Genomic DNA, 57671 nt, shown 5'->3' on the forward strand with positions numbered 1-57671 from the left:
CTGCTTTTTCTGCAGGATTTCCTTTCCAAATACTCCAAGGATCTGTTTTCTGACGGGTTAAGTTGGCCCCCATCGCAATCAAGGTTCCTTCACCCAAAACACTTTGGTCACGAATCGTTGCATTAACACCAATGAAACAATAATTGCCTACTTGGCATCCTCCGGAAAGCACCACATGCGATGTAAAAAAGACATGATCACCGATGGTTCCATGATGACCAATGTGATTCCCCGACCACAACACGACGTCATTTCCGATGGTTACATAGGGCTGTATCGTGTTATCCTCTAAGATGAAGCAATTATCGCCAATTTTATCCGTCAAAACAGTTGCATGCGAACTAATGTAGGAGATATACGAATAGCCTTTCTCTAGCCCTTGCTCGTACACACGCGCACGAACACGATTCATGTTCTTCTCCGTTAGCGGTGCGAAGAATTTAAATTCTGAAGGGGAATAAATTTGTTCCAGTGTTTCAAAAGGTACCAAAGGTAACCCGTGAAACGTAGGCTCTTGAATGTAATCTTGCTCAACTGTAAAGGCAACGACTTCATGTTCAGAGTCATTCTGCAAATAATAAAGGGCAAGTTCAGCGGTACGCGTATTACCAAAAATAATGACTTTAGCCATAGATTGATTTAAAGAAATAAAGGTAAATAGAGATTCCCTAATTCCCCTACGTTTGATGATGCTTATTTATCCAATGGTCAATAATAAGCCATGGAGGCCTGAACCTCCATGGTTTATCAATTAAAATAAAGGCGTCCCCGTCATTTCTTTGGGTTGAGCCACGCCCATCAACTTCAAGATTGTAGGCGATACATCGCCCAACTTTCCATTTTGAAGTGTAGGATGAAAGTCATTATCAACCAAAATACAAGGAACTAAATTTGTTGAATGTGCTGTATTGGGAGAACCATCTTCGTTCATCATTACATCGGCATTTCCGTGGTCGGCAATGATAATAAATGAATAACCGTGGGCTAATCCCGCTTTCACAACCGCTTCAGCACATGCATCCACTGTTTCTACCGCCTTTACGACTGCCTCAAAAACGCCGGTATGGCCGACCATATCTGGGTTCGCAAAGTTCAAGCAAACAAAATCTACTTCCTCTTTTTCCAATTCCGGAATCAATGCATCGCGCAAATCGGCTGCCGACATTTCCGGCTGCAAATCATAAGTAGCAACTTTCGGAGAATTGCGCAAGATGTTTTCTTGGCCTTCAAACAATTGCTCACGCCCTCCTGAGAAGAAGAAAGTTACGTGTGGATATTTCTCTGTTTCCGCGATACGAATTTGCTTTTTACCCGCTCCTTCTAATACCTCACCCATCGTCATAGGTAAATTCGAATCATTAAAAATTACCTTAACGTTCTGGAATTCTTTATCGTATTCCGTCATGGTTAAGTAATATAAATCCAATTTGTGCATATTTTCCTCTGGGAAATCGCGTTGCGTAAGGGCTTGCGTAATTTCCCTGCCACGATCTGTGCGGAAGTTGAAACAAATCACAACATCGCCAGCAGCAATCTTTGCCAAAGGCTTTCCTGCTGCATCTGTCGCAATGATTGGTTTAATAAACTCATCCGTCACACCCGCGTCATAACTCGCTTGAATAGAAGCTAGCACATCTTGCGAAGGCGTGCCTTCCGCATCTACCATCGCATGGTAAGCTAAGGCTACGCGTTCCCAGCGGTTATCGCGGTCCATCGCAAAATAACGACCTGTTACGGAAGCTACCGCTGTTCCTGTTTTCTTCGTATGATTAACCAAGTCCGTCATGAACTTCATCCCCGACTTCGGGTCTGTATCGCGACCATCTGTGAAAGCGTGCACAAACACGTTCGACAATCCCGCTTCAGAGGCCGAGGTCAATAAAGATTTTAAGTGCTCGACATGTGCATGAACACCTCCATCAGAAACCAAGCCCATGAAATGAACCGATTTATTTTCTTTTTTCGCATAATCAAATGCCTTCGCTAATTCAACTTCTTGACCTAACGTATTTTCGCGAACAGCTTTGTTGATACGCACCAAATTTTGATATACCACGCGGCCAGCACCTAAATTCATGTGCCCTACTTCCGAATTACCCATTTGGCCTTCAGGAAGACCAACAGCTTCGCCGGACGCCTCCAGTTTTGAATGCGCATATTTCGTATATAACGAATCAACAAAGGGAGTTTTGGCAGCATCAATCGCTGAAACTTTTGGGTTGGTGGCAATTCCCCAACCGTCTAAAATCATAAGTACGACTTTCTTATTCACGGGAGTATATTTAATTATCTTACAAAAATAGCCAAAAAGCTATAAACGCGCACGCATTTGTTTGGCTAATGCCAAAATATCATTCCCTTCTACGGTCTTGGTTGGTGAACCAAAAATGGACGATTCTAACATCGCGTGGCCCAACTCCTGTAAGGTACAAGCTGTATGCGGAGCAACAAACTTGAGAATCGGGAAGATCCAACTGATGTATTTATAGAATGACAACGCATTTTTCAAGCCGGGAGTCGGCCGAATCATGGCCGGTCGGAAAGAATAATAGTCCCCAAAACCCATTTTCCTTAGATCATTTTCCGTTTTCCCTTTCACGCGCGCCCAGGCTAAACGCCCCTGCTCTGTAGAATCCGTTCCGGCGCCTGAAATATAGCTAAACGACATATGAGGGTTTTCTTCGTGCAATACTTTGGCAAAACCTAGGGTCAAATCGTAGGTCTTTTGTTTGTATTCATCCGGCTTCATTCCCACGGAGGAAACCCCGAGGCAAAACAGACAGGCGTCATAGCCTTTGATCGCATCGCGCATTGCCTCGGGTTTCAAAAAATCAGTTAACAGATATTCTTTGACTTTTGGATGCTGTACCCCGCAAGGTTTGCGGTTGACCACCAAAATTTGGCTAACGAAAGGAGAATGAATCGCCTCATGTAAGACACCTTCGCCCACCATGCCCGTGGCACCCGTGATGATTAATTGCTTTTGTAGATTTTCCATCGTAGAATTGAATAATATTTAAATACCTATTTGATGACTTCGAGAAGAAATTTCCTCCAACAAGCCGGTTTGGCGGCTGCAGCTAGCAGTGTATTACCAAATGCAAAAACATCTATGACCTTTATTCACCATGTGTTGTTTTGGGCCAAAAATCCGAACAATGATGCCGAAAAAGCACAATTGTTGGCCGCTCTTAAACAATTAGGCACCTTGCCTATGATCCAAAATGCGCACGTTGGCCGCCCAATCGTAACCGAATTCGACAAAGGCGCAACAGATGGAAGTTATACTTTTTCTGTGGTATTAGTATTTGATAATGCTACAAAAGAATCGGAATACCTATATCACCCCTTGCACAAAAAGTTCATTGATGACAACAAGCACTTGTGGGGAAAAGTTCAAGTGATTGATTCTGAATTAATCTAAAATAGTCGAAAAGCGAATTGACTCCTTCGTGGAGAGGCCCTACATTTAGGGCATGAAACCACACACCCGAAAATTATATCAAATAGTTCGAGCCAAATTGCATTTGGGCGAGCAAGATGGCATGAGATTTATTCATGGCCTCCAAGAAGAAATACAAGATTCCACGAATGAATTTGTGAGCAAGGATTTTGTCCATCAGACCGTTGCCGAAGCAAAAAGTGAACTCATTAAATGGATGTTTATTTTTTGGGTGGGGCAAGGGGCTGTGACGTATATGATTGTTTCCCTGATGAAAAACTGATAATTATTGAGCTATTCTTGTATCGAATTGACTCATCTAGCCTGTTTTTGTAGGTTTGAAACATGGAAGCAAAATCAATTCAATTATATCAATTAGCGCATAAAAAACTCCACTTGGTGGAAAAAGATGCCATGGAATTTGTAGAAGTCATTCAAGACACCATTGAGGACCGAACTAAAAACTTCGTCACGAAGGAATACTTAGATGTTCGACTTGTGGAACTGGAGCTGAAACTAATAACGAAGCTCGCCGAGACCGAAAAAAATATTCTACGATGGATGTTTACCTTTTGGATAGGTCAGCTCGTCGCGATGTTCGGTTTTATTTACTTGTTTTTAAAACATTAGGCTTTTCGTTTTGCGAGCACAAACATCCCGATGACGGAAATGAATAACATTGCAAGGCTCGCGACATCTTGCCAACGAAGCATCTCGGGGTGATTAAGTAAGTTTGCCCAGGAGGCCGCCTGGGTTCCCGTCCACAAGGCGATTAATGTACGAGGAAGCATCCCGAGCGTTCCACCTACAAAAAACTGACGCAAGGGAACTCCCAAAAATGCCATTAATGCATTTGTAATAGCAAAAGGAAATATGGGAGATAAGCGCGCTAAAAATACCCAAGCAAAAGATTGAGCTTGTACATTATCCAGAAAATCAGCCGCTTTAAACTTTACGCGTATGAGTTCGATGAGCGCATCCCCTTTCATTTTTCGTGCCATCGCATAACCCAATAAGGAGGCAATCGCATAAGCAACAATGAGCGGCAACAGACCCGACCAGCCCCAAACATAGCCCGTAAACATAGCAAAAAAGGTCGTAGGGCATAGCGCCAAACCCATAATGAATACGGCTATGACCCAAAAAATCACGGATTCCAGCGCATTAAAGCTGGTAAAAAAGTCGGGGTTCGCCAAAGCAAAATAGCCTAGCAACAAACTTGATAAGACGGGTAATGCCCCCATCCAAAGTAGGTACAGGGTTTCGAAAAGAATACGGCGGTTTTGAGACATAGGGCCAACAAATATACGCTTCTTTTCATAATCCAAGCCCTTTTGCCTACCTTTGCAGGGCATTTTGCCCCATTAAAATTCGTCCATGGAAATCGCAATCATCAAATACAATGCCGGAAATGTGCAATCGGTCATGTACGCCTTGGACAGAATCGGGATGAAATACCAATGGACAGACGACGAAGCGGTGATTCGATCAGCGGATAAAGTCATTTTTCCTGGGGTGGGAGAAGCGAGTACGGCGATGGCCTATTTGCGCGAAAAAGGCTTAGACCAAATAATTCCTACCTTAAAGCAACCCGTATTAGCGACTTGTATCGGTATGCAATTATTGTGTCGCGATTCTGAAGAAAATAATACGAATTGTATGGGCGTTTTCGATGTGCCGGTGAAACGATTTGTAAGTGCCGACTTGAAAATACCCCATGTAGGCTGGAATTCCATTCAAGCTTCAGGTGAAAATATCCTGATGGAAGGGCTCAAAAAAGAGGAGTACATGTACTTTGTTCACTCTTTTTATGCGCCCGTGAATCCCTATACGACAGCCATTTGTGACTATGTCCAACCCTTTTCGGCCATGTTACAAAAAGATAATTTCTACGCGGCACAATTCCACGCAGAAATATCCGGCATGGCGGGTCAAAAAATCATTCAAAACTTCTTAGCGCTTTAATCTATGTTCCAACTCATTCCAGCCATCGATATTATTGGAGGACAATGCGTTCGATTAACGCAAGGAGACTACCAACAAAAGAAAGTTTACAGTTCTGACCCGCTAGAAATTGCCAAGGCATTTGAAGGAGCGGGAATCCAACGCTTACATTTAGTTGATTTGGATGGAGCAAAAGCGAAAGAAATTGTCAATGCTGCCGTATTAGAGCGCATCGCTTCGAACACCTCCTTACATATTGATTTTGGCGGTGGCGTGCAATCCGACGCGATGATTGATCGCGCATTTTCTGCTGGAGCTGCCCAAATTACTGCCGGAAGTATCGCCGTCCGCAACCCCGAACTCGTGCATGGCTGGTTTAAAAAATACGGAACTGATAAAATTATCCTGGGCGCTGATGCCCACAACGAACAAATCGCAGTAGCTGGTTGGCAAGAAAATTCGAATATTTCCATCTTTGATTTTCTGACCGATTATCAAGCAGCAGGCGCTCAATACGTCATATCGACGGATGTGGCGAAGGACGGATTGTTGCAGGGGCCAAGTTTTGATTTATACGAAAAAATCCAAGCGAATAATCCCGGATTAAACATCATTGCCAGTGGTGGCGTAGCCAATATGCAAGATTTAGAACAATTACGTGCCATGAATTTATTCGGTGTGATTGTTGGAAAAGCCTTTTACGAAGGCCGCATTACACTCGAAGATTTAGCCACATTTGCCAAAGAATCCCTATGCTAACGAAACGAATTATTCCTTGTTTGGATATAAAAGAGGGTCGGACTGTGAAGGGGACCAACTTTGTCGATTTGCGTGATGCGGGAGATCCCGTGGAGTTGGGGGCTTTGTATGCTGAACAAGGCGCAGATGAATTGGTGTTTTTAGACATTACGGCGACGGTTGACAATAGAAAAACCTTAGTCAATCTGGTACGTGAAGTGGCACGTCATGTCAATATCCCGTTTACCGTGGGTGGTGGAATTAGTAGCATCGAGGATGTATCAGCTTTATTAAATGCGGGTGCCGATAAGGTTTCCATTAATTCCTCGGCGGTTCGTCGGCCGGAATTAATTGACGAATTAGCTTTGCAATTTGGCTCACAATGCATCATCGTGGCGATTGATACGCGATTTGTAGAAGGCAATGATTGGGTGCATACCCATGGCGGCAGAAAAATCACAGATATTAAAACGATGGCATGGGCCAAAGAAGTCGAATCTCGTGGGGCTGGAGAAATCCTATTAACATCCATGGATGCCGATGGGACTAAAGCGGGATTTGCCAATGACCTTACGAGTCGGGTTTCTGCGCAATCTTCCATTCCCATCATCGCATCAGGCGGCGCAGGGACGATGGAACATTTTTATGAGGTTTTTACCGATGGAAAAGCAGATGCCGGTTTGGCAGCAAGCATTTTCCACTTCAAGGAAATTGAGATTATTGAATTGAAAAAATACTTAGCGAGCAAAGGAATTCCGATGCGGATATACTAATTTAACCTTTATGAGTTTACAACCCGATTTTTCCAAAGGCTTAGTCCCTGCCATTATTCAAGATGCAAGCACCTTGAAAGTATTGATGTTGGGCTACATGAATGAAGAGGCCTACACCAAAACGCTTGCCGAAAACCGGGTGACTTTTTTTTCCCGCTCAAAGAATCGACTTTGGACCAAAGGAGAAACTTCAGAAAATTATCTGGATGTTATCAATGTGGCTATTGATTGTGATCAAGACACCATTTTGATCCAAGCAAAACCAGCGGGGCCAACATGCCATACGGGGTCAGATACCTGTTTCAATGAATCGAATGCGGATAATGCTGCTTGGTTAGACCACTTAAAACACATCATTCGTTCGCGTAAAAATGCATCGGCAGACACTTCGTATACGGCTTCTTTGTTCCAAAAAGGAACGCATAAGGTGGCTCAAAAAGTAGGCGAAGAGGCAGTTGAATTAGTCATCGAGGCCATGATGGACAATGATGAATTGTTTAAAGGCGAGGCTGCGGATTTGATTTTCCACTTATTGGTTTTGTTGGAAGATCGCGGCATTGGATTAGAAGAAATCGTTAAGACATTACAAGCTAGACATCAGAAATAACATGATTGGATTTATCATTCGTTACATCATTATTGCGGTCGTGGTTTTAATCATTCCACGTTACTTAAAAGGAATTACGGTCGATGGATTTACAACCGCTTTAGTCGTTGCTTTGGCAATGGGATTTTTAAATTCTTTCGTAAAACCTATTCTGAAAATAATCAGTTTCCCGATTACCTTTATGACCTTGGGATTATTTTCCTTGGTCATTACCGTAGCGATGGTTTACATCGTGGAAGCCTATGTGACTGGATTTAAGGTGAATGGATTTATCGCTCCCTTAATCTTCAGTTTTGTGGTAGGTATTACGAACTCTTTTGTAGGGCTTTTTACGAAATAACCCCCTTACCTTTGGCAAACCTTAGAGGATTGCCAAAGGTAGTGTTTGCAACCGACATGTAAGTCAAGAAAAAATCGATTATCAATTAGCTGATATCTTTCGATGAAATTCGAAATGTCATTAATCCTGCTAATGCAGACGGGATGGCAAATACCCAGAAACTTTGGGTCATATCCAAACCCCAGGCGACCAACAAGCCTCCTAAAATAGGACCGATAATTCCTCCTAAGCGACCGGCGCCTATTGCCCAACCAACGCCAGTGGTTCGAATGTACGTTGGGTACATACTAGCCGCCACGGCATACAAGCCAACAAAGCCTCCCTGAACACCAAAACCCATTAAAAAGAAGATCACCAAAACGTAGTCGGTCTCCACAAAAAAGCCAAAGGAGAGCATGACCAAAGCGGTAAAGATCAAGATCGTTCCAATCGTTTTTTTCAATCCGAAACGCGATGAGCAATAGCCTTGCATGGGAATACCGACGATCGCTCCCAGGTTGAAAACTGTCCCTGCATAGATTGCGGCAGAAAGCGAAAGGCCCGCATTCGTAGCTAATTTGGGAATCCAATTCAACATAAAATAGAGCGTAGCAAAGGCTAGAAACAATGCCGTCCAAAGTTGAAATGTAGAAATACGATAAGGTTCTTTGACTAAAATTTGAACACTCGGTTTTGTATCGTCTTGTTTGGAAAGAGCAAATGACTCTTTGATAAATAGGCCTACCAGCGGTAAAGACAGAAAAGTCGCATAGCCTGCTAATTCAAATAGATGCTCCCAACCCGAGGTTTTTATGACCGTTGCGGCAACTAATCCAGATAAAACGGCTCCCACTGGATAGCCCGCAACGACGGTACTCACCCAAAAATTTCGAGTAGAAGTTGGCGAATTTTCTGCAGTTAATGCAGCCGTTGTCGCCATCATGGCTCCAATTCCCAAGCCACTGATGAAACGAAAAATCATCAACAAATTGATATCCGTCGCAAAAGACGTTAGATAAATACATGTGGCCATTAATAATCCGGCGATTAACATGGTGGATTTTCGGCCAATGCGATCAGCAAAAGGCGCTAAAAAAATGGCTCCAACAGTCATGCCCACTAGGCCTGAGCTAAATACAATTCCCAAATTCGCGGGCGAAATGTTCCACGCTTTGGCAATGGCAGGAGCGGCATAAGAAATAATGAGCACATCCATCCCGTCCAGCATGTTCATTAAAAAGCAGATAAATACTGCGATGTATTGCTTAGTTGACATATCCAAAAGAAGGCTTCACCCCCGTTTTAACCCAGTTACGCAAAGCATCAAATGCCTCACCTGTTTGTTTATCCGTAAATTGGCAATGTGCCTGTCCATTCGTGTATTTTACCGCAAAATATTTCCCACGACCTTGGGCATGAATCATATTTTCTAGATTCGTAACCGCATAGGAAACGGGAATGAGTTGGTCGTAAATCGTATGCATCAAAACGATTGGCTTGTCAATTTTCCCCGTACGATCATAGCGGGCAAATAGTTTTTGTGGATCTTGCGTGGCAGCCAAACGCTCCGCTTTATTGTTCACTTCTAGGTTATCAGGAAAACCCGAATATACCGTTTGGGTATTATCGAAAGGATTACCATTGAATTTTAAGGCCAAATCGCGCAACACATTTTGGTTAAAAAATAATGCTGCAGGAAGGTCGGCTAATTTGAGGTCAAAGCGCTTGGCAAACGCTGCCGCCAAGACTGAATCTTTTGAAATGACAGCTTGTTTAATCGCTCCCATGCGTGGACCCGCTTGAGCAAATGACACAAAAGAAATCGAACTCGACGGATCAAAAATCTCTTTCAAACTAGGAACAATGCCCGGAAATAGACCGTTAAACGTCGCATACATATCATATTCCTTGCGGCATTGTAAGTAAGGTCGCGAAGACAAGGGACACAAGGGTAGTCCACCTTGGTAATGCTGCCCGAAATTTTCCAGCGTAGCGATTGTTATGCCGCCCCCCATGGAATGCCCTACCATGAAAGTAGAGTCAGGCTGACCCATTTTTTTAATGAATGCTTGTCGAAGCTCTTCAGTCGCATCCACTCCTTCTGGCAAGGCGAACCCTTGAATGGGATAATCTGACGCCGCGATTGCGAATCCGCGATCTAAAAAGGGTTTTAGTCGTTGGGCCAACTGCGCATTCGCACTCGAGGGAGGCGTACCCATAAACTGATAACCATGCGCGTACATGATTAATTTTTTATTCCAATTTGCGGGAATGTGTACTTGGTAGTCGCCACCTTTTAAGGTACCTAGGTCTACCGCCTTTTGTCCGTGCAGCGAAAGGGCTAGTAGGCATAAAATTGCTATTTGCTTCATTATAGTAGTTTATAAATTCGGATTTTAACTGCGTCCGGCATGCGTTCGCCAGTACAAACAAAAATGGTATCATTGATCCAAGCATACTTGCTGGTCAAAGGAGCCTCTAATTTCGGAATGGCGCGGAAGTAATATTGACTTGCATCTACTTTTTCCCCTTTCGCGATACGGGCAGCGACTTCGGGCGAAGCCACGCGAACACCGATGTTCTTCACATAAATGATTGATCCATCGTCTGCCTTAAATTGATAGTGTGCTTCTAATTCGGCAACACCATCTTTGCGGACAACTTGCCAATCAGCACCCCCATTAAATATTTCTCCTTTAATCCCGGGTCCATCCACCGTTCCGCCGATAATCGGAATGATCCGTCGGGTGCCGTGAGCCGTTTCGCCAACAGTCAATGCGGGACTAAGTTTCACTTGTAATTCGCAGAAAAATTCGAGTTTGGGGGCGTCTTGAGCAAAGACGGAAGTCATGCTGAATATCAGCAAGATGATAATTTTTTTCATCGGTTTAGATTTATCTCCCTCACTTAGCTTTGGCAAACCTGGGAGGATTGCCAAAGCTACGGGGAAATAAGGAATTTTCGATGGCTAAAAAGCATTTTATCAAGTAATTAAACAGCAAATTATCCTTAATTCCACTAACTTCGCGATACGCTGACGGGGTCGTGGACCACCGGCAGCATATAAACCGACTATGAAAAAATTAATCTTTGGAGCATTGCTCCTGTGCGTTTCGTTCATTGGATTTTCGAAAGGCTCAATGCCGCGTACAATCGTTACCACCGATGGTGAAATCGACGATGTCGACACATTCATTCGCATGTTGATGTATTCCAATGAATATCATTTAGAAGGGCTTGTCTATTCCAGTTCCATGTGGCATTACAAAGGCGATGGAAAGGGCACCCAATTTACCTCCGAAATGGAGATGACCCGCAAAATGTATGGCGCTAAAACGGATTTGCGCTGGCCAGGCGTTCAATGGATTCAAGACCTCCTAAAAGCTTATGCAGAGGTACATCCCAATCTGATCTTACACGATAAAAATTACCCTTCTCCCGCCTACCTAAATAGCCTTGTGAAGGTTGGGAATATTGATTTTGAAGGCGAAATGGAACAGATCACAGAAGGTTCCGAATGGATAAAAGCAAAGTTATTAGACAAGAATCCCGAACCGATTTATTTGCAAGCATGGGGAGGTACGAACACGATTGCCCGCGCATTGAAATCGATTGAAGAGCAATTCGGTGCCGACAAAAATTGGCCCACGATCAAATCGAAAATTTCGAAAAAAGCCATCATATATACCGTGATGGACCAGGACGCCACCTATAAAAACTACATCGGAGGACACTGGCCAGAAATTCGCGTTTTCTACAATGCGCATCAATTTGCGAGTTTCGCCTACCCATGGAAACGCATCATGCCCAAGGCAACACAACCTTATTTCGAGGGAGCCTACATGGCAAACAGAATTATTTTAGATCACGGACCGCTTTTGAAAATGTATTATTCCTACGGGGATGGGCAAAAACAGGCGGGGGATGACGAACACATTCATGGAGATATTACCAAAATAAAAAATGCGCAATGGGGTGATTTCACCCAATACGATTTTATCTCAGAAGGCGATTCCCCAGCTTTCTTACACCTCGTCGACGTAGGCTTAAACAACTTGAACAACCCTTCATTTGGCGGATGGGGCGGCCGCTTTGTACAAACAAAAGACAATCCGTACCGTTTTGAAGATAATGATCAGGCTGCCGACTTCAATCCCGAGACAGGGAAAATGGATATCAATTATTCCCAAACACGCTGGTTAATTGCAGCACAAGAGGATTTCGCGGCACGCGCCGACTGGTGTGTAAAATCCTACGCGGACGCAAATCACGCGCCCCAAATCACGGTAAAAGAAGGTATGCATTTGACAGCTAATCCAGGTCAAGAGCTGTTATTAACGATAGAAACGCGTGACCCAGACCGGAATGGTATCCGATTAAAGGCTTGGGCCTATCCAGAAGCTGGATCCGGGAAAGCAGGAATTAATATAGGAGGAAAACAAGCGATCGTATCCATCCCTGATTCAGCGAAAAAAGGGGACACTTTTCACGTCGTAATTGAAGGAACAGACAATGGAATTCCGGCCTTAACTCGCTATCGTCGGGTAGTGATTAGTATCCGCTAAATAGCCTCAAATTCGCCGCGTTCTAGGTTTTTGCGAACCTTGCCGGCCTCGAAAACCTTACCATTCATCGATATGTAAACGCCGGGAGGGAGCACTTGAATAAACGCTAGAGCACTCCCTAGATTAAACATTCCATCGGAAGACCCGAACTTATAAGGAATCATGGCACCCGTTAAAACAATGGTTTTATTTGAAATTTGACCCGCCAAATATTCTGCCGTTAGGGTCATGGTATCGGTTCCGTGCGTAATCAAAATTCGATCGGCGTTTACAGAAAGGCAGGCATCGCAAATTTGAATTCGATCCGTATCCGAAAACTCGAGACTATCTTTCATAAAGAGCGTATCCGTTTTGACATCCAATCGGTTACGGCCTTTAGTCAACATTTCCTGCAAATGCGTCTCTTTGAAATACAAGGACCCATTTAATTCGTTGTACTCTTTATCAAATGTTCCTCCGGTAACATAAATCTGAATCATATTTTATAATTTGTCGATGAAATAATTCGCACATGCTCACACTACAATTGGTAACAAACAAGGCGGAATTGGAAGGCGTTTTAGCCTTACAGCAGGCCAATTTACGCAAAAATATTACGGAAGAGGAAGCCGAGTCACAAGGATTTTTAATGGCCGAATATGATTTGCCCTTTTTGACGTTATTGCAATCCAGTAGTCCCGGAATTATTGCCAAAGATGGCGACAGGGTGGTAGCTTATAGTTTGGTCGCATTGCCCGATACCGCTCGAAGACACGCTTTATTGGCCGATTTAGTAGAAAACATTGAACGATGCCAATTCGAAGGAAAGTCCGTTGAAAACTATGCCATCGTCGCACAATTATGTGTATCAAAGGAGTACCGAGGCCAAGATTTGGTCCAACGACTTTATGGCGCCTTTCGAGATCATTATGCGGGACGCTATGATTTTTGTGTCACCGACGTCGCGCAGGCAAATGCTAGATCGTTAAAAGCTCATCAAAAACGCGGATTCCAGGTGATCGATACCCTAAACTATGGGGGAATTACTTGGGATATTGTGCTGTGGGACTGGAATAAAAAATCAGCTTCTTGATAGGCCAATACGCATCGGAATAGGCGCTAGACTGAATTTATCAAAAAACTGATTAAAAAAATGCGTAAATCGGTAGACGCTGCCGGGGTTAAAAACCCCGGCAGCGTCACCTCCCACACGTTTTATATTACATCTACGAAAAACAGCCTTCAAGCGCTTGGTCGTCATAATTTGAGCCATAAACTGATAAACCGCCTGCCCCGTTATTTAATCCGGTGATACGCCATCAAACTCAAGATGCTTCGATCATAAAAATCCAAATTTGACCGCTGTTGAAACGCATGAAGGTAACCAACATCTACTGTCAGATTACTCAAAATCGGTATACTTAATCCCGCAAACATACGGTGTTGGTCCAATACATTATCCGGATTATCCTGCGCTGCATTAAGCAAAATTTCGGTGTTAATTTTACCTTGTATACTTTTTACCAGCGGAAATAAAGCCTGAAGTCTGTAGCGAAAACGATAATTACTAAACTTTATCTCATCGGTTAAATTTGTTTTGGTAACATCTGTTCCTTGATTGAAACGCATCTCAAAACGAAAACGGTGTTCGATTCGAAGCATAGACCAACGATGTTTATAGGATATGTCCGCATGTGGTCGATATTCAGGAATGACTAGGCGAACAGGCGCCAACGGATTATTGGGTGTATTTAAAAATACGGCCACCCCAGTAGAGAAATCCCATGTTTCACCCATAGTCCGATGCACATGAGCTCTAAAAGCATATTGATGATGCTCAAGTGGATTCACAAAGTGGCGTTTGTGCACCTCCCCCTGAACATACCATTTTTGATTAAATGGATATGTCAAATAATATCCATACCAAACCTGAGATTGATGCTCAATTTTAGACTGCCCCCAAAGCCCAAACAAAGGAACAAGAAAGAAAAATAAATACTTCATTCTGCAAAGATATAATATATTCTATAAAAACGATAGATTAAATATTCTTTTGTTTTTTAATCAAAAAATTGCAGTATGGGCCTGCAAAGGGTTATATTTCCCGCAACGCTATTCTACGACAAATACAATAACATCTAGGATTACACAAAAATGAACTACAGCAATTAACGTATGTTTTTAAATTCAATATTGGTTTTTAGGCGTAAACACAGTTGTACTCTACAGTCGAATAGACTGAGGAAGATGGCAAAAAATTGGCCTGAATGGAATTAAGTTTAATAATCAATTAAACAATAGATAAGCCACCGCCAGCGTCACAAAAACGTTAAATAATTGCGCGATTAAAAAAGCATATAAAGGCTTCTTGCCTTCCTTCGAGAAAAGGTCTGAGAATTTGGTTTCCAAGCCAATACTAGTAAATGCCAAGGCAAACCAAAGTCCTTGCAATGCTTTGAATCCTCCCTTAACCGAATCAATCGTTTCAGACGAAATCACAAAAGAGAAGAGCAATGATGCAGCAATAAACCCTAGCACGAATTTGGGAAAGCGTTCCCAGATAATTCCCAATGTAGGCTTACTTTCTTTTACGGTATCCGACTGATTGTTTGTCATCGTCCAATAAATGGAGATGGCAAAAGCGGCGAAACCTAATAACACGTTTTGGGAGAATTTAACAATCGTCGAAATCTTCAAGGCCTCCTCGCCTACCATCGTTCCAGATGCGATGACCGCACCGGTTGTATCAATGGTTCCACCTAGCCAAGCACCGGTAACTGCTTGCGAAAGACCCAAAGCCTGTGCAATAAATGGCAAAAAGATGATCATCGGAATCGCCGTAATCAAGACGATGGAGATGACATAGGATAGTTTTTTGGAATCCCCTTTAATGGCTCCAGACGTTGCAATCGCAGCCGAAACGCCGCAAATAGACACCGCACTCGAAATCATGATGGCGAATTCCTCATCGATGCCCATTTTTTTGGAAACCCAAAATGCAAAGTACCAAACCGAAATCACCACCACCAAGGCCTGAATCAACCCAAGTGACCCTGCCTTTAAAATGTCTCCGAAAATCACGCTTGTTCCCAATAGGATCAAACCTATTTTCACGAACAATTCCGTTGAAAGTGTTTCGGTCAACCACCCTGGCAGCGTAAAAAAATTACTCAACAAAAGCCCAATCGCTAAACTAAAAATCACCGCTTCCAGATTCCAATTTTTCAAGAATGCATTACCCGCCAAAATAAGCGCAAGGCTCGTCAACCCAAATACAATGGGAAATCCTTTCGCTGTACCTTTAATTGACTTACCCAATAGACGCGCTGATAAAAGGGCAATGACATAAGTAATGCCAAATACCTGAACTAATTTTATAAGATTTTTACCAGAAAGGACCTTTTCTGTCAGCTCTGAAGTTGTCTCCCAACCAAAACTCGGGGTGGGGACCAGAATACCAAGAAGTGCGATAATAATGAGGAAAAATCCAAGAAAAACGACCGTCCAGTCTTCTGAGAGTAGTTGATTATTTTTTATCATGTTGTTGGTATAAAGGTGTGGGGGAGGTGACGCTGCCGGGGTCTGCGACCCCGGCAGCGTCTACCCCAAAGCAATTTCCTATTTTATTCTAAAAGTTTCCTGATAATCTCACAATACAGGTGTTATTACTATATTTCGATACTCCACCGGACCATGGTCACCTTGAATCATAATCGGGCCAGGTGCTGCTTCGTCACTATCCATGGCACCACCCGTGATGCCCGGAATATTCGATTCGACAATTACTTTTTGGCCATTTAAGGTCACTGAAACTTTACGTCCTACTAAGGTGATGTCGTAGGTTTGCCATTCGCCCGACGGCTTTGCTGCCTGGAACAAGGGATCAATAAAGCCATAAATTCCGCCTAAATAAATGCTATAGGGCTCTTTTCCATAACTATCTTCCACTTGTACCTCATAACGGCCGCGTAAATATACCCCACTATTACTTCCTGGAGGTAAACGGAATTCAATGTGTAATTTGAAGTCGGTGAATTTTTGCTCCGTACAAATATTCGCCCCGGATGCTGGACTCTTCATCACGCCATTCTCCACAACCCATTGGTTTTTCGGACCCAAAGCCTTCCAACCCGTTAGGTCTTTCCCATTCAATAGCTTAATCGGCTTGCCCCAAACAGGTGCCTGAGTTCGCAATAACGATGGTGCGCGAACGCCCGTAAATGCCATGGATTTCCCGTTTGGCTTAACAAGGGTTCCCGATAATTTCCCATCTTTCAAATCTCCCTCAAAACTCAAATACGCTTCTTCTTTCTCCCACTGTGGCGGAATCTTGAACGACACATGGCCATCCTTAAAAAACACCTCAGCAATAGGTCGCGAAGAACCGCCATCTCCCACAAAATGACCAAACAACGTCTTGTGCCCCGAGTGGCGAACCTCCAACCATGATGGCGCAGCTGATACTCCACCATTCCGATTTTCCATCGCAACCGTCAAATCCCAAGCACCCTCCAAAGGATGGTATTCTTGCGCAAATGCGCTGGAAGAAAAGGCCAACAAAGCAATCAATAATTTTTTCATCGTTCTATGATTTAACCGCCTCCATTTTAGGCGAAATAAAATGAATGAGTAACCACGCAAACAAATACGCGCAGCCACAAGCTACAAATATAACATTATATCCGGCCGACAAAGCCTGATCTGCCTTGTATGCATCCAATACAACACCAATAATATAAGGAAAAATGACCCCACCTAAAGATCCTGCCAAACCCCCAATCCCCACGACGGAGGAAACCGCATGCTTCGGAAACATATCGGAAACGGTCGTAAAAATATTCGCCGACCAAGCCTGATGCGCAGACGCCGCAATGCTAATTAAGAAGACAGCTTGCCAAATATCCGTCGCCCAACGCGCCCCGATAATTGGCACCGCACAGAGCGCAAAAAAGAACATCGAATACTTCCGTGCCTTGTAAACGGGCCAGCCTTTCTTAATGAAATATCCTGAAATATAGCCTCCGCCAATACTCCCTATCGAAGTACACGTAAACAATATCGCCAAATGTAAACTCGGTTTTTTCAAGTCTAACGCAAAAGTCGTCGAGAAATATGACGGCAACCAAAACAAGAAAAACCACCAGATAGGATCTGTGAAAAACTTGCCAACGATGAATACCCAGGTTTGTCGGTAACCGAAAAGTTTGCCCCAGGCGATGGGTGCGACTTCGGTCGTTTCCTCCTCCACGTTTTGAATATGGGCTAATTCCTCAGTCGTCACAGATTTATGTTTCGAAGGCACCTCATAAAACACCCACCACAAGATCAACCACACAAATCCGATTGCCCCGGTGATAAGGAAAGCTTCCTCCCAACCATACGCGCCTAAAATCCAAGGCACCATGATGGGTGCTACCATGGCTCCTATGTTTGCGCCGGAATTAAAAATACCTGTTGCTAAAGCTCTTTCTCTTTTCGGAAACCACTCCGCCACCGTCTTTATCGCTGCCGGAAAATTTCCCGCTTCACCCGCTCCCAATGCAGCACGCGCCGCGCCGAAGCCAAACGACGTTTTTGCCAAGGCATGCGCCATCGCCGCAAACGACCAGATGACGATGGAGATGGCGTAACCCATTTTGGAACCTATCTTATCGATTACCTTTCCAAAGGCCAACAAGCCAATCGCATAGGACGCCGTGAAACACATCACGATGAAACTGTAATCCGTCTCCGACCAGTTCAATTCTTTCTCCAATGTGGGCTTCAATAATCCGATTACTTGGCGATCCAAATAGTTGATCGTCGTCGCAAAAAACAAGAGAGCGACTACCACCCAGCGGTAATTTCCTTTCATTAGAATCCGATTGAATTCCCGCCGTCAACCGGGATTGAGACGCCTGTTACGTAATTTGCAGCATCCGATGCCAAATACACCGCAGCCCAACCGATATCCTCCGGTTTCCCGAAATAGCCCATCGGCGTGCGATCCATCGCCTTGTGTTTGCGATCCGGATCCGAATTCATGGCAGTCCGACTCATCGCCGTTTCGATAAATCCCGGAGCGATCGCATTCACGCGAACACCTTTGCCCGACCATTCGGAAGCGAGCACACGTACTAAACCATAGATTCCCGTTTTTGAAGATGCATAAGCCGCCACACGGTCAATTCCGTAATAAGCCGCCATGGAGGAAATCATGATGATAGATCCTTTGCCTCGCTCCAACATATGTTTCCCTACTTCTCGAGTTAAGGAAAAAACAGCATTCAAATTCACGTTAATAATGTTCGCAAAATCGTCATCTGAAACTTCCACAGCTGGGCGTTTCATGTTGATGCCCGCATTGTTCACGAGTATGTCTATTCCGCCATGTTTAGCTACCAGCTCAGCAACTAAAGATGAAGTCAGACTCAAATCAGAAACGTCATTCACCGCATAATGTGCCCCTGAACCTAAGTTGGCAACTGCCTCTTTCAGTACCTCTTCCCGTCGACCCGTAATCACGACCGTCGCGCCGGAAGCCAAGAAGCATTTGGCAATATCAAATCCGATTCCGGTTCCGCCGCCCGTGATGAGCGCCACGCGCCCTTGCAATGAGAATGGTTGTTGCATCTTATTTCAGTTGGTAAATACGTACAATTTCTTTTATTTCTGCCAAAGTCCGCGCAGGCGTCCCATAGCTAATCGGTAATTTCGAATAGGTTTGAAAATACAGCAAATGCGCATCGCGCCATAAAACAGACTCCCGTTGTTGCGCGGCTAAGCGTCCGCGAACGTCTGCAAAAATCTCCGGATCCACCTTGCCTTGCAGCGAATCCCAGTCCTTTTGCAAATCCTTCACTTCCTGCAAACCGGAATTCATGCGGTAACAGAATTCATCCCAAAGCGTGCGCCCAGAAGTCAATTTCTCTTTCCAACCCACGTGGTGAAACCACAATAGATAATTCAAATCCGTCTTCGCAGGATCAAGCCACTGTTGTGCGACCGCCGGATGGTATAAACTCAGTGCATTACTGCCGGATGCTTTGCGGTCAAAACCTAGACCTACAGAATCTGCTCGGTGGTAATAAATCGAGGTCCAGTCGGGGCGTTGGCTACGCTCGAGCCAAGGCTCCGGGCCCCAGTGAATCCCTTGGCCCATCACGTGGTGCAGGCCTAAAGGTGTCGTAAATTTCACATAGGTATCACGGGATTTCATCAAGATATCCGATGCCGTTTTGGCTGCTTTGTCGTCGCGCGTCAAAGTCTGCTTCACCCACTCATCTGCAATTTTCTCTGAGCTCAAGGTGTGATCCCAAGCCAATCGACCGAAGGCATACCAATTCGCTTGCGACAATAAATGCCCGGTCCAGTTTCGGTCAGAACCCGTGTTCGCCACGCCGGCCATCATCGTAATTTGGTCGTTGCCAAGGCTGCCGTCGATAACTTTCGCGACAGTGGAGCCTTTGCCATTTTGGTAGGTATCGGAATCTAAGCATTCCTTAAAGAGGATGGATTGGTAGAAAACGTTCGTGCTGAAACCCGTGTATTCTTGGGTGATTTGGAATTCTAAGGCCAAAGGGGTTTTCGGCATCGCGCCAAAAAGTGGGTGGAATGGTTCACGCGGCTGGAAGTCGATCGGGCCATTTTTCACTTGAACGATCACGTTTTTCGCGAAAGTTCCGTCCAGTGGTTTGAAATCGTTATACGCTTCTTTGAAACGATCCCCATTGGGGTTAGGTGCATATACAAAGGCCCGCCAAATGACAATTCCATTAAAGGGTTTCACCGCCTCCGCCAACATATTTGCGCCGTCGGCATGTGTCCGACCGAATTCCTGTGGCCCCGGTTCGCCCTCCGAATTGGCTTTCACTAAGAATCCCCCGAAATCCGGAATCTGGGCATAAATCTCTTTTGTTTTGGAAGCCCAAAACGCACGAACCTGTGGATCCAAGGGATCTGAGGTTTTCAATTTCCCCACCAACTTAGGCGAGGCAAAGTTGACGGATAAAAACAGTTTGATGCCATAAGGGCGGAACACGTCGGCGAGTACTTTCACTTTCGCCAAATACTCCGGCGTCATAAACCTCGCCGAGGCATTGACGTTGTTCACGGAGACCGCGTTGATCCCGATGGACGCGTTTGCCCGGGCGTAATCCGTGTAGCGCGGGTCGACCGTTTCTGGCAACTCATACCATTTCCAAAGAGAAGCCCCAGCGTAGCCGCGTTCGATGGTGCCCATGACGTTGTCCCAGTGGTTCAACATGCGTAATTTGACTTTGGGGGAAGAACTGATATCTGCCAAAGGCTTCTCCTGCTGAATCATGCGCAATAATTCGAAAACCCCGTACAAAATGCCGCGGTCAGAGCTGGCTTTAATTCGAATATATTTCCGGCCCAGTACACTTAGGCCATCCACTTTTACCTGTACTTTTTTATCCACCTGAATCTCAAACCCTTCCTCCGGAATCGTAGCATCCTTCACAAATTGGATGCTTCCATCCGCGGATTTCGCAACAGGTGCAATCCCTGTTAATCCTTTCAGACCTTGGCCTAATTCCTTACGCGCCGTTTCTAATATCGGGGAAGTTGGAAACTCCGACGAAACCGATTGCGCATAAGATGTGTAGCGAGAAGCAGACGCTACTTTATCAAATTTCAGCCACAAGCGATAGCCATCATCCGCCTTTACAGCGAAACTGCAAACCACAAAAAACACCGCTAAAAAAGAGCGAATGGCTAATTCAAGTCCGCGGATTTCCGCTAAACCACGCAATCTTCCGATTGCCGAATAGCCTGGATAGGTTTTCTTTTTCAAATCGTCTAACATTTGGTGACCATGATCTGGGCGCATCGGAATCTCCGCGCCACCACGTCTTTTTTCTTCCTCCACAACGGCTTTGACAACTTCAAACATATCTACGTCCCCCGTTAAGTGAGGTGCCTCGTGGAAAATCAAGGGGTCATTTTGTTCTCTAAAAGTAGTTCGCAAATGCAAGAAATGAATGCGATCTGCGAAGCGACGAATCATCTTAGGCAGATTATTATCAGCCCGAACGCCCAATGAACCCGTGCAAAACGTAATGCCGTTCGCACGTTCCGGAGACGCATTCATCAATAAAGCAAGGTCCTCTTCCGTACTCACCACACGAGGAAGGCCTAATAATGGAAACGGAGGATCATCGGGATGGATACATAAATTAATGCCTAATTCCTGTGCCAAAGGAGCAATAGAATGCACAAAAAAGTGCAGGTTCTCGCGCAATTGGTCGGCGGAAATATCGCGGTATTCGTCTAATAAACTTTGGAAATTTTCTAAATGAAAGGTCTCCTCTGAACCGGGAAGACCCAATAATGCCGTGTTTTTCAACTCCACTTTCTCCTCGTTTGACATTGTTGCGAAACGCTGAGCAGCCGCAGTCTGAACTGCCGGCGTGTAGTCTGAAGCAGCCCCCGGACGCTGCAAAATATGCAAATCAAATACCGCAAAATCCGTCCATACAAAACGCAAAGCGCGTGCGCCGTCTGGCATTTCAAAATTCAATTTGGTCCGTGACCAATCGAGCACGGGCATGAAATTATAGCAAACCGTTTTGATTCCACAGGCCGCTAGATTTCGTAAAGAGGTTTTGTAGTTTTCAATGAATCCTTCACGCGAAGGCAAGGCTTTCTTAATTCCTTCGTGCACGGGGAGCGATTCCACGACCGACCAATGCAAAGGTGTCCAATCCTGATTCCCTGCTTCAATGATCGAAATGCGTTCTTGAATCGCTTCGATGGGCCACACCTCGCCCACGGGAATTTGGTGAAGAGCGGTGACAACTCCGGTACATCCGGCTTGCCGAATATCCATCAGCGAAACAGGATCGTTTGGACCGAACCAGCGCATCGTGTGTATCATGTAATTTTGTTTAGAGGCTTACGCAATATTAAAGCGCAAAATGCACAAAAAATACTGATTAAAAAACCAACTCGTAACGCGCTGACCTGCCCGCACCGACTGGCGTAAACACCTGCATAGAAACGAGCTCTTGAAGATCACGCGATGCTGTTGCTCTAGACGCTCCCGTAATACCCACATATTTCCGAACGTTCATTCCACCATGAAATGAATCTGGCCCTTCAAGTAACATTCGATTGATGACTTTACTTTGGCGATTATTTAGTTTGTGTTCGAAGATGGCAAAAAAATGCCATTTGGAAATAGTAAACTGAATCATTTTGTCGGCATACGTTTGCGCCTCCAACAACATCGTTACAAACCAAGTTACCCAATCCGTAATATTAAGACTCTTTTCTGCTTGTTGGAGCCTATGGTAATACGCCTTTTTATTTGCCTCAATGGCCTTTGAAATGCTAAATGGCAAGGGGCATTGCAAACCCTGCGAAAGCGCTTTCTCCACAATGGCACGACCGATTCGACCATTCCCATCTTCGAACGGGTGAATTGCCTCAAAATATAAATGAGCCACAGCCGCCTTAACGGGCGCTGCAGTTATATTGCTTTCATTGAACCAAGAAATAAATTGTTCCATTTCTTTTGGGACACGCATGGAAGGGGGGGCTTCGTAGTGAACCTTAGGCTGAGCAACAGATCCAGAAACAATTTGCATAGGCGCTTCATCAGTTCGCCATGCTCCCGCTTGAATCCCGGGAACACTTCCCATTAATAAACGATGCCAATATTTTAAATGAACTTCCGTCAATGGTTCATTGTAGGTATTTCGCACATCCATCAACATGTCACTAAGCCCGATGCTTTGTTTATTATGTATCTTATGTTGAGTAGCTAAACCTAAATTTCGGCGAACCGAAGACATGATATCCAACTGGCTGTAAAATTCCCCCTCAATCTCAGAAGTCTTTAGGGCCTCCGAAACCATCAGCTGTATCATCATTTCCGTTCGCTCCACCAGAGGCAAAGCGGCCAATTTACCGCTCAATTCGCCCGATTTCTGCATAAACGCAAAAATTCGCGACTCGATAGCAGTCGTATCAAATTCAAAATGAGGCCAGGAATCTCGTTGCCAGTTATACATAATGAGGCGATTAATAAGTCTAATCGCCTCAAATATAGTTAAATTTTGAGTCGATTAATGAAATTGATCGACTCGTTTTTACACGGCTTGACTGAATGTCTTTTTCTGAACTTCTGCGGAAAGTAATTTTAGGTCGAAGGCCTTGCAGATATTACGAATGAAATGTTTTCCCAAATCGGTCACAATCAATCCATGTTCTCCCCACGTGACCAAATCATCCAAGGCTAATTCGTCTAATGCATGAAAGGTATATTGGCGCAATAATTCCAGGTCCTCTTTGGCGAAATGAGCTTTTCCCCGACAAGCCACATCGAGAATGTATTGGCGCATTTTTTGGTCCACTTCATCCAATAAATAGCCTTTAAAAACCGCTAATTCACCGCGATTAATTTGTTCGTAATATTCCTGAATCGTCTTTTTATTTTGGGCAAATCCATAATAAATATCGCTGATGCTCGAAACACCTAATCCCACGAGCATGCCGGTTTGTTGGACCGTATAGCCCATAAAATTGCGATGCAAATTCCCTGCCTCATGCGCCTGAACCATCAAATCGCCAGGTAAGGCAAAATGGTCCATGCCAATATCCGTGTAACCCGCCTCCATGAATCGCTTTTTCCCTAGTTGATAGAGTTGCATCTTTTCATCCGCAGAAGGCAAATCCTGTTCATCGAATAAGCGTTGCGCCTTACTTGTCCAAGGCACGTGCGCGTAGGAATAAAATGCGATACGATCCGGCTTAATCTCCAAGGCATCTTGAATCGTTTTCTCCAATCGAGGCAAGGTCTGCAACGGCAAACCATAGACCAAATCCAAATTCACCGATTCATAGCCAATCTCCCTCGCCCATTGTACCACCTGTACAACATTGGCATGCGGCTGAATTCGATTAATCACCTTTTGGACTTCCGGATTACTGTCTTGCATACCAAAACTTACGCGGTTAAATCCGAGATCAAAAAGCGTTTGCAAATGCTCCCAGGTCGTGTTATTCGGATGTCCCTCGAAACCAAACTCATGTTCGGCAGGTACATCTGAATCTGCCAAAATATGTTCAATCAGGTACTTTAAATTTCCCGGCGAGAAAAAGGTTGGCGTCCCACCACCCAGATGCAATTCCCGAATAATAGGTTTATGCGGCATCATGGCGCGGTATATTTCCCATTCTTTCAAGAGGGCCAACATGTACGTTTCCTCAACAGTATGATTCGTCGTAATTCGTTTATTACACCCACAAAAGGTGCATAGACTTTCACAAAAAGGCAAATGCAGGTATAAACTTATCTCGCGACTCTCGTCAAAACGTTGGGTAAATAAGGATTTCCAAGTTGAGACATCTATCGTCTCATCCCAATACGGAACCGTCGGGTAGGACGTGTACCGGGGAATGGGAACATTGTATTTTTGAAGTAAATCGAGCGATACCTGTTGCATAGATTGCAAAGGTAAAAGGTGCCGAGGAGCGTAAAAATGATAAGTATCAGGTATGATAGGATACCTCGCGTCAAGCAAACCTAAAAGGATTGCCAAAGGGGCTTCGCGTCGCTACAGCTACATCGAACTCCGCACAAAATGCGGACTTCCCATTTTAATTACTAAATTCAAAAATCTAAACCTATGGAAATCGAATGCAACAATGGACTTGTACCCAACCGGGAACCTTTGAATTACAAGAAGCAGAAATTCCCCACCGCCCGCATGGGTTTTCCCTTTTACGTATAAAGGCGATCGGGATTTGTGGTACCGATATACACGCGTTTGCCGGCAACCAACCCTTCTTTCAATATCCGCGAATCTTAGGACATGAATTAGCCTTGGAAGTTGTCGAATCGAATAGGTTTACAGCAGGTGAACGGGTAACAATTATTCCCTATTTCAATTGCCAAACCTGTTCTGCCTGTGTACAAGGCAAAACAAATTGCTGTGAAAACATGCAGGTTTTTGGCGTACACACCGATGGCGGAATGCGCGAATACATCGTCGTAGAGGATCGATACATTCTACCAGGAAATGGGCTTACATCTGACGAGCTTGCCCTGGTGGAGCCATTATCGATTGCGGCACATGGCGTGAGAAGGGGAAAGATCCAAGCGGGCGAAAAGGTCCTTGTCATGGGGGCTGGGCCAATTGGTTTATTCACAATTTTGATGGCCAAAATTAAAGGTGCCAACGTAGAAGTTGCCGAACCGAATCCGGCTCGTTTGGCATTCTGCGAGAAAAATCTTGGGGTATCTTCTGCTTCGCAAACGACTTATCAAACTGTCATCGATGCTACCGGAAATAAAGCTGCCATTGAATCCGGCTTTGCCAAAATCGCCCATGGCGGGCAATATATTTTGATCGGACTACAGAAAGAAGCCATCTCATTTATACACCCTGAATTTCACAAACGGGAAGCCACGCTCATGAGCAGTCGGAATGCGACGATCGCCGACTTTACTTATGTGATGGATCTGCTGAAAACGCAAAAAATTGATGTGAACCCGTTCATCAGTCATCTATTTGACTGGTCAACTGTGGGGGCTGAATTTCAAAGCATTCATGAGCCCGAAAGAAAAATCATCAAAGCCATCATTCAAGGAAAAAAATAAGGCGAACCTTTCGATTCGCCTTAAATTCTTATTTCGAATATGTCTTATCTAAAAATAGATAGCGACCATCATTCAGCGCTTTTTCCGCTCGGGAATTTGTATCGATAATCATAACCGGAGGTGTTGCATCTCCCGCTTTCGCAGCAGGCCACTCAGGTAATTTATCTCCATTCGGATTATACGATTTAACAAAATTGGTAAAGTAATTTAACATCGTATCAGACACTTTGAAATCGTCTGAAGTCCAAGCATATTCCTTCACCAAATGCAAATTACCCATCGCATATTCAATTTCACATGCATGAGGCGCACCTACCGCTGGAGGAGGTGTTTGCGCTGGCCCTTCCCGACGAACAGTACCTCCCGCTAATGCTGAAACGGTGTTTTGATCAACCAATGGCGGACGTAATTTGCTATATAAATAACGATAAACCGGTTGGCTGCTGTTATTGCGATGTAAGTCAAACCATTTCCAAGTAGAATAGGAAATGAAACGATCTGCAGCAAGCGCTGTTGCCGACAATTCAACTTCTTTTTCCGAATGGGCTGGATATAAACTCAATACCTTATCCACATCATTCGGATATTCTTTCTTCACACGTTCGATGTAGTTTTCAACTGTATAAGGTTTGCCTTGCATGAATGCACCTCCCGGAATTTCAGCTGAGTTCCAACCTACTAATAAGGGGATTTGGTGTTGTTCCTTTGCCGCGAATACTTCTGATAAATTTTTCGACAAGAAGTGGCCATCCAATACAACCGGAAAACCAAAACGTTTCGAATCTTGGTACATATCAAAGATGTCTTTCGTTGACATGCTACGTAATTCCTTGATCGATTTTACACCTGCTTTTTGTAAAAATTCAGATCCATTCTTTTCTGCATCCGCCAACGAAACAGGTGACATTGTAGGAGCAATTCCTCCACCGCTTTCACCGATCGCCGCATGAACTAAACCCTTCGAAAGTGGCGATGTCATTTGATAACTTACCGCAACGGATCCCGCAGATTCCCCAGCAATCGTTACGTGGTTTGGATCCCCACCAAATGCAGCAATGTTCTTTTGAACCCATTGCAAAGCAGCTAATTGATCGTAATATCCGTAATTACCAGAACCTTTATAAGCTGTCTCAGCGCTCAATTCCGAATGCGCCATGTTTCCGAAAATATTCAAACGGTAGTTACAGGTCACAACGACCACTCCTTTTTTCGACATGCTTTCGCCATCATAACGTGGCTCAGAACCATCTCCAGCAACATTGCCACCACCATAGAAATAAACTAATACGGGTAGATTTTTTGTATTTCGTTTTGAAGGTGTCCATACATTCAGGTATAAACAATCCTCACTTAAGCCTTCTGAACGTGACATCATATCGCCAAATACGATTCCCTGCATCGGACGCGGACCGAATTTCTTCGTTTCCTTCACCCCTTTCCAAGGAGCTAAAGGTTGAGGTGCTTTCCAACGCAATTCCCCCACCGGTGGTTTCGCAAATGGAACACCAAAATACTTTTGAACACCTGTTTTGGTATCATAATTTCCTTCAATCACGCCATGCTGGATCGTCGTTTGAACAGGAAATAAATTAACGGATTGAGCAGAAGCCCATGAACACAATAGGCCAAAGCCCATGGTCAATAACATTTTTTTCATGTGTAATAGGTTTATATTGTCACGATTTGATACAATAATACAAGTTTAGAACAGTGTTTCCAACTTTCTGTATGCCTTTGGCCCGATACCATGACTATTATAGATGGTTTCCTTGTTCAATCTTTTTAAATCCGATACGCTGCTAAGCTCCAAATTTACCAATGCACGAAGTGCTGGTTGGCTTAATCCAAGTTCTAAAATCAGGGGGTCCAACAGCGAAATCTGTTCTTTATACCATGCCTGCGATTGCGCATCCGATTTCAATTTACATTCCGCCATGATTTTTGGATTTTGCACGAATTTAGCCAAAAAGCCCGTAGCTTTGCAAACGACTCATGCGCATATTAATCTTACATAACTTATTGTGGTCTCAATACAAGTCGGTGGTTTTCGAAAAAATCGCTCAGACATGTGCGCCCGAAGATGAAGTATTGGTTGTCCAAACGGCGATAACTGAAAAAGGTCGTGAAGATTTGGTCGATTTTGATGTAGCTAATTATGCTTACCGATTTCCCGTTCGACTATTAAATCGCATTCCCTTGCAGCAAGTATCTCCCTGGAAAACGACGTGGGATTGGATCCGAATTATCCTAGCATTTAGACCCGATGTGATCAACTTGACAGGTTACAGCGAGGTGGGAACTTTACCGGTTTTGCTTTTGAGTAAATGCATCGGCATCAAAACCATCATGACTGTCGAATCGATTGAAAACTTATCTGCCCGCGGAAATGCGCTGGCAAATACGCTTAAGACGACATACAAAAGATTTTTAATTCGGCTATGTTACGGCTTTTTCTCTTATGGCCTCAATACGAATAAATTTCTATTCCAGTCGGGCGTAGGGAAACGTCAAATTCTAAGTTACTTGAATGCATTTGACAAGATTGCTTTTCATGCAACGCTACCCACTCAACCGGAAAATCCGCACAATAAACCCTATTTATTATTTGTGGGCCGCTTGTCTCCCGAGAAAAATTTACCCGCGTTATTTGACCTGTTGAAACACCTGCCCATGGACCTGTTGGTCGTAGGCAATGGGCCACAACACGACGAGTTGACGCTAAAAAAACAGCGAGAATCGATTGATAATGTGCATTTATTAGGGACTGTTGCTTGGGGAAATTTGGCCAACCTCTATCAACACGCTACGGCCTTAATGTTGGTTTCCACTGCTGAAACATGGGGAATGGTGGCCAATGAGGCACAGGAATTACACAAACCCGTCATTTGTACGGAGGCTTGTGGATGCGCAAACGACCTGGTCATTGATGGTCAAAATGGCCTCGTCCTTTCGGATATTACAAGCCCTGCAAACATCCATAAAATCCAACAATTCTTAGCGGATTTCCCAAGACAACAAGCAGCCATTGAAGGATTTTCCCAGCGGAATTCTCAAATTTTCAGTGTTGAGCGGTTAGCAGCAGAAATGCTTTCAGGATTTCAGCATTTGGGCAAGCGCTAAACCTTATTTTACAAAAGGGTCAGACCATTTTTTATCCACATACACATTCTTTCCCGATAGCGTCCGTAAAAATTGGACTACAGCCGTAATTTCATTGGGGGTCATCTGTAGCTTTTGACCTATATTATTGGGTCTCAAACGTGGATCTAAATTTGTATTTCGCGCAGGGGCATTGATGTCATTGTAGTGCCCCAACATATTATTCAATCCACGGACGGCTCCCGTATGCATCAGTGGCCCATTCACGTTCCCCTGTTCATTAACGACATCGCGTAATGAAGGAGCCCGAGTTACCCCCACGTCCAGATCCGTGCTCCCAATCACCCCAATGATCCCATTGTTGCGACTGTTTGGGTCAATATCAAATTCCGGCGCTTGATGACAGCCTTGACATCCGAAACCCCCACCTACACGCTCACTGTTGGCGTTAAATACCGGCGGCGTTAAAAACAGCGTTTTCCCTTGATTCTCCAGGGCTGTAAAATTAGGAAAAGAGGCCTGGTCATTTTGAACTTGTGAACGACCCGCGTCATATTTCGAATCAAAGGATTGAATGCTTCGAATAAATTGCGCGAGTGCGCTTTGCATACGCGTTTCGGTGACACGGTTGTCACCATAGGCCCACGTAAACAATTCAGGATAATAAGGAATCGCTTGTAGTTTCGCCAATAAGGTATTCAGATTCCCACGACCTGATTCGCCGCTGAAACCCATTTCAAGGTGGTCTTGAATGGGCATTGTTGTCTGCGTTTCCAAGTTATTCGCGCGCTCGTTCCAGAAAAACTTGCTTTCATTCGCAAAACGCGCATTGATTAAGCGCATCGAATGCCGAATGGTTTTTCCATTCGATACTCCCAAACTTTGAATAGCGGTATCACTGAAGGCAATGGCCTGTTTGTGACAAGACCCGCAGGAAATGCTGTTATCAATACTTAGGTTCTTATCATAGAAAAGGATTCGGCCTAATGTAGCTTGTTTATCGATGATGCCATTACCGCCTACATTGTCTTTTGTTATGTAAGCCGGCTTCGACTGATTCGCATAATTTGCAGGATTGTCAAAATCGATTGTCGCGCTAAACTGCGACTTAGCAGACGCCAAACTTAAAGAGCTTGAATCAACTTGTTCTGTTGTTGTACACTGAATGAGTACAAATGCCAATAGTAAGATAAGATAACGCATCGGGTGTTTTTTAGACAGGAAAGATAACGGGAAAAGGCTCAATGCTCATTCCAAGTAGACCTATCCAACGAACAGGCAGTCAAACCGTCTTAATTTGACGCTATTTTTTCTTTTGCGCAGCTGCAGGTGCAGGTCCTGCTACCGTACTATCCAAACGTGCATTTTTCGCCATGTCTTTTTGTAAACTATCGATCGACGCGATAATGAATTTCACTTGCGCATGCGGCAAGTTACTTTGGTCAGCGATGACTTTGATGTTATTCAAATTGTTCCAATGGTAATTCACCGTTGGCTCAGGTATACGCATCGTGATAAATTTATCTGCTGCAAAAGAAAATAAGGCGATGGAAGCAGCGACGAATAAAAACTTTTTCATAGGTTGATTATGACTAGGATGAAGTTTCAAAAGTACTAAAATACTTGAGTTAAGTAAATCGTGTATAGCCGATAAAAGTCGTTATTTTTTTGTTGATAATTGTAATTCAGAAACACCGCCCGATTTTCGTGTGGTGTTTTTTATTTCAATAACTCAAAATACGTCGCCACGTAGAATCCGTTTTCTACTTTTCCTTGTACGCGGGCCTTGCGCACCGCCATGCAAAAACCATCTGTAGCATGGGCATCGCCATGATCATCCAAGCCCGTTCCCTTTACCTCATAGGCGATGTCTTTGATTTGAACGGCCAAATAACAGCCTTTCTTCACCATCTTAAAATTGCAGGAGCCACAGGAAGCCGCCAGTGTATCCACTGGCTGCATGGGATTCATTTTCCCAAAGGGTTTTTGCGCAAAGCTCGAAAACGATAACAGTAAAAATCCCAATAAATAGTTTTTCATGATGTGTATTTTTGTGCAAAATAAGGGTTTATCTTTGGGCTTTAAATGATTTCGCACATGAATTGGATAAAAGAATTTAAGGCCTTCGCCATCAAAGGAAATGTTATTGAATTGTCCGTTGCCGTGGTCATCGGGGCGGCATTTTCGAGCATCATTAATTCCCTCGTGTCCGACATTATCACGCCGTTAATCCTGACCCCGGCCATTGAAGCGGCAGGAGTTGCCGACATCGATAAACTTTCCTGGGGTGCCGTAAAATATGGAAAATCACTTGCTGCCATTATTCAGTTTGTCTTAATTTCCCTCGTACTTTTTGCCATCATCAAGGCAATCAACAAAGTTAATTTGGTCGAAGTCCCCACAGAGGAAACCAAAAAAGACCCTCAAGTCGAATTACTCACCGAGATCCGTGATCTACTAAAAAAGTAACGCTACTGCGCGAGCAAGTCAAGCGCTTGGACATTTTGCAAGGATGAAGCCTTTGTTTCAACATCCAACAGCATGACTTGATTTCCCTCCTGGAAACGCGGCCAAAGCGGCAGGCCCGCCCCATTCGGATTCCCCGTCTTTGCAAAATTGACCCAATAATTCGACAAGTACTTGGCGAGTTGGTGATCGACATTCTGGTAAGGCCTTTTCACTTTTGCTAAGTTATCGTATGCATACGGAACCTCTCCCGTATGAAATGCGCCATTTTGGGTTTCGGGCGTATCGCCGGGAATCTGCCGATTGAAATTATAGAGGTAAACGGGGGATTTACCATGTTTCCATTGCGTTTTGGCCCAGAAAAACACACCGGCTCCGAAGGTTTCGTCCCGACTTAAATTGCGTTGTGAAATCGCAGCCTCCGCATCATTTGTTGCTGGATAGTAAGTCAAAAAATTCGCAGCCTTTTCGCCATATTTTTTGGTCAAATTTTGTTGGTATTCCTGCGCTGGCAACCAGCGATTTGAAACGACATCTTCCGAGTTCCAACCCAATAATAAATCCACATCGTTCGTTTGTTTTTCAGCATAAGCATTCGCCATGTTCAAGGGCTCCACGTAACCATCTAAATACGGAGAAGATAATCCTCCAGGGGCCGCCAAAATTTCCTTCGCCGATTTAGCTCTCAAGCCTTGTAAATTTTCGGCACCTAATTTCGCGGCAAATGAAACACCGGTCGCCTCCGCAGCCGCTTGAGATAATGCAGGTCGTAAGGGAGTCGAAAGCATGGCACTTCCGCTCTCGGCAATGGCTCGTTTAAAAAGCCCTTTTGCTAGCGGAGAGGCACATAAATAATTCACAGCAAATGCTCCCGCGGATTGTCCAGCAATGGTCACTTGATTCGGATCTCCACCAAAAGCAGCGATATTTGCTTTTATCCATTTCAATGCCGCAATCATATCCAACAACCCATAATTACCAGAGACACCCGCTGCGGATTCTTTGCTAAGTTCAGGATGTGCCAAAAAACCAAAGGTTCCGACCCGGTAATTGATACTAACAAAAACAACCCCTTTGGAGGCAGTAGCGGCCCCATCATAAATGGGACATGCCGCGCCTCCGCTTCGGAAACCTCCCCCATAAATATAAACCAAAACGGGTTTGGACGCTTTGCCTTTCGAATCATTCCAAACATTCAAGTATAGACAATCCTCGCTGATGGGCTCCTTGGGAATTAGGTATTCCTCCGACCAAACCATAAAGGGTTTGGGTTCCGACTGCATGGGGCTGGGGCCATAGGCTTTAGTGACTTTAACCCCAGTCCAAGCGTCCATTTCTTGTGGAGCTTTCCAGCGCAAATCCCCTACGGGGGGCTGCGCAAAAGGGATACCTAAAAAACGGTGTATCGAACCCAACTTTTCACCCTCTACGACTCCTTGTTGGGTCTTTACCTGCACAGATTGTGCCATTCCGTTAAATGCGATAAAGCAAAATAAAATCAGCGATTTTTTCATTTTTTTCGTGTTATTTTTCTTTCCCCCAGAATCCATAAAGGGGCATTCGTTTGTTTAAGTTTTTCTGGCGACATGTCCGTAAAGTTTCGAATATGCTGTTCCGCCTGTGCGATATCATCCGTGAATAAGATATGCTGGAAATCTGTTGAGCTCACTGTTGCCTCATGAATCAGCGCCTCAAAATAACGCATGAGTTGTTCATGGTATTCCAGGCCCATCACCACGACGGGGAAGTTTTTCATTTTCCCTGTTTGAATAAGTGTTATCACTTCAAAAAACTCGTCTAGGGTCCCCAGGCCGCCCGGCATGATGACAAAACCGGAAGAATACTTTCGCAACAATTCTTTACGCACAAAGAAATAGCGTATGTTGACCATGCGGTCTAAATAGGGGTTTGGATGTTGTTCAAAGGGAAGTTCGATATTACAACCCAAGGATAAGGCTCCCGCGTTTTTAGCTCCCTTGTTGGCCGCCTCCATGATACCCGGCCCTCCACCCGTCATAATCGCAAAACCACTTTTGCCTAAGCGCGTCGCAAGCTCTTCCGTGGTTTGATAATACACATCTTCAGGGCCGAATCGCGCGGAACCAAAAATGGTGATGCAGGGACCAACAAAATGTAGGTTACGAAATCCTTTGATAAATTGGAATAATACCTCCAATGAAAATAAAAATTCTTTCCAGCGGGAACGAGGACCAGCCAAAAAAGCGTTTTCAGAATTACCGTTCATTTGTTAAATTAAGTTTAGACCAAAACTACGCCTAAATTCTACATTTTAACCGCAAGCAAATCAAATAAATACTAGCTTTGCTGAAATTATTCCGTCCCTTATGAAAACTTACGAATTACACACAGCTGATTCCCGCGGAGCCGCAAACCATGGTTGGCTTAACAGCTACCACACCTTTAGTTTTGCCAATTACCACAATCCATCGCGCATCCATTTTGGTGCATTGCGTGTATTGAATGACGATACCGTTTCAGGTGGTATGGGCTTTGGCCAACATCCACATGACAACATGGAAATCATCAGTATCCCCTTGGAAGGAGATCTAGAACACCAAGACAGCATGGGAAATAAGGCTGTGATTCGACATGGCGATATCCAAGTCATGAGTGCGGGTACGGGTATTTACCACAGCGAATACAATCACAGCAAAGATTCTACGGTTAAATTTTTACAGATTTGGGTTTTCCCGAACAAGAAAAATGTAACGCCTCGTTATGATCAAATCACATTGAATGTAGCAGACCGCCACAATCAATTGCAACAAATTTTATCCCCGAATTCAGAAGATGCCGGCGTTTGGATTCACCAAGATGCCTGGTTCCATATGGGAAAATTTGATCAGGATATTGCTACGAACTATACGATAAATAAAGCCGGAAATGGGGTTTATGCCTTTGTTCTTTCGGGCAGTTTTGAACTCGATGGTCAAACCCTATCCACGCGCGATGGCTTAGGCATTCGTGGCGCTGAGGCATTTGAATTAAAAGCCTTGTCGGCCGATGCGGAGATTTTACTCATGGAAGTTCCGATGCAATTTTAATGCGCATGAAAACAATAGCTGTCTTCGGAGGAAATCCTGATATCGTAGCCGTTTTGGTCCGTTTGATTAATCAATATGAAACGGCCGAAGCGGTATCCTTTGCAGAAGTGGATGAACTTTTGAACGCTAGATTCGACCTTGTGTTGTTGAGTAGCAGCGTTTCGGAGGCAGATGAAGCAAAAATCCGCGCGCAAGTAAGCCTACCGATCATCCAGCATTATGGAGGAGGGAGTGGTTTGTTGCGCGCGGAGTTAATGCCCTATTTGGACTAATTTTTTTGAATACTCCAGGCGATGCCTTGTTCGATAAGTTTTAGGTAGTCTGGATTTTGCCAAACCACTGCCGAGTGTCCCATCGACGTATAAAAGGTTTTTCCTTTTCCTACTTGACGGTACCAGGCCACCGGGTGATTTGCTCCCATTCCGAAGTTTTTATCCGTCATCCAAAGCATATTTCCGTTCGGAATGATCTTGTCTCCATTGATGGAATACAAGACCGTTACGTCTTTGGGTTGATTAAAAAACACATACCATTCGTCGGTATTACTCCATTGTTTCACCAAGTTTTTCGAAAACAAAGAATCGACATTTTCCGACAAGCGCACATCGGATTGTTGGAACTGCGGATTCAAGGGATGATGTGAAAATTTGGCTCCCAAAAGGTTTGTTTCATACCAATCCCAGCGGTGCGAATCATCTCCCGCGCCGTGAATTCCCATGAGCGAACCACCTTCTTCCACATATTTTTCCAAAGCAGCTTGTTGGTCGTCATCCAACACCCGTCCCGTCGAATTATCAAAAATCACCAAGCTAAATTGCTTCAATTGTTCAGAATTAAACACCCCACCCTCAGCCGTTTCGTAGACAAAATAGTTGTGGGCTTTGCCTAGACCTTTCAACAGAGGAATCGAGGCATCGATTGATTCTGCGTGGCGGAAGCCTGTTGTTTTGGTAAAGACCAAAATGGCTGGCCGGTTTGCCGGAAATTGAATCGCGGGTTTTTCCGTTTCGTAACTCACGGGGAAACCGTACTTCACTTTGTACATAAAGGTCCCCAAGGCGACAGAAAGCAATAGGATGATGCTAAGCAAAGTCACTCCCAGAATTTTTAAGAATTTTTTCATTTGTTTATCAGTTTTTTTGTCAGTTATCTTATTTGCACACCTTACCTTTGGCAATCCTCCAAGGTTTGCCAAAGGTAGTAGAGCTATTAGGAATTTAAGAGCCTACGGTGGTAATTTATTTGGCCTAAATGATAGGCCAAATGTGTCTCCAAATGGATAAAAATATACCCATTTGTTTTATCCTCATCGAAGATTCGGATGGGGTAAATATCTCCTAATTTGTTGGCCGGAAAATCACGCAAAACCTGAAGTACGATAGGATGAATTTCATCAAGCATTTGTAGTAACATTTTCCGTGGAATATCCCGCGCGGTAAATTCCAGCGGTCGGTCGCGGACATAGCCCGTGTTTGCATAGACCGCCCCAAAAAATGTATTTAGATTCCCCATCAAATGCAGGAATACATTTCCGCCCGGATTGTTGATTCCTTCTGCAACCTGCCAAACATGGCTATCCGAGGAATATAATTCAATCTCTTTTCGAAGGGCTTTTAAATCCCGGTCATACAGGGCAATGAGTTCTTGTAGCATCTTTTTTTATCAGTTTTTATACGCGTTTTTCGTTTCTGGACAACTACCTTTGGCAAACCTGAGGAGGATTGCCAAAGGTTAAGTTAGAAGTCGACGGCGTAGTCCTTCGGAAATACCTGCCCGGTCCATGCCTTCTTCTGCGTCCAATCCGCATCGGCATCCGTCCAAAATGAATGACTCGCCGGCAAGCCCAAAGGCAAAAATGCCGCGGATGTTAAATACATACTTCCTGTATTGGAATACGAATCTGCGATATTCGCTTGATTGGCGCCCACCAAACCCAAGGTCAACCATCCGTCTCGATCGAAGGTCGACGAAACAAACACCCGACGAAATACGGCCGTCAAAGCTGAGCGAACTTGCGCTAAACTTACTCCTTCAGGTAAGGCATTTTCTAAAGCCAATTTCGCGAGCGGTTGGAATAGACCGACCCGATACGTTGACGAGCGACCTACCACCAAAAAAGTGCCTTCTGGCGAAATATAGCGCTCCTGAAAACTCGCATAGCGCTGCATCCGTTTGTAGGCTAAATCAAAATCGGCTTGGGATAAACGGCCTTTGGCCAAATTAACCCGCATGACGTCGATCAACATGGGATGAATCACAAAACCATTGTAATGATCGAAATGAAATTTCTCACCATCCTTATACCAGCCATCACCTACATACCAAGACTGGATTTTGGCAATCGCCTGATCGATGCGCGCAGCATCAAAAGGTTTACCAATATTCAGAAGAAAACTCTCAATCGTAGCTGCAAAAAGAACCCAATTATTATTGGGCGGCGTGATTTGTCGGATCGTCGTAAACTCTCGAATGTAATTCATTTTGGTTTCGGCCGACAATGGTTCCCACAATGCAGTAGGGGCGATCAAAAAAGCCTGCGCAATAAATGCGGCATCAACCAAGGGTTGTTTGGAAGTGGGTGAACCCCAATATAAGTAGTCGGGACTTAAAGGATCCGCGGCATGTCTCAGCGCTGCCAAGGTTTGCTCCTTCATCCGCTTTCGGATATTCGTTTCCTCCCGGGCGGCGGCAGAACTCACGTCATCCGGTAAGGCTAAAAATGGACCGATGCCAATTAATAAACGGCCAAAAGCCTCCATGTATGCGACATCGGATGCGCGATGATCCCAAGTAGGACTGTAAGCAATGATCATGTTTTTGCGCAGTTCCCCTTTAGACATATTTTTCAGAATAGGGGCGGCGATTTTATCCATTATATGCACCCAATAAGTGCGATCTGAGGAAGCTATACCCTTTTCTTGCCTATTCCCTTTTACCCAAGGCAGAAAGCTTAATAACACAGATTTTTGAAGGAAATTTCTACGCTCCATCTTGTAATTCATAAACTCAAATTTGTTCAAATAATTTTTTTCAGGACATGTTGGCGCAATACGCTAACAATTGACCATGTAATTTAAGGCCAAGTTTTTCATATGAAAGCAATTTATGCATTTCCACGCAAAAACAATAAGGGCTTAAAACGTATCAAACGAATGAAAAAATTACTATTTCTACTCTCTTTTTCAATTATTGGATTTAATCTTTGGGGACAATCGAAAAGTCTAAATTTCCAGGCCGTTATTCAAGACCCTAAAATTATAGATATTCCAGGACAAAAAATTTCTGGTCAGCCACTCGTTAAAGGCAAAGTGTGGTTGAAGTTTGACTTAAGTAACGCAAAAGGTGAACTAGATTATTCAGAAATTCAAGCAACTACAACCGATGAGTTTGGACTTGTTAATCTTACCATCGGACAAGGATCAAGTCAAGGCATTTCTAGTAACAGTATCAAATCGAGTCGATACTCCAATTTTCAACAAATTGTTTGGGACTCCAATATTAAAACCCTGGCCGTAAGTGTCAGCTTTGATGAGGCAAAAAACTTTACGCAAGTAAGTTCTCAATTACTCAGCCATACCGCATATGCCCTTTATGCAGAGGCTGTGAATTACCAAAATGTGGCAGATGCACCAACAAAATTGTCAGATTTCAGCAATGATATGGGATATCTTGTTCCCAAAGATTTAAATCCCTTAAAGAGTCAAGTTCAAGAAATTCAAACACAGACTCAAACTCAATTTTTATTAGTTGATCAACGAATCACAGAGGTTGGCAATCAGTTAAGTTCACAAGCAAAAAATATAGCATCCATTACAAATTCACTTGATTTACAAAACCAAAAATTGGCAGATCAACAAAATCAAATTCAGGCAAATCAAAATCAAGTTCAAGGTCAAATCAGTAATTTGACAATTCAAACAAATAATACTCAGAATAGTGTCAATAACTTAGGGGGGACATATGAATCCTTGAGTAATAAATCCTCAGACATTAGTTTGGGAGGCGGAAACCCTTCAAATGAACTTTATCCAAGCCAACGGGCTACAAAATCATATATTGACAATTCAATCTACCAGGCGGTAGGATCAGGAGTACCGGATGCAACAACACTTGCCGCAGGTAAAATCCAATTGGCTGGAGATTTAGCGGGAACGGCAGCGGCACCAACAGTGCCCGCACTTGCAAATAAAGAAAACAACAGTAATAAATCCATCAGCGTAACTACTGATGCGTCATCAGATATCAAGTATCCAAGTGTGAAAGCGGTCAAAGATTATGTCGACGCAGCAACACAAGGAGTCGCTTTGCAAACTACAGTTGCTGGTAAAGAGGATATAAGTAACAAATCAACCGCAACCGCTTTGGGAACTTCCGATATTTTATATCCATCTCAAAAAGCTGTAAAAACCTATGTGGATAATCAAATTTCTTCCGCAACCATCGTCGACGCAGATGCAAGTACCAAAGGTAAAATCCAGTTGGCTGGCGATTTAGCGGGAACGGCAGCAGCTCCAACTGTTCCCGCATTAGCAAATAAAGAAAATAGCAGCAATAAATCCATCAGTGTTTCTACAGATGCAACTTCTGATATAAAATATCCGAGTGTGAAAGCCGTGAAATCCTATGTCGATAATCAAATTTCTTCCGCGACTATCGTCGATGCAGATGCAAGTACCAAAGGTAAAATCCAGTTGGCTGGCGATTTAGCGGGAACGGCAGCAGCTCCAACTGTTCCCGCATTAGCAAACAAAGAAAATAGCAGCAATAAATCCATCAGTGTTTCTACAGATGCAACTTCAGACATAAAATATCCGAGTGTGAAAGCCGTGAAATCCTATGTCGATAATCAAATTTCTTCCACAACCATCGTCGACGCAGATGCAAGCACCAAAGGTAAAATCCAATTGGCCGGCGATTTAGCGGGAACTGCAGCGGCACCTACTGTAATTAAAATCAATGGTGTTTCTTTGGCTGGCTTATCAACAGGTTTATTAAAAAATACAACAAGCACAGGAATACCAAGTATTGCGGTAGCTGGAACGGACTATTTGGGAGCAGTAACTCCAGGAACATCCGGCAATATTTTAACTTCAAATGGTACAACATGGATTTCATCTGCTCCAGCAGCAGGGGCAGCAAGCACATTATTAAATGCTCGGCTCATATATGGGAATAGTTTTGATGGCTCAGCAAATGTTAGTGGCATCATCGCTTCATCCTTTGGAGGTACCGGTAATGGCTTCACGAAATTTACAGGGGCGACAGGTTCTGAGAAAACGTACACCTTGCCAAATGCAGACGCGGTTATTTTAACCAATCTCGCGGCTGTGGCGATTAATCAAGGAGGAACAGGGGCTACAAATAAAACAGCAGCTTTTGATGCACTATCTCCCATGACATCTCCGGGTGATATCATCTATGGGATTTCGGGTGGGTCGGCAGCCCGTTTAGCCAAAGGGTCTGAAAACCAAATTTTAACCATTTCAAACGGATTACCCGCTTGGACTACTTCTACGGCTACTGCACAAGCACAAGATTCGAACGAAGAGTTTAATGCCACAGTGAGTCAAACGAGTTTTACAATCAATCATACACCTGCCAATACATCAAAGTTACGTATGTACATTAATGGTATTCGCATCAGCAATACAGCTTACAGCATTAGTGGTACCACTGTAACCTATATTCCGGCAAACAATGGTGCATATGATCTCGCCGTTGGCGATCGAATACAATTTGATTATCAATACTAATGAGAAAAATACGACTCGTTATATTTTTTGTTAATCTTGTGTTTTTATGCCAGGCACAATTAAGTGACTTGCATTACATGCCTCCCCTCAAACAAAATGCGGGAATAGCCGTCAATGCCCAAAAAATCTACTTAACAACTCCCAGCATCACAAGTTTTGATGTGGATATCTATCGAGGAACGAGTAATTCCATCTTGGCAACAATCAATATTTCCAAAAGTGCCCCTGGAACTTATACACTTGGATCAGGCATCAATGATATCACTTTTGTTTCAGATGCGAATACCGGTAATGTAGTAAGTACTGCAGGCCTTGTCTTCAAATCCCGCAATGGCCAGAAATTCTATGTAAACTTTCGTGGAAATTCTGCCTCACAGGCTACATCCATTACCTCGAAAGGTCGGGCGGCCCTTGGCACGGCCTTTAAATGGGGAGGTATGCCGAACAGAGGTGCCAATTATAATTTATTGAGTAACTCCATGGGTATCATGGCCACAGAAGATAATACCACCGTGAACATCTTTGGATATGATCCCGCTTGCACATTCCGACAAGGAACGAATACAACAGCTATCACAGCTGATGCAATTCAAATTGTTTTAAACAAAGGACAAAGCTATGTATTAGAAGCCCCCGTTTTGGTTGCAAATTCAGCGAATGTTGAAGGTTGGATTGGATCTTCTGTTACTTCAGATAAGCCCATTGCCATGAATGTGGGGCAATTATTCATGGAACCCGTTGCAGGATTTGGCGGGCAAGATTGTGGGGCAGATCAAATTATCCCCGAAAATACGCTAGGGCGTGATTATGTATTTGTACGAGGGAATGGCTTAGATAGCTTTGAATTTGCCATTATTGTCGCTACCCAAAACGGCACTAAAATCTTTGTGAATGGCTCCACAACCGAAATCGCCACCATTAACAATGGCGAATATTACATTGTTCCTGGTAGCTATTATTCCACTTCATCCACAACGACCTCCGTTCCCGGTGGGAATATGTATGTGCAAACCTCTAAAGAAGCTTATGCATTTCAATGCCTCGGTGGGTCATCTGGCGCAGAAACGGTTGACCTGAACTTCATTGCCCCTGTTAACTGCTTATTGAGTAGTTCTGTTGATAATATTTCTAACATTACTGATATCGCCGGAAAAGTAATGACGGGCGGAGTCACGCTCATCACGTCCACCGCCATCAATGACGCAGACATCGTCGTCAACTATGGCACGAGTACCGTCAGTTTAGTCACCCTACAAGCCGCGAAAAAATCCGTCGCCGGTACCTCCGACTGGAAAACCTTTTACCTCAGTGGATTAACGGGTGATGTGAGTGTATCCGCGCCTGGGCCACTTGCACTTGGATTTATACTCGTGAGCGGGGCAGCGGGAGCCTCGGGTTATTTCTCGGGATTTGAAACCTTGCCCACCATCAACGTCAACGTCTCCGGTGACGGCTGTCTACCCGGTTCCACACTCGTTGCAACAGCAGGTTTCCCTTCCTATGCCTGGTATCGTAATGGTGTCGTAATCCCTGGACAAACTAACAATACCTATACCCCCTCCATCGCAGGGGATTATTACGTCATCGTTTCCACAGGATCTTGTGACTACCAATCTGCCTCACAATCACTCTACGATTGTAATCCAGAAGTCGTTACTTCGGTTGTCGCTGATAAAAATTCCGTTAACTCCGGCCAAACAATCACCTTCTCCATCAAAGCCGCTTATCTCGGATATGGAAATTTATCTAACTTGGTTATTCGTAATCAAATTCCATCAAACCTAAATGTCGTTTCTGCCACCCCTTCCTATGGAACATGGACAGCCTCAGGATCCGACTTCAACTGGAATATCGGAACCATGTACCCCAGCGAGGAGCACCGACTAACTGTCGTAACTACCGTGAAAACGCTGAGCACCAATGAAACGCAAAGTTATGTGCTCACCAATACCCAAACTCAAGTTGACGCAAATAAGGTCGTCGATGACCCAAGCGAATCCATCTTATTTTTAGCGCGCGTAATTCCTTCCCAATCCAATTTTAATCCGCACAGCAAACAAGTAGGACAGGCTAACTTTAATTTGACACCCCCCAACTCAAACAGCACGGGCGCATTTACCTATGTAAGTAGTGATACAAGTGTCGTGAAAATTATAGGAGATCAAGTCATCATCGTCGGACAAGGAAATGCAAACATCACAGCAACACAAGCTGAAACGGCTACCTATGCCGAAAAAAGCATTCAAACCAGCATTTCCGTTTTGCCTAAAAACGGACTCATCAAAACAGGAAAACTATCCACGACAAGTGCACAAGTGGTTAATAAAAATGGAGCTAGGGGATTTGGAGCAGGACATAATCAATACGGAGCTCCCATCGTCTCGCTAAATACACCTACGGTGTACACGAAAACTATTTCTAACATTACGAGCACAAGCGCTAGTGCTGGAGGTATTGTAATTTCTCATGGGGGAAAGGATGTCACAGCAAGAGGCGTTTGCTGGAGAAGACTACCCGGAGCAACCATCGAACATAACTTCACCAATGATGCTGGAACCATAGGGGCTTTTAATTCCAGCATGACAGGTTTAAGTCCAAATACCCTCTACTATGTCAGAGCTTACGCTACCAATAAACAAGGCACAAGCTATGGGGAGGAAATTAGCTTTACTACAAGTAATTAACATGAAAAAAATATTACTATTTACATTTATTGTTTTGCAAGCGTATAGCGGTTTATGCCAACTAAGTGACCTACATTATTTACCCCCGCTGAAACAAGAATCTTCTCCCAATTATGCCATTTTTGACCATAAGCTTTACTTAACGACTCCAAGTGTAACAAGCTTTGTCGTCGATGTATATCGCGGAACAAGTACGAGCCTTTACACCTCAGTAACTATTTCAAAATCGAGCGCAGGAACTTTTACACTTCCCGCAACGACAACCTCCGTTGAAAATAATATTTCCATGATGGATAATGCAAACACAGGCATTGTCCAGTCGATAGGCGGGTTAATTTTCAAATCTCGAAACGGAGAAAAATTTTATGTGAATTACCGTGGAAAATCAGGATCCCAAGCCACCTCAATCACCTCTAAAGGAAGAGCCGCATTAGGGACAGCATTTAAATGGGGAGGCATGCCAAACCGTGGAGGAAGCTACACCTTACTCAGTAATTCCATGGGCATCATGGCTACAGAAGATAATACCACCGTGAACATCTTTGGATATAAATCAACATGTACATTCCGCCTAGGTAATGACCCCGCTGGTATAACTTCAGATGCCATAAGCATTACTTTGAACAAAGGTCAAAGCTATGTATTAGAAGCCCCCGTGACAGCTACCCTTTCGCCTAACATAGACGGCTGGCTAGGGGCGTCCGTCACGTCCGATAAACCTATTGCGATGAGCGTGGGACAACTGCATGTCCAACCTGTTTTAAATGTGACCAATCAGGACTGTGGGGCTGACCAAATTATTCCCGAAAATACGCTCGGAAGAGACTATGTATTCGTACGTGGAAATGGAGCTGACCAATCCGAATTTGCTATCATTGTTGCTACCCAAAACGGCACTAAAATCTTTGTGAATGGCTCCACAACCGAAATCGCTACCATTAACAATGGCGAATATTACATTGTTCCTGGTAGCTATTATTCCACTTCATCCACAACGACCTCCGTTCCCGGTGGGAATATGTATGTGCAAACCTCTAAAGAAGCCTATGCATTTCAATGCCTCGCAGGATCTACCCTCACACAAACCGTCGACCTCAATTTTATCGCTCCCGTGAATTGCCTACTGAGTAACAAAGTTGATAACATTTCCAATATCACAGACATAGCCGGATTAACCATGACTGGAGGTATCACGCTAATTGCGTCAACAGCTATTGCTGATGCCGATATTGTCGTTAACTATGGGGCAAATACTGTATCTCTGGCCACTTTACAAGCAGCCAAGAAATCAGTCGCCGGTACCTCCGACTGGAAAACCTTTTACCTCAACGCGCTTTCAGGTGACGTTTCCGTATCAGCACCAGGACCCATTGCCGTAGGATTCATTCTTGTCAATTCAAATGCCGGAGCCTCGGGTTATTTCTCGGGATTTGAAACCTTGCCCACCATCAACGTCAACGTCTCCGGTGACGGCTGTCTACCCGGTTCCACACTCGTTGCAACAGCAGGTTTCCCTTCCTATGCCTGGTATCGTAATGGTGTCGTAATCCCTGGACAAACTAACAATACCTATACCCCCTCCATCGCAGGGGATTATTACGTCATCGTTTCCACAGGATCTTGTGACTACCAATCTGCCTCACAATCACTCTACGATTGTAATCCAGAAGTCGTTACTTCGGTTGTCGCTGATAAAAATTCCGTTAACTCCGGCCAAACAATCACCTTCTCCATCAAAGCCGCTTATCTCGGATATGGAAATTTATCTAACTTGGTTATTCGTAATCAAATTCCATCAAACCTAAATGTCGTTTCTGCCACCCCTTCCTATGGAACATGGACAGCCTCAGGATCCGACTTCAACTGGAATATCGGAACCATGTACCCCAGCGAGGAGCACCGACTAACTGTCGTAACTACCGTGAAAACGCTGAGCACCAATGAAACGCAAAGTTATGTGCTCACCAATACCCAAACTCAAGTTGACGCAAATAAGGTCGTCGATGACCCAAGCGAATCCATCTTATTTTTAGCGCGCGTAATTCCTTCCCAATCCAATTTTAATCCGCACAGCAAACAAGTAGGACAGGCTAACTTTAATTTGACACCCCCCAACTCAAACAGCACGGGCGCATTTACCTATGTAAGTAGTGATACAAGTGTCGTGAAAATTATAGGAGATCAAGTCATCATCGTCGGACAAGGAAATGCAAACATCACAGCAACACAAGCTGAAACGGCTACCTATGCCGAAAAAAGCATTCAAACCAGCATTTCCGTTTTGCCTAAAAACGGACTCATCAAAACAGGAAAACTATCCACGACAAGTGCACAAGTGGTTAATAAAAATGGAGCTAGGGGATTTGGAGCAGGACATAATCAATACGGAGCTCCCATCGTCTCGCTAAATACACCTACGGTGTACACGAAAACTATTTCTAACATTACGAGCACAAGCGCTAGTGCTGGAGGTATTGTAATTTCTCATGGGGGAAAGGATGTCACAGCAAGAGGCGTTTGCTGGAGAAGACTACCCGGAGCAACCATCGAACATAACTTCACCAATGATGCTGGAACCATAGGGGCTTTTAATTCCAGCATGACAGGTTTAAGTCCAAATACCCTCTACTATGTCAGAGCTTACGCTACCAATAAACAAGGCACAAGCTATGGTGAAGAAATTAGCTTTACTACAAGTAATTAATGGAAGGATAGGAATCTAGCGTGTAAATTCGGAGTTTTTAGTAGATTTGTCAACATGACAACCTCTTTATTAACACTTTATTGGGTCTTATATTTTGCTATACATAGTCTACTGGCTACAGATACAATTAAAGTACTAGCTAAATCAAAAACACCGTCGATTTTCCCTTATTACCGAATCGCCTACAACGTTATTGCGATCGTTGGCTTAGCGGTTTTACTGAGGTTCACCTTACCCCTAGCTTCACTTTCTGCTGACACATTCATAGGCGGTGTAATCACCGGCATCGGATTACTTTTTATTGTACTCGCTTTCCGGGCATTCAACCTCCGTGAATTTTTAGGTTTTCAGACAGAGACCAAATCGGAATTAGTCGTCACAGGCATGTATCGTTTTGTCCGACATCCGCTGTATTTTGGAACCATGATTTTCATCGCAGGACTTTACTTACTTATGCCCTCTCACATGATGCTTTATGTTCTTGTCATCAGCTATGTTTACATCTGGGTTGGGAGTAGACTAGAAGAGCGTAAATTGCGCGCATTGTTTGGCGAATCGTATTCAAACTATGCCAAAAAAGTAAAATCCCTGATTCCCTATGTCTATTAGAGAAGCTCTCCTAGTAGATATTCCCGAGATGCATCGCATCCGTATGGCGGTGAAGGAGAATGTTTTAACAAACCCATTAGCCGTTCAGGAAGCGGATTATGTGCCTTTTTTATCCTTACCAAACAAAGGTTGGGTCTGTGAAATTTTCGATCAGATTGTTGGCTTTTCGATGGTAGACGTTACAGGAAACGAAGTCTGGGCATTATTTGTTGACCCTTCCTTTGAGGCTCAAGGCGTAGGCGGTGGTTTGCATGATATCTTGGTCAAATGGTATTTTGCACTAGGTGAAGAAGAATTAATTCTTGGAACCGAGGTAGGAACAAGAGCTGAAAATTTTTACAGGCATAAGGGTTGGAAAGCATCTGGCCAAAAATCCAACGGAGAAATCATTTTTAAAATGCACCGAAAAGACCTACATTTATCGTCCTAAACAAGAAGCTATGAATCCTAATTTCAGTGAGTTTAAACGCATTATCACCACACCGGTACTATTCAAGTTTTTTATCTTTAAAAACCTTTCCGCGGCATTTTGGTCGGGCTTAAACATCCACCACTTCGATGAGGAATCTTGTGTGGTTCGCGTAAAATTATCTTGGTTTAACCAAAACCCTTTTCGCTCCATGTATTTCGCTGTCGAAGCGATGGCTGCCGAAATGAGCAGCGGAATGCTCGCATACGCACAAGTGCACAATCGTAAACCGGCTGTGAGCATGTTGGTCGAAAAAGTCGAAGCGACATTCGTCAAAAAGGCAACCGGCACCATCTTTTTTACCTGCGCTGACGGAAAAGCCATGGAAGCAGCCGTAGACGAAACGGTCAAAACGGGCGAAGGAGTCAAGTTGACATCCAAGGCCATCGGCAAGAATTTAGAAGGCGTCATCGTCGCCGAATTTACATTTACCTGGAGTTTTAAAGCAAAATCAATATGAGTCATCCCATCATGACATGCCTGTGGTTTGATAAGCAGGCCAAAGAAGCATTTACTTTTTATCAGGCGGTATTCACCGACATCCAACTGATTTCGGAGAATCCATTTACGGTCAATTATACCTTAGCGGGAAAACGTTTCATGCACCTCAATGGAGGGCCAGAGTTCAAAATCAATCCGTCGATTTCCTTTTTTTATAATGCCGAAAATGAGGCGGAGATTGATCGCATTTGGGCTCGGCTCATCGAAGGAGGAAAGGTCATGATGCCTTTGAACACTTATCCATGGAGTAGTAAATATGGTTGGGTTGCCGACCGATTTGGTGTGAATTGGCAGTTAATGCTAGACCATGTCAGTGGCGATAAAGTCTATCCGAGCATGATGTTTACAGGTGACAATAATGGTAAAGCGGCAGAAGCGATTGCCTATTACACGTCTATTTTCCCAGACTCAAAAACGGTACAGCTGAGTCCTTACGGAGAAGGAGGAGCAGATGTGGCTACCCATTTAAATTATGCTCAATTTCAACTGCAAAATCAGGCTTTTGGTGCCATGGATAGTTCGCACATGCACGAATTTGCTTTCAATGAAGGCGTTTCCCATGTCGTTGTCGTCGATACACAGGAGGAAATTGATTTCTTTTGGGATCATTTGACTGCAGGTGGACAGCCCGGAAAATGCGGTTGGTTGAAGGATAAATACAATGTTTCCTGGCAAATTGTCCCCAGTTGTTTGGGTAAATTCATGAGCAATCCAGCGACCGCACCGAAGGCGACTTATGCCTTTTTACAAATGTCAAAATTCATCATCGCAGATTTAGAAAAGGCATGTGAAAATTAGCTAATTTTACTGCCCAAATAAACCCTTGGTTATGCAAAAACCTTATGATTTTTTGATTGTTGGCGCCGGCTTTTTCGGCAGTATTTGTGCGAGAGAATTGACCAATCAGGGCTATTCGTGTTTAGTGATTGAAAAACGTAATCACATCGCCGGGAATTGCTTTACCGAAAAACGCGATGACATTCATTTACATGTGTATGGCGCACATATTTTCCACACGTCGAATGAGAAGGTTTGGAATTGGATAAACCAATATGCGAAGTTTAATCATTACACCAACCGACCTATCGCCAATTACAAAGGAGAGCTATTCGCACTACCTTTCAACATGTGGACTTTTAATCAGTTGTGGAATGTAAATACCCCAGCTGAGGCCCAAAAAATCATTGCAGAGCAGGGAAAGGATATCGTGGGAGAGCCACAAAATTTAGAGGAGCAAGCGATCAGATTGGTAGGGAAAGACATTTACGAAAAACTGATTAAAGGTTATACGGCAAAGCAATGGATGAAGGACCCGAAGGAATTACCCAAGGAAATCATCAAGCGTTTGCCCGTTCGTTATACATTCGATACAAATTATTTTAATGACCGCTACCAAGGAATTCCGGAAGGAGGCTACACGCAGATTTTTGAGAAGTTGTTGGAAGGAATCGAAGTGCGATTAAACGTGGATTATTTGGCGGACAAATCGACATACAATGCGATGGCGAATAAGGTGATTTACACAGGGCCGATTGACTCTTATTTCAATTACCAATTTGGGGAATTGGAATACAAAACAACGCGTTTCGACCATGTCAAACATGATTACCCGAATCATCAGGGTGTTGCCGTCATGAACTATACCGAAGCGGAAATTCCTTATACGCGCATTATCGAGCACAAGCATTTTGATTTCAACGAAACGCCGAGTACCTGGATTAGTTATGAATATCCGGAGCCTTATAAGGCGGAGGTGACAGAGCCCTATTATCCGGTGAATGATCAGGTGAATAATGAATTGTTCCAACAATACCGGTCATTGGCTGATCAGGAAGAACAAGTATTTTTCGGGGGTCGCTTAGGGGAGTACAAGTATTACGATATGCACCAGATTATCGATCGTGCGCTGACGATGGTGGAAACTTTTATCCCAGCTTAACCTTTGCCAATCCTCCAAGGTTTGGCAAAGGTAGTGCTGCGGGGTGAAAAAAAATCCCCCGGAAACAGATAATCAAATCCAAGAAATTGATAATTATCCCAACAGCGCCTTCATCTTTTTCGCGATGAAGTTCGTGGCATATTCGGGTGCCAGTCGGCACAAGAAATCCATAAATTTGGAATCAGATCCCACCAAAATCCGATATTGATTCGTTTCCATGCCGTGCAAAATGATACGCGCGGCATCTTTCGCAGGTAAAGTCTGCATGCTAGACGAATCCGAAGATACTACCGGCATGTCAATCCCGGAATTCGTAGTAATGTTCGTCGCAATCGCTCCAGGAAAAACCACCGAAACACGTACCGCCGTTTCTTTCAATTCGGCGTACAAGCCCTCCGTGAATAATTTCACCGCGGCTTTGGAAGCCCCATAGATGCTTTGACCGGGAACAGGAAGAAAGCCTCCCATGCTGGAAATGTTGACAATGTGCGCCTCGGGACGCTCCAATAAATGAGGAAGAAAGGCTTTGGAGACCGAAACAGTACCAAAAAAATTCACGTTCATCACGTGTTCAATTTGTGTAAATGTTAAATCATTTACTTTCACAAAGGGCTGAATGATGCCCGCATTATTGATGATGCCATCGATCTGACCAAAGTGCTTGATCACCTGTTCTGGCAACGCAAGCACTTGGGTTCGATCTGTAATGTCCACTTCTAACGCTAGAAAAGTAGTATCCTTTCCGGAGCAAATTTGTTGGGTTTCCAACAGCTGAGGTAAGTGCATGTCCAATGCTGCAACTTTCCCTCCTTTGGCAATAATTTGATGGGCCATTTCCCGACCCATACCACTACCCGCACCGGTCACCAAAAACACCTTTCCAGCAATTTTCATCGGAATTTATTTATATCGTTCATAAGTTACTGGACCTAATAAACCCGAAGGCTCCGTCGGCATCCCCGCCTGAATCATCATGGGCATCGACAAATAGGTAATTTTTTTCGCACCTTTTTGCGCATCGCCTATCAAACGATTTACCCAGGAATTAATCACCTTCACCTCAATTTTGTTATTCCCCGCATGCACAAATGCACTAATGTCAGCCACAAAGGGTTGCTTCCAAAGCGTTGTCACCAAATGCCCATTCACATATAGCTCCGCCAAATTCTTCACATCCCCTAAATTCAACCGGATTTTTTCTCCTTTTGCGAGGGCAGGAATATCCATGGACTTCACGTAGGTCGCCGCTCCGGAAAAATAACGTACCCCTTCCATGGTATGCTGATTCAGCGAAATCAAGGAGTCCAATTGAATGCTCGAAGGCGCTCCGCGATCGGCTTGAAATTGAACTTGCCACGCACCTGTTAGCGTACCCTTGCCAAGCAAGGACTCAGCGGCTTTCACCCGAAATTTAGCCGTCGAGGCCCCCTCAAATACGATAAATTGAGCATCCCAAGGGCTGAATTCAAAATCAATGAGCGTCCGTCCTCCAACGGTTTGAAAGGCAACATCCGAAACTCCACCTGTCTCTGGATTGTATAAACGCGGGTTTTTCCCCTGTACGCGGAAGGAAATTTGCGCACGATTCGTGGAATCCGAACGATTGTTCAACCAGTAGATATCCCGACCAGCCCCTTGGCGATGTTGGAATAAAACAGTTGCCTGATTTTTAAACACCTGCACATCAGCGTCCACCTTGTTTTTGGCCAATACATCAACAAGCGATTCTCCTAAATGCACGGATGGCAAAGCCTTCAGCGCATTCAGCGTTTTCGTGAATTCCGCAGGATTATCCAATAAACTTGGGCTTGACTCCGGAGACTCTCCTGCCACAGGAACCCCATGTTGTGCCAAGGTCAAAATCCTTTTCAAAGTAGGAAGCGTCATTTTTTTCGCACTCGGATCCAATACCAATACCCGGTAACTCGTTCCTCCCTGACTTAGCAATTTACCTTGTTGAACCCGGATGGCATCCCGCAAAGCGCTAGCGTTCACATAGTCAAACTCAAAGCCGGCTGGAATAGCTGGCAATGCCACCATGGCCAGCGAAGTGATGTTTTGGTTTTCTCCATAGAAATATAAGATGTCCGCAACATTTTTCCCTTGTTGCAACAAATAAGAAGAACGACCCAAATAATTCGCCCAAACTTTTGCCTGATCCGCCCAGGTTTCCTGCCGCGTAAACCACTGACCAAATGGTCCCAACGTCAAGCCCGGAAATAAATCATCCTTCGGCTGGTGAACGGAAGTATGAATCACAAAACGATTCAAACCTGAAGCTAATTCCATGTCCGCTGTCCGCTTGAGCGTTCCGGGATGTGGACTGAATGAATTTCCTGCCGTGGTCATGGACTCACCTGCCACAATATTTTGGCCATAAATATGAGCCACAGAAGCCGCCTCACGGATATCTGCGCGGGACCGCACTTCCTCATCCTTTCCGGCCGCCAAAGCACCCGGCTGCCACATGGCTGCCATCGGAATGGCCGCCTTACGTTTCACATCCATGCCATCCGCGAGGTATATACGCCCCCCTTCATGCGATTCCGTGTAACGCTTCATGCCACGTTTGGCCAACAAATCACCAATTAATTCATAATGATTCTCAACAATCAATTCCCCGATTGTCTTCCGAACATCCCATAAAAATGCCTCACTCGCAGCGGTATTTTGGACAATACGACCTGCTAATACAGGCATCCAAGGGCCTAAATCATATCCCCTTTTGGATTTGAAGTCGGCAGCAAACGTCGCCGACCAGTTCATGTGTCCCGCCTCGTAACTATCCAAGACCATGTGGCTCAAACCCGCATCGCCTAATTTTCCGCCCGTAGCATCCGCATATTGATCTAAATAATTCGTCAAATACCTCGTAACGGCCACACGATCTAGCTTATCTACTTCGAGCCCTGTTGCCTCTGGCGATGCAGGATGATTTTTCTTTCCGGTCAACGAATATCCAAAACGAATAATATCCCAATTTCCGGCGGGCGCATCCCAGGCCAAACGTCCATCCGCCTGCAAATATTCCGTCACATTAATGATTTCCGAAGGCAAAGGTCCCGTTACATCCGGCGTGCCGGCATTGGCCAATTCCTTGTGTGCCTCAAAACCCGCTTTGGCCTCAAACAAATGAACGCGAGGCTTCGTAAATACATTAAATTCGGCGATTTTTGTCCCCTTCGGTTCCGTTCCTGCCTTTACGCCAAACATCGCAGCAACACCCACTCCTCCCGGTTTTTCAGAGCGATAACAGAGTCGGATGGCCTTCAAGGCCTGTGGCGCGAAAGAAATTGTTGTTTGTGGCGTGATGGTTGCAGGAACCTGCGCAATTTCGAAAAAGCTAGTTCCATCTAAACTCCCTTGAATGCTCCGATTATTGCCTCCGCCATTAAAAACGGCTAATTCTCCATAAGATTCATTCGATAATACCACACTCGATAGAACCGTAGCAGACTGAAACGTATATTGAATCCAGGCATTCTCTCCCACGGCAACAGGAGGCAAATAAGTCATTTTATGTAAATCGCCATCCGTCAAATCAGCCAACTGAAAACTCCCTCCACTCGAACTCACTTGAGGGTTCAAGTCCCGTGCGGATAAATCCTCTCGGCTGACAGGATACGCCCAAACCGCAATGTCTTGATAAAGCTGAGCTCCTTTCCGACCTGATCCTGCAGAAAATCCCCCATCTTCAAAGGGAACATTTTGCATTGGCCCCGTGATACCGGAGGGTTTTGCTAAAGAAACGGATACGCGTTTACCGCCTTGGATTCGTTGTTCCAACCAAACGTATTTTTTCATACCGTCCGCATCCGGAACCCAAGGACCTCCCGTCACACTCCATCCTGGAGAACCGGCAATCGCCATTTCCAAGCCTTTTTCATGCGCATATTCCGTCGTGAACCGGAAAGCGTCTTTCCAAGCCGGAGTCATGAACACGAGTTTTTCCGCTACGACCACTGGCGTAAACAAACTAGCATCAAAATTCTGGAATCCACCGATGCCCGTTTTGCTCATCCAATCCAGGTCTTTTTTGATCCCTGATTTTGTAATGTTTCCGTTCATCCAATGCCACCACACCCGCGGCTTTGCAGCAGCAGGAGGTGTTAAAAAATCTTTTTGAAGCGAGGAAATCTGCGCATAAGCAGAAAAATTCGCGACAAGTGCTGCCGCGAATAAGAGTTTCTTTATCATAAAAGGTCGTTTATTCCTTAACGCGTGATCCTTTCGCCTCAAACATTCCCATCAAGGTTCCTTTCAAATTATCGGAATCCACTTTTGTCAATTCCACATTGACATCGTAGCCTTGTGTTGAGAAATAAATCACCACCTTCTCGCTATCATCTTCAACTTTCGAAATTTCAACCGCTGGAAGTGAATCATCACCAACAATCTTCAATTGACCTGTCAAGACACCATCTTTGCGCACCAAATTAGTCGCAAATGTCGCATCCCCATTAGGAGTACCTAAGACCACGATTTTCCATTTTCCAGCAAAAAAATCGGTTGGGTCTGGCTGAGACGCAAAAGCCGAAGCAGAAAACAAAGTCGTTAACACAAACATGAAGGCAAGAATCTTCTTCATAGTAAATAGATTTAAAGGGTTTATTGTGAGGCAAATATAGAAAGGAATTTTATATTGTCTATTTTTTAGACAATATTTTTTACCTTTGAAAAAACACAAGTAATTTACCAAGATGTCAGAAAGTTACAACCTGATAAGTCAACAAAATTACATTGCCCAATTGGCCGTCGATTGTGTTATTTTCGGGTATCGCAAAGGGGAAATGCATGTCTTACTTCCCAAGCTAAATTTTCAAGGGGATTTTTGGACATTGCCTAGTGGATTCATCCACCAGGAGGAAGATGTAGATGATGCGGCCAATCGGATTTTGGAAGAACGAACTCAATTGACCGATATCTACCTGGAACAGTTTCATGTCTTCGGGAAAGCCGCACGAACGAATACCGCTTTCATGGCAGAATTGCTTCGCCTAAATCCGGACTTGCAAGGAGAAAAAGCGGAATTTGATTGGTTTGTGCGGAGATTCGTTTCCATTGGCTATTATGCCTTGGTGGACATCAATAAGGTCCATCCCCAATGCTCCTATCTAGATGAAAAAATGGAATGGATGCCCATCAAAAATATGCCAACAATGATTATGGATGGCCAAGAAATTGTGGAGAGAGCTTTGCTGGCCCTGAGGGCCAACTTTGATGATCACCTTGTGGGCTATAATTTACTCCCTGAGACTTTTACCATGAAAGAATTGCAAGCCTTGTACGAATCGGTATTTGACAAACCTTTTCGACGAAACAATTTTCAGAAAATGATTTTAGCTTTGAATATTGTTGAGCGCCTGGAAAAGCAATTTACCGGCGCGGCAAACAAGGCACCCTATTTATATAAATTTATCCCTGCTTAACCATGAAAACTGCTTTATTTCTATGCATGTGCCTTTCGGCATTCGGCCAACAAGTTATTAAACTCTATCCGGGCAAAGCCCCTGGTTCCGAAAACTGGAATTGGGAAATGAAAGAATTCACCCCCATGCCCAATAATCGGATGTTGTTCAATGTGACGGAACCGACACTGACCATCTACCCAGCTGTACCTGGAAAAGGAAACGGAACCTCGATCATCGTCGCACCCGGTGGAGCATTCCACATTTTATCCATCGATTCTGAAGGACATGATGTGGCCAAATGGCTAAGCGCACGTGGAATTACCGCTTTCGTTTTAACATATCGGGTCGTGAAATCCAACAGTCCAAATCCCTTCGCGGAATTAATGCCGCTCATGAAGGACTTCAAAAAGCTCGATGAAATCAATGCGCCAGTCGTTGAGATGGCGACTCAAGATGGCATTGAAGCGATTAAATATGTGAAAGCTAATGCGGGAGCTTTGGGCATTGATCCCAACAAAATGGGCTTCATGGGCTTTTCTGCCGGAGGTACCTTGACGATGAATGTCTTGTTGAGCGCGCCACAAAACCTAAAGCCAAATTTCATAGCTCCCATTTATTATTATGCGGATGCGGTGACAGGTAAAGAAATGCCAAACGCTGTGACTCCAGCTTTCATCGCCGTGGCGGCCGATGATAATTTGGGATTCACGCCGCACAGCATTCGTTTATTCGAACGTTGGACCGCCGCCAAACACCCGAGTGAATTACATGTATACGAAAATGGAAGCCACGGGTTTGGCATGCGAAAAAACAATACATCGAGTGATAACTGGACGGTGGATTTTGAGAACTGGTTAAAGGTTCGCAAATTTTTGTAGTCCCTAGGCTAAAGCCTAGGGTTATGATTTTATAGACCCAGGTGTTAGCCTGGCGATTTTCATACAACCCTCCACTATATAACCCCAGACTTCAGTCTGTGGAATCAGATACCGAATCCCTTTTTAACCCCAGACTTTAGTCTGGGGATTAGCATGCGTCCCGCCAACTATCCTATCCCGACTAGGGATACTCCTTCTCGTTAATTTACGTACATTCGATTTCTAAACCGTTTGAACATGAAATTTGCCCAACTTTTGTGCCTGACCTTGCTAAGTCTTTCGAGCTTTGCACAAGTCAGCCTGACCAAACTCCAAGTAGAATACCAAGATCAACCCTTGGGTATGGATGAAACAAAACCACGTTTCTCTTGGCAAATGCAACGTAATTCCGCTTCTCGTGGAGATAAGCAAATCGCCTACCGCATACAAGTCAAGGACGAAAAGCAAAACTTGGTTTGGGATAGCCAAAAAATCAAATCAGCTATTTCCATCGGTATTTCCTATGCTGGAGAGGCGCTTGTCGCCCGACAAAAATATACCTGGAATGTCCAAGTTTGGGACCAAAAAAACCGGGTTACTTCCGCTAATGCATCCTTCGAAACGGGACTTTTAGCAAGCGGCTGGAAAGATGCGCAATGGATCGGATCGAACGATTTACCCTTCTACAGCAATTACCTTTCGGTGTATAAATTTCAATACAAAGTTCAGTTGGACGAGGCTTCCCATTCGAAAAAAGCTTCCTTTGTTTTTGGCGCGAACGACCCTCGTTTGCAAAATAAAAACCTCAATATTCAAGGGGTTACTAGCGAAAAAAATGAAAACTACATTCGTTTTGAAATGGATATTTCAGATACGACGCAAGCCTTTTTCAATGTATATCGGGCTGGGTATGATTCAAAAGATGAGGCCAACAAACCTTTGTATCGCTTCCCGATTCCTACAAACATCATTTCAAAAGCCAATCAATATCAGGCGCATACCGTTTTCGCGACATGTAATTTTGGTGTATATGACCTTTACATTGGTCAAGTAGATAAGGAGCATAAGATTAACCCTACGCCCAAAAATGCGAGTCCCTTTGCGCCATCGGGTTTTAACCTAAATCCGGTAGGGGTGGGAAATAATTTCATCTCCTATCCGATGTTGGCCGAAATCGGCTTCCAAGTACCTGCCGGGGAGACAGCGTTTTTTTCTGAGGTGTTGATCAAGAATTTCCGCCAACCGAGTAATACATTATTCGCGGCAGCGGAAAAATCTGGGCTTTGGCCCGGTTGGGATGGAAAGCAATTTCGCGTGAGCGGCGTTTTTGCCGTTGCGAATCCGAGCCAACATGCCGCGCCGATGTTACGAACAGCATTTACAACACAGGGAAAAACCATAAAAAAGGCGCGTATTTATGCCACAGCACGCGGCATATATGAACTATATTTAAATGGGAAACGCGTGGGCGATGACTATTTTAACCCGGGTTTGACACAATACAACAAGACCCATCAATACCAAAGTTTTGACGTAACATCACTCCTGAAATCAGGCGAAAATGCGTGGGGCGCATGGCTCAGCGAAGGCTGGTGGTCGGGAAATATTACCTACAGTGGTGAAAGTTGGAACTATTTTGGTGACCGACAATCCTTGTTGGCCCAATTGATAATCGAATACACAGACAGGACCGAACAGGTCGTCAACACAAATCCGTCGCAGTGGAAAACCTTTAGCGATGGACCTATCCGCGTCGGTAGTTTCTTCCAAGGCGAAGTGTATGACGCGCAGAAAGATGCCGCAATTGCGGGTTGGGCAACAACAAGCTACAGCGACAAAAACTGGAAACCGGCAGCTGCGATTACACTAGAAGGAACAGCCTTTTTGGACAAATCCTTAGACTACAGCAACATGAAATTAAGCGGCCAATTGGACGATCATGTCCAAGTGCGTAAGGTCTTGCAAGCACAATCGATTCAAGAACCGCGCAAAGGTGTTTTCGTATATGACATGGGCCAAAACATGGTGGGTTTTCCCAAGATTTTCATTCCAAAAGGCAAGGCGGGACAAGTGATTACCTTGCGCTATGCGGAAATGTTATACCCAGATTTAGCTGAATATGCCTCCCAAAAGGGCAT

At 44.3% G+C, this 57671-nt stretch carries 55 protein-coding genes (2 of these 55 only partly in view); 26 read left to right on the top strand and 29 right to left on the bottom strand.

All coding sequences use genetic code 11. From position 1 onward, the window contains the following. The 3 genes from PQG45_RS08920 to PQG45_RS08930 all read right to left on the bottom strand — a co-directional run. A protein-coding gene (locus PQG45_RS08920) for an acetyltransferase (protein WP_315574289.1) crosses the window boundary here: on the bottom strand, positions 1-631 show its 5' portion. 29 nt of this gene lie to the left of the window's left edge; only the first 631 of its 660 coding nucleotides appear in the window; the start codon lies at positions 629-631; its stop codon lies beyond the left edge, outside the window. A 120-nt stretch (positions 632-751) separates the two neighbouring features. Next, entirely contained in the window at positions 752-2272 is a 1521-nt protein-coding gene (gene gpmI / locus PQG45_RS08925) for a 2,3-bisphosphoglycerate-independent phosphoglycerate mutase (RefSeq protein ID WP_316070713.1), read from the bottom strand. Between the two features lie 39 nt (positions 2273-2311). After that, complete coding sequence (locus PQG45_RS08930; protein WP_316070714.1) at positions 2312-2998, bottom strand: NAD-dependent epimerase/dehydratase family protein; 687 nt, start codon at positions 2996-2998, stop codon at positions 2312-2314. A gap of 33 nt (positions 2999-3031) precedes the next feature. Here PQG45_RS08930 and PQG45_RS08935 point away from each other — a divergent pair, with 33 nt between their 5' ends. From PQG45_RS08935 to PQG45_RS08945, 3 genes are all read left to right on the top strand, one after another. Next, positions 3032-3424, top strand: coding sequence for a Dabb family protein (locus PQG45_RS08935; protein ID WP_315574292.1), 393 nt, complete (start codon positions 3032-3034; stop codon positions 3422-3424). 52 nt (positions 3425-3476) lie between these two features. After that, on the top strand, positions 3477-3725 hold the full coding sequence (locus PQG45_RS08940; RefSeq protein WP_315574293.1) for a hypothetical protein: 249 nt from the start codon (positions 3477-3479) through the stop codon (positions 3723-3725). Positions 3726-3787: 62 nt separating this feature from the next. Beyond that, positions 3788-4072, top strand: a complete 285-nt coding sequence (locus tag PQG45_RS08945; RefSeq protein WP_316070715.1) for a hypothetical protein — start codon at positions 3788-3790, stop codon at positions 4070-4072. On the opposite strand, the gene PQG45_RS08950 is transcribed toward PQG45_RS08945, so the two are convergent. Further along, a complete protein-coding gene (locus PQG45_RS08950) occupies positions 4069-4734 on the bottom strand; it encodes a TVP38/TMEM64 family protein (protein ID WP_315574295.1) in 666 nt (221 codons plus the stop codon). The two genes, PQG45_RS08945 and PQG45_RS08950, sit on opposite strands and share 4 nt — an antisense overlap. An 85-nt stretch (positions 4735-4819) precedes the next feature. On the opposite strand from PQG45_RS08950, the gene hisH reads away from it, so the two are divergent. Genes hisH through PQG45_RS08975 form a run of 5 tightly spaced genes read left to right on the top strand, consistent with a single transcriptional unit; the run spans position 4820 to position 7844 of the window. After that, the gene (gene hisH / locus PQG45_RS08955) at positions 4820-5407 is read left to right on the top strand and encodes an imidazole glycerol phosphate synthase subunit HisH (RefSeq protein WP_316070716.1); all 588 of its coding nucleotides are present in this window, start codon (positions 4820-4822) and stop codon (positions 5405-5407) included. A 3-nt stretch (positions 5408-5410) separates the two neighbouring features. Continuing rightward, on the top strand, positions 5411-6145 hold the full coding sequence (hisA, locus tag PQG45_RS08960; RefSeq protein ID WP_315574297.1) for a 1-(5-phosphoribosyl)-5-[(5-phosphoribosylamino)methylideneamino]imidazole-4-carboxamide isomerase: 735 nt from the start codon (positions 5411-5413) through the stop codon (positions 6143-6145). Continuing rightward, positions 6139-6897, top strand: coding sequence for an imidazole glycerol phosphate synthase subunit HisF (hisF, locus tag PQG45_RS08965; protein ID WP_316070717.1), 759 nt, complete (start codon positions 6139-6141; stop codon positions 6895-6897). The genes hisA and hisF overlap by 7 nt, the downstream gene beginning before the upstream one ends. A 10-nt stretch (positions 6898-6907) precedes the next feature. After that, positions 6908-7504, top strand: a complete 597-nt coding sequence (hisIE, locus tag PQG45_RS08970) for a bifunctional phosphoribosyl-AMP cyclohydrolase/phosphoribosyl-ATP diphosphatase HisIE (RefSeq protein ID WP_315574299.1) — start codon at positions 6908-6910, stop codon at positions 7502-7504. Position 7505: 1 nt separating this feature from the next. Further along, positions 7506-7844, top strand: coding sequence for a phage holin family protein (locus PQG45_RS08975; protein ID WP_316070718.1), 339 nt, complete (start codon positions 7506-7508; stop codon positions 7842-7844). Positions 7845-7929: 85 nt separating this feature from the next. Here the strand turns inward: PQG45_RS08975 and PQG45_RS08980 are convergent, their stop codons facing one another. The 3 genes from PQG45_RS08980 to PQG45_RS08990 are packed head-to-tail and all read right to left on the bottom strand — an operon-like array spanning position 7930 to position 10707. Continuing rightward, the gene (locus tag PQG45_RS08980; RefSeq protein ID WP_316070719.1) at positions 7930-9099 is read right to left on the bottom strand and encodes an MFS transporter; all 1170 of its coding nucleotides are present in this window, start codon (positions 9097-9099) and stop codon (positions 7930-7932) included. Continuing rightward, positions 9089-10195: an alpha/beta hydrolase gene (locus tag PQG45_RS08985; RefSeq protein WP_316070720.1), complete on the bottom strand. Its 1107-nt coding sequence runs from the start codon at positions 10193-10195 to the stop codon at positions 9089-9091. The genes PQG45_RS08980 and PQG45_RS08985 overlap by 11 nt, the downstream gene beginning before the upstream one ends. After that, a complete protein-coding gene (locus PQG45_RS08990; protein WP_315574303.1) occupies positions 10195-10707 on the bottom strand; it encodes a DUF3237 domain-containing protein in 513 nt (170 codons plus the stop codon). Before PQG45_RS08990 ends, PQG45_RS08985 begins: the two co-directional genes overlap by 1 nt. Positions 10708-10897: 190 nt before the next feature. On the opposite strand from PQG45_RS08990, the gene PQG45_RS08995 reads away from it, so the two are divergent. Continuing rightward, on the top strand, positions 10898-12388 hold the full coding sequence (locus tag PQG45_RS08995; RefSeq protein ID WP_316070721.1) for a DUF1593 domain-containing protein: 1491 nt from the start codon (positions 10898-10900) through the stop codon (positions 12386-12388). Here PQG45_RS08995 and PQG45_RS09000 read toward each other — a convergent pair. Next, on the bottom strand, positions 12385-12867 hold the full coding sequence (locus PQG45_RS09000; protein ID WP_316070722.1) for an asparaginase domain-containing protein: 483 nt from the start codon (positions 12865-12867) through the stop codon (positions 12385-12387). The two genes, PQG45_RS08995 and PQG45_RS09000, sit on opposite strands and share 4 nt — an antisense overlap. A gap of 32 nt (positions 12868-12899) precedes the next feature. Between PQG45_RS09000 and PQG45_RS09005 the strand changes: the two genes are divergently transcribed. Continuing rightward, entirely contained in the window at positions 12900-13460 is a 561-nt protein-coding gene (locus tag PQG45_RS09005) for a GNAT family N-acetyltransferase (protein ID WP_315574306.1), read from the top strand. A gap of 203 nt (positions 13461-13663) precedes the next feature. Here PQG45_RS09005 and PQG45_RS09010 read toward each other — a convergent pair whose 3' ends face one another. From PQG45_RS09010 to hemN, 8 genes are all read right to left on the bottom strand, one after another. Continuing rightward, a complete protein-coding gene (locus tag PQG45_RS09010) occupies positions 13664-14371 on the bottom strand; it encodes a DUF2490 domain-containing protein (RefSeq protein WP_315574307.1) in 708 nt (235 codons plus the stop codon). A 282-nt stretch (positions 14372-14653) separates the two neighbouring features. Continuing rightward, positions 14654-15907 (bottom strand): YeiH family protein, encoded by a 1254-nt coding sequence (locus PQG45_RS09015; RefSeq protein WP_315574308.1) that lies wholly within the window; start codon positions 15905-15907, stop codon positions 14654-14656. A 108-nt stretch (positions 15908-16015) separates the two neighbouring features. After that, positions 16016-16948 (bottom strand): 3-keto-disaccharide hydrolase, encoded by a 933-nt coding sequence (locus PQG45_RS09020; RefSeq protein WP_315574309.1) that lies wholly within the window; start codon positions 16946-16948, stop codon positions 16016-16018. A 4-nt stretch (positions 16949-16952) separates the two neighbouring features. Next, positions 16953-18221, bottom strand: a complete 1269-nt coding sequence (locus tag PQG45_RS09025; RefSeq protein ID WP_315574310.1) for an MFS transporter — start codon at positions 18219-18221, stop codon at positions 16953-16955. Further along, the gene (locus PQG45_RS09030; RefSeq protein WP_315574311.1) at positions 18221-18979 is read right to left on the bottom strand and encodes an SDR family NAD(P)-dependent oxidoreductase; all 759 of its coding nucleotides are present in this window, start codon (positions 18977-18979) and stop codon (positions 18221-18223) included. Before PQG45_RS09030 ends, PQG45_RS09025 begins: the two co-directional genes overlap by 1 nt. A gap of 1 nt (position 18980) precedes the next feature. Further along, positions 18981-22247 carry a mannonate dehydratase gene (gene uxuA / locus PQG45_RS11885; protein WP_315574312.1) on the bottom strand — a complete coding sequence of 1089 codons (3267 nt, stop codon included), beginning with the start codon at positions 22245-22247 and terminating at the stop codon, positions 18981-18983. A 58-nt stretch (positions 22248-22305) separates the two neighbouring features. Beyond that, positions 22306-23385, bottom strand: coding sequence for a Fic family protein (locus tag PQG45_RS09040; protein WP_315574313.1), 1080 nt, complete (start codon positions 23383-23385; stop codon positions 22306-22308). Between the two features lie 78 nt (positions 23386-23463). Then, the gene (gene hemN / locus PQG45_RS09045) at positions 23464-24819 is read right to left on the bottom strand and encodes an oxygen-independent coproporphyrinogen III oxidase (protein ID WP_315574314.1); all 1356 of its coding nucleotides are present in this window, start codon (positions 24817-24819) and stop codon (positions 23464-23466) included. Positions 24820-25013: 194 nt separating this feature from the next. Here hemN and PQG45_RS09050 point away from each other — a divergent pair, with 194 nt between their 5' ends. Continuing rightward, positions 25014-25976 (top strand): zinc-binding alcohol dehydrogenase family protein, encoded by a 963-nt coding sequence (locus PQG45_RS09050; protein ID WP_315574315.1) that lies wholly within the window; start codon positions 25014-25016, stop codon positions 25974-25976. Between the two features lie 28 nt (positions 25977-26004). Here the strand turns inward: PQG45_RS09050 and PQG45_RS09055 are convergent, their stop codons facing one another. Together PQG45_RS09055 and PQG45_RS09060 are read right to left on the bottom strand one after the other, a co-directional pair. Beyond that, a complete protein-coding gene (locus tag PQG45_RS09055; RefSeq protein ID WP_315574316.1) occupies positions 26005-27633 on the bottom strand; it encodes a carboxylesterase/lipase family protein in 1629 nt (542 codons plus the stop codon). A gap of 45 nt (positions 27634-27678) precedes the next feature. Next, positions 27679-27930: a hypothetical protein gene (locus PQG45_RS09060; RefSeq protein WP_315574317.1), complete on the bottom strand. Its 252-nt coding sequence runs from the start codon at positions 27928-27930 to the stop codon at positions 27679-27681. A 38-nt stretch (positions 27931-27968) separates the two neighbouring features. Here PQG45_RS09060 and PQG45_RS09065 point away from each other — a divergent pair, with 38 nt between their 5' ends. Continuing rightward, the gene (locus tag PQG45_RS09065; protein ID WP_315574318.1) at positions 27969-29096 is read left to right on the top strand and encodes a glycosyltransferase family 4 protein; all 1128 of its coding nucleotides are present in this window, start codon (positions 27969-27971) and stop codon (positions 29094-29096) included. A 3-nt stretch (positions 29097-29099) separates the two neighbouring features. Here the strand turns inward: PQG45_RS09065 and PQG45_RS09070 are convergent, their stop codons facing one another. From PQG45_RS09070 to PQG45_RS09080, 3 genes are all read right to left on the bottom strand, one after another. Continuing rightward, positions 29100-30278 (bottom strand): cytochrome-c peroxidase, encoded by a 1179-nt coding sequence (locus PQG45_RS09070; protein ID WP_315574319.1) that lies wholly within the window; start codon positions 30276-30278, stop codon positions 29100-29102. 100 nt (positions 30279-30378) lie between these two features. Continuing rightward, positions 30379-30654 (bottom strand): hypothetical protein, encoded by a 276-nt coding sequence (locus PQG45_RS09075; RefSeq protein WP_315574320.1) that lies wholly within the window; start codon positions 30652-30654, stop codon positions 30379-30381. 140 nt (positions 30655-30794) lie between these two features. Beyond that, a complete protein-coding gene (locus tag PQG45_RS09080) occupies positions 30795-31115 on the bottom strand; it encodes a DUF6370 family protein (protein WP_315574321.1) in 321 nt (106 codons plus the stop codon). Positions 31116-31172: 57 nt separating this feature from the next. Between PQG45_RS09080 and mscL the strand changes: the two genes are divergently transcribed. Further along, the gene (mscL, locus tag PQG45_RS09085) at positions 31173-31544 is read left to right on the top strand and encodes a large conductance mechanosensitive channel protein MscL (protein ID WP_315574322.1); all 372 of its coding nucleotides are present in this window, start codon (positions 31173-31175) and stop codon (positions 31542-31544) included. Positions 31545-31546: 2 nt separating this feature from the next. Here mscL and PQG45_RS09090 read toward each other — a convergent pair whose 3' ends face one another. Together PQG45_RS09090 and PQG45_RS09095 are read right to left on the bottom strand one after the other, a co-directional pair. Continuing rightward, the gene (locus PQG45_RS09090) at positions 31547-33055 is read right to left on the bottom strand and encodes a carboxylesterase/lipase family protein (RefSeq protein WP_315574323.1); all 1509 of its coding nucleotides are present in this window, start codon (positions 33053-33055) and stop codon (positions 31547-31549) included. Then, complete coding sequence (locus PQG45_RS09095; protein WP_315574324.1) at positions 33052-33786, bottom strand: LOG family protein; 735 nt, start codon at positions 33784-33786, stop codon at positions 33052-33054. The genes PQG45_RS09090 and PQG45_RS09095 overlap by 4 nt, the downstream gene beginning before the upstream one ends. 100 nt (positions 33787-33886) lie before the next feature. Between PQG45_RS09095 and PQG45_RS09100 the strand changes: the two genes are divergently transcribed. Next, positions 33887-34606, top strand: a complete 720-nt coding sequence (locus tag PQG45_RS09100; RefSeq protein ID WP_315574326.1) for a pirin family protein — start codon at positions 33887-33889, stop codon at positions 34604-34606. 5 nt (positions 34607-34611) lie between these two features. Then, positions 34612-34878, top strand: a complete 267-nt coding sequence (locus PQG45_RS09105) for a hypothetical protein (RefSeq protein ID WP_315574328.1) — start codon at positions 34612-34614, stop codon at positions 34876-34878. Here the strand turns inward: PQG45_RS09105 and PQG45_RS09110 are convergent. From PQG45_RS09110 to PQG45_RS09120, 3 genes are all read right to left on the bottom strand, one after another. Continuing rightward, positions 34875-35729 carry a ThuA domain-containing protein gene (locus PQG45_RS09110; RefSeq protein WP_316070724.1) on the bottom strand — a complete coding sequence of 285 codons (855 nt, stop codon included), beginning with the start codon at positions 35727-35729 and terminating at the stop codon, positions 34875-34877. The genes PQG45_RS09105 and PQG45_RS09110 overlap by 4 nt on opposite strands. Positions 35730-35815: 86 nt before the next feature. After that, complete coding sequence (locus PQG45_RS09115; protein WP_315574332.1) at positions 35816-36259, bottom strand: DinB family protein; 444 nt, start codon at positions 36257-36259, stop codon at positions 35816-35818. Between the two features lie 83 nt (positions 36260-36342). Then, positions 36343-37608 carry a DUF2264 domain-containing protein gene (locus PQG45_RS09120; protein ID WP_316070725.1) on the bottom strand — a complete coding sequence of 422 codons (1266 nt, stop codon included), beginning with the start codon at positions 37606-37608 and terminating at the stop codon, positions 36343-36345. Positions 37609-37758: 150 nt separating this feature from the next. Between PQG45_RS09120 and PQG45_RS09125 the strand changes: the two genes are divergently transcribed. From PQG45_RS09125 to glf, 8 genes are read left to right on the top strand one after another with little or no spacing between them, the layout of a single operon-like run. Further along, complete coding sequence (locus tag PQG45_RS09125; RefSeq protein ID WP_316070726.1) at positions 37759-40359, top strand: hypothetical protein; 2601 nt, start codon at positions 37759-37761, stop codon at positions 40357-40359. Next, a complete protein-coding gene (locus PQG45_RS09130) occupies positions 40359-43043 on the top strand; it encodes a hypothetical protein (RefSeq protein ID WP_316070727.1) in 2685 nt (894 codons plus the stop codon). The genes PQG45_RS09125 and PQG45_RS09130 overlap by 1 nt, the downstream gene beginning before the upstream one ends. Position 43044: 1 nt before the next feature. Continuing rightward, complete coding sequence (locus PQG45_RS09135) at positions 43045-45747, top strand: hypothetical protein (RefSeq protein WP_316070728.1); 2703 nt, start codon at positions 43045-43047, stop codon at positions 45745-45747. 54 nt (positions 45748-45801) lie between these two features. Continuing rightward, positions 45802-46356, top strand: coding sequence for a methyltransferase family protein (locus PQG45_RS09140; RefSeq protein ID WP_315574339.1), 555 nt, complete (start codon positions 45802-45804; stop codon positions 46354-46356). Next, the gene (locus PQG45_RS09145) at positions 46346-46786 is read left to right on the top strand and encodes a GNAT family N-acetyltransferase (protein WP_315574341.1); all 441 of its coding nucleotides are present in this window, start codon (positions 46346-46348) and stop codon (positions 46784-46786) included. The genes PQG45_RS09140 and PQG45_RS09145 overlap by 11 nt, the downstream gene beginning before the upstream one ends. A gap of 10 nt (positions 46787-46796) precedes the next feature. Next, a complete protein-coding gene (locus PQG45_RS09150) occupies positions 46797-47285 on the top strand; it encodes a DUF4442 domain-containing protein (protein ID WP_315574343.1) in 489 nt (162 codons plus the stop codon). Beyond that, positions 47282-48124: a VOC family protein gene (locus tag PQG45_RS09155; RefSeq protein ID WP_315574344.1), complete on the top strand. Its 843-nt coding sequence runs from the start codon at positions 47282-47284 to the stop codon at positions 48122-48124. The genes PQG45_RS09150 and PQG45_RS09155 overlap by 4 nt, the downstream gene beginning before the upstream one ends. Before the next feature lie 31 nt (positions 48125-48155). Continuing rightward, positions 48156-49265, top strand: a complete 1110-nt coding sequence (gene glf, locus PQG45_RS09160) for a UDP-galactopyranose mutase (protein WP_315574346.1) — start codon at positions 48156-48158, stop codon at positions 49263-49265. A gap of 93 nt (positions 49266-49358) precedes the next feature. Here glf and PQG45_RS09165 read toward each other — a convergent pair whose 3' ends face one another. From PQG45_RS09165 to PQG45_RS09175, 3 genes are read right to left on the bottom strand one after another with little or no spacing between them, the layout of a single operon-like run. Next, the gene (locus tag PQG45_RS09165) at positions 49359-50159 is read right to left on the bottom strand and encodes an SDR family NAD(P)-dependent oxidoreductase (protein ID WP_315574348.1); all 801 of its coding nucleotides are present in this window, start codon (positions 50157-50159) and stop codon (positions 49359-49361) included. 6 nt (positions 50160-50165) lie between these two features. Next, on the bottom strand, positions 50166-53462 hold the full coding sequence (locus PQG45_RS09170) for a glycosyl hydrolase (RefSeq protein ID WP_315574349.1): 3297 nt from the start codon (positions 53460-53462) through the stop codon (positions 50166-50168). Between the two features lie 10 nt (positions 53463-53472). Continuing rightward, positions 53473-53853, bottom strand: coding sequence for a hypothetical protein (locus PQG45_RS09175; protein WP_315574350.1), 381 nt, complete (start codon positions 53851-53853; stop codon positions 53473-53475). A 112-nt stretch (positions 53854-53965) separates the two neighbouring features. Between PQG45_RS09175 and PQG45_RS09180 the strand changes: the two genes are divergently transcribed. From PQG45_RS09180 to PQG45_RS09190, 3 genes are all read left to right on the top strand, one after another. Then, the gene (locus tag PQG45_RS09180; protein ID WP_315574352.1) at positions 53966-54694 is read left to right on the top strand and encodes an NUDIX hydrolase; all 729 of its coding nucleotides are present in this window, start codon (positions 53966-53968) and stop codon (positions 54692-54694) included. Between the two features lie 2 nt (positions 54695-54696). Further along, entirely contained in the window at positions 54697-55554 is an 858-nt protein-coding gene (locus tag PQG45_RS09185) for an alpha/beta hydrolase (protein ID WP_315574354.1), read from the top strand. A 237-nt stretch (positions 55555-55791) separates the two neighbouring features. Continuing rightward, on the top strand, positions 55792-57671 hold the 5' portion of the coding sequence (locus tag PQG45_RS09190; RefSeq protein ID WP_316070729.1) for a family 78 glycoside hydrolase catalytic domain. Its footprint extends 1615 nt past the window's final position; the window shows 1880 of its 3495 coding nt (coding positions 1-1880); it begins with the start codon at positions 55792-55794; the stop codon falls past the right edge of the window.

Origin of the sequence: Aquirufa regiilacus, from assembly GCF_032470275.1 — a bacterium.
Lineage (GTDB): Bacteria > Bacteroidota > Bacteroidia > Cytophagales > Spirosomataceae > Aquirufa > Aquirufa regiilacus.

What these genes read in the sequence shown, in the direction of transcription:
- hisA (WP_315574297.1), top strand. Translation starts at nt 5,411, where the DNA reads ATGTTCCAACTCATTCCAGCCATCGATATTATTGGAGGACAATGCGTT.
- PQG45_RS09020 (WP_315574309.1), bottom strand. Translation starts at nt 16,948, where the DNA reads ATGAAAAAATTATTGATTGCTTTGTTGGCCTTTTCTTCCAGCGCATTT.
- PQG45_RS08930 (WP_316070714.1), bottom strand. Translation starts at nt 2,998, where the DNA reads ATGGAAAATCTACAAAAGCAATTAATCATCACGGGTGCCACGGGCATG.
- PQG45_RS09040 (WP_315574313.1), bottom strand. Translation starts at nt 23,385, where the DNA reads ATGTATAACTGGCAACGAGATTCCTGGCCTCATTTTGAATTTGATACG.
- PQG45_RS08980 (WP_316070719.1), bottom strand. Translation starts at nt 9,099, where the DNA reads ATGTCAACTAAGCAATACATCGCAGTATTTATCTGCTTTTTAATGAAC.
- PQG45_RS09010 (WP_315574307.1), bottom strand. Translation starts at nt 14,371, where the DNA reads ATGAAGTATTTATTTTTCTTTCTTGTTCCTTTGTTTGGGCTTTGGGGG.
- PQG45_RS09015 (WP_315574308.1), bottom strand. Translation starts at nt 15,907, where the DNA reads ATGATAAAAAATAATCAACTACTCTCAGAAGACTGGACGGTCGTTTTT.
- glf (WP_315574346.1), top strand. Translation starts at nt 48,156, where the DNA reads ATGCAAAAACCTTATGATTTTTTGATTGTTGGCGCCGGCTTTTTCGGC.
- uxuA (WP_315574312.1), bottom strand. Translation starts at nt 22,247, where the DNA reads ATGATACACACGATGCGCTGGTTCGGTCCAAACGATCCTGTTTCGCTG.
- PQG45_RS09110 (WP_316070724.1), bottom strand. Translation starts at nt 35,729, where the DNA reads ATGAAAAAATTCTTAAAAATTCTGGGAGTGACTTTGCTTAGCATCATC.
- PQG45_RS08950 (WP_315574295.1), bottom strand. Translation starts at nt 4,734, where the DNA reads ATGTCTCAAAACCGCCGTATTCTTTTCGAAACCCTGTACCTACTTTGG.
- PQG45_RS09050 (WP_315574315.1), top strand. Translation starts at nt 25,014, where the DNA reads ATGCAACAATGGACTTGTACCCAACCGGGAACCTTTGAATTACAAGAA.
- hisF (WP_316070717.1), top strand. Translation starts at nt 6,139, where the DNA reads ATGCTAACGAAACGAATTATTCCTTGTTTGGATATAAAAGAGGGTCGG.
- PQG45_RS09095 (WP_315574324.1), bottom strand. Translation starts at nt 33,786, where the DNA reads ATGAACGGTAATTCTGAAAACGCTTTTTTGGCTGGTCCTCGTTCCCGC.
- PQG45_RS08945 (WP_316070715.1), top strand. Translation starts at nt 3,788, where the DNA reads ATGGAAGCAAAATCAATTCAATTATATCAATTAGCGCATAAAAAACTC.
- PQG45_RS09185 (WP_315574354.1), top strand. Translation starts at nt 54,697, where the DNA reads ATGAAAACTGCTTTATTTCTATGCATGTGCCTTTCGGCATTCGGCCAA.
- PQG45_RS09165 (WP_315574348.1), bottom strand. Translation starts at nt 50,159, where the DNA reads ATGAAAATTGCTGGAAAGGTGTTTTTGGTGACCGGTGCGGGTAGTGGT.
- PQG45_RS08940 (WP_315574293.1), top strand. Translation starts at nt 3,477, where the DNA reads ATGAAACCACACACCCGAAAATTATATCAAATAGTTCGAGCCAAATTG.
- hemN (WP_315574314.1), bottom strand. Translation starts at nt 24,819, where the DNA reads ATGCAACAGGTATCGCTCGATTTACTTCAAAAATACAATGTTCCCATT.
- PQG45_RS09105 (WP_315574328.1), top strand. Translation starts at nt 34,612, where the DNA reads ATGAAAACAATAGCTGTCTTCGGAGGAAATCCTGATATCGTAGCCGTT.
- PQG45_RS09100 (WP_315574326.1), top strand. Translation starts at nt 33,887, where the DNA reads ATGAAAACTTACGAATTACACACAGCTGATTCCCGCGGAGCCGCAAAC.
- PQG45_RS09120 (WP_316070725.1), bottom strand. Translation starts at nt 37,608, where the DNA reads ATGAATTACAAGATGGAGCGTAGAAATTTCCTTCAAAAATCTGTGTTA.
- PQG45_RS08935 (WP_315574292.1), top strand. Translation starts at nt 3,032, where the DNA reads ATGACTTCGAGAAGAAATTTCCTCCAACAAGCCGGTTTGGCGGCTGCA.
- PQG45_RS08990 (WP_315574303.1), bottom strand. Translation starts at nt 10,707, where the DNA reads ATGAAAAAAATTATCATCTTGCTGATATTCAGCATGACTTCCGTCTTT.
- PQG45_RS09115 (WP_315574332.1), bottom strand. Translation starts at nt 36,259, where the DNA reads ATGCTACAAGAACTCATTGCCCTGTATGACCGGGATTTAAAAGCCCTT.
- PQG45_RS09025 (WP_315574310.1), bottom strand. Translation starts at nt 18,221, where the DNA reads ATGAAAGGAAATTACCGCTGGGTGGTAGTCGCTCTCTTGTTTTTTGCG.
- PQG45_RS09090 (WP_315574323.1), bottom strand. Translation starts at nt 33,055, where the DNA reads ATGAAAAAATCGCTGATTTTATTTTGCTTTATCGCATTTAACGGAATG.
- PQG45_RS09155 (WP_315574344.1), top strand. Translation starts at nt 47,282, where the DNA reads ATGAGTCATCCCATCATGACATGCCTGTGGTTTGATAAGCAGGCCAAA.
- PQG45_RS09055 (WP_315574316.1), bottom strand. Translation starts at nt 27,633, where the DNA reads ATGAAAAAAATGTTATTGACCATGGGCTTTGGCCTATTGTGTTCATGG.
- PQG45_RS09145 (WP_315574341.1), top strand. Translation starts at nt 46,346, where the DNA reads ATGTCTATTAGAGAAGCTCTCCTAGTAGATATTCCCGAGATGCATCGC.
- PQG45_RS09080 (WP_315574321.1), bottom strand. Translation starts at nt 31,115, where the DNA reads ATGAAAAACTATTTATTGGGATTTTTACTGTTATCGTTTTCGAGCTTT.
- hisIE (WP_315574299.1), top strand. Translation starts at nt 6,908, where the DNA reads ATGAGTTTACAACCCGATTTTTCCAAAGGCTTAGTCCCTGCCATTATT.
- PQG45_RS09125 (WP_316070726.1), top strand. Translation starts at nt 37,759, where the DNA reads ATGAAAAAATTACTATTTCTACTCTCTTTTTCAATTATTGGATTTAAT.
- PQG45_RS08985 (WP_316070720.1), bottom strand. Translation starts at nt 10,195, where the DNA reads ATGAAGCAAATAGCAATTTTATGCCTACTAGCCCTTTCGCTGCACGGA.
- PQG45_RS09000 (WP_316070722.1), bottom strand. Translation starts at nt 12,867, where the DNA reads ATGATTCAGATTTATGTTACCGGAGGAACATTTGATAAAGAGTACAAC.
- PQG45_RS09070 (WP_315574319.1), bottom strand. Translation starts at nt 30,278, where the DNA reads ATGCGTTATCTTATCTTACTATTGGCATTTGTACTCATTCAGTGTACA.
- PQG45_RS09065 (WP_315574318.1), top strand. Translation starts at nt 27,969, where the DNA reads ATGCGCATATTAATCTTACATAACTTATTGTGGTCTCAATACAAGTCG.
- hisH (WP_316070716.1), top strand. Translation starts at nt 4,820, where the DNA reads ATGGAAATCGCAATCATCAAATACAATGCCGGAAATGTGCAATCGGTC.
- PQG45_RS08975 (WP_316070718.1), top strand. Translation starts at nt 7,506, where the DNA reads ATGATTGGATTTATCATTCGTTACATCATTATTGCGGTCGTGGTTTTA.
- PQG45_RS09140 (WP_315574339.1), top strand. Translation starts at nt 45,802, where the DNA reads ATGACAACCTCTTTATTAACACTTTATTGGGTCTTATATTTTGCTATA.
- PQG45_RS09075 (WP_315574320.1), bottom strand. Translation starts at nt 30,654, where the DNA reads ATGAAAAAGTTTTTATTCGTCGCTGCTTCCATCGCCTTATTTTCTTTT.
- PQG45_RS09030 (WP_315574311.1), bottom strand. Translation starts at nt 18,979, where the DNA reads ATGCAACAACCATTCTCATTGCAAGGGCGCGTGGCGCTCATCACGGGC.
- PQG45_RS09130 (WP_316070727.1), top strand. Translation starts at nt 40,359, where the DNA reads ATGAGAAAAATACGACTCGTTATATTTTTTGTTAATCTTGTGTTTTTA.
- PQG45_RS09170 (WP_315574349.1), bottom strand. Translation starts at nt 53,462, where the DNA reads ATGATAAAGAAACTCTTATTCGCGGCAGCACTTGTCGCGAATTTTTCT.
- PQG45_RS08995 (WP_316070721.1), top strand. Translation starts at nt 10,898, where the DNA reads ATGAAAAAATTAATCTTTGGAGCATTGCTCCTGTGCGTTTCGTTCATT.
- PQG45_RS09005 (WP_315574306.1), top strand. Translation starts at nt 12,900, where the DNA reads ATGCTCACACTACAATTGGTAACAAACAAGGCGGAATTGGAAGGCGTT.
- PQG45_RS09150 (WP_315574343.1), top strand. Translation starts at nt 46,797, where the DNA reads ATGAATCCTAATTTCAGTGAGTTTAAACGCATTATCACCACACCGGTA.
- PQG45_RS09175 (WP_315574350.1), bottom strand. Translation starts at nt 53,853, where the DNA reads ATGAAGAAGATTCTTGCCTTCATGTTTGTGTTAACGACTTTGTTTTCT.
- PQG45_RS09135 (WP_316070728.1), top strand. Translation starts at nt 43,045, where the DNA reads ATGAAAAAAATATTACTATTTACATTTATTGTTTTGCAAGCGTATAGC.
- PQG45_RS09180 (WP_315574352.1), top strand. Translation starts at nt 53,966, where the DNA reads ATGTCAGAAAGTTACAACCTGATAAGTCAACAAAATTACATTGCCCAA.
- mscL (WP_315574322.1), top strand. Translation starts at nt 31,173, where the DNA reads ATGAATTGGATAAAAGAATTTAAGGCCTTCGCCATCAAAGGAAATGTT.